The organism is uncultured Phascolarctobacterium sp. (assembly GCF_902463975.1).
GTDB lineage: Bacteria > Bacillota > Negativicutes > Acidaminococcales > Acidaminococcaceae > Phascolarctobacterium_A.
This window is the reverse complement of sequence record NZ_CABQHJ010000006.1, coordinates 1-57,671: the sequence shown is the minus strand read 5'-3', so window position 1 is coordinate 57,671 and position 57,671 is coordinate 1. Positions and strand designations below refer to the sequence as shown.

50 protein-coding genes, 1 CRISPR repeat array and 1 other annotated feature (1 of these 52 running past the window's edge) are annotated in these 57,671 nt (G+C 44.0%); of the genes, 5 read left to right on the top strand and 45 right to left on the bottom strand.

Annotated elements, in window-relative coordinates; all coding sequences use genetic code 11:
* From RDW05_RS02960 to cas10, 14 genes are all read right to left on the bottom strand, one after another.
* Positions 1–595, bottom strand: partial view of a carbohydrate ABC transporter permease gene (locus tag RDW05_RS02960; RefSeq protein ID WP_307977785.1) — the 5' portion only. It extends 233 nt beyond the left edge of the window; 595 of the gene's 828 nt are visible here — the first part of the coding sequence; its start codon is at positions 593–595; the stop codon falls past the left edge of the window.
* Positions 585–1,463: a carbohydrate ABC transporter permease gene (locus RDW05_RS02955; RefSeq protein ID WP_293689950.1), complete on the bottom strand. Its 879-nt coding sequence runs from the start codon at positions 1,461–1,463 to the stop codon at positions 585–587. Before RDW05_RS02955 ends, RDW05_RS02960 begins: the two co-directional genes overlap by 11 nt.
* A 67-nt stretch (positions 1,464–1,530) precedes the next feature.
* A complete protein-coding gene (locus tag RDW05_RS02950; protein ID WP_374111005.1) occupies positions 1,531–2,835 on the bottom strand; it encodes an ABC transporter substrate-binding protein in 1,305 nt (434 codons plus the stop codon).
* Between the two features lie 189 nt (positions 2,836–3,024).
* Positions 3,025–4,338, bottom strand: a complete 1,314-nt coding sequence (locus tag RDW05_RS02945) for a hypothetical protein (RefSeq protein ID WP_307977784.1) — start codon at positions 4,336–4,338, stop codon at positions 3,025–3,027.
* Positions 4,339–4,353: 15 nt separating this feature from the next.
* Positions 4,354–4,632 (bottom strand): CRISPR-associated endonuclease Cas2, encoded by a 279-nt coding sequence (gene cas2, locus RDW05_RS02940; protein ID WP_021719279.1) that lies wholly within the window; start codon positions 4,630–4,632, stop codon positions 4,354–4,356.
* Complete coding sequence (cas1, locus tag RDW05_RS02935) at positions 4,632–5,624, bottom strand: CRISPR-associated endonuclease Cas1 (protein WP_307977783.1); 993 nt, start codon at positions 5,622–5,624, stop codon at positions 4,632–4,634. Before cas1 ends, cas2 begins: the two co-directional genes overlap by 1 nt.
* 923 nt (positions 5,625–6,547) lie before the next feature.
* The gene (locus RDW05_RS02930) at positions 6,548–6,910 is read right to left on the bottom strand and encodes an endonuclease domain-containing protein (RefSeq protein ID WP_307977782.1); all 363 of its coding nucleotides are present in this window, start codon (positions 6,908–6,910) and stop codon (positions 6,548–6,550) included.
* A 781-nt stretch (positions 6,911–7,691) separates the two neighbouring features.
* The gene (locus RDW05_RS02925) at positions 7,692–8,009 is read right to left on the bottom strand and encodes an endonuclease domain-containing protein (protein WP_307977781.1); all 318 of its coding nucleotides are present in this window, start codon (positions 8,007–8,009) and stop codon (positions 7,692–7,694) included.
* A gap of 139 nt (positions 8,010–8,148) precedes the next feature.
* Positions 8,149–9,382: a CRISPR direct-repeat array (repeat unit 34 nt; unit sequence TTTCCGTCCCCTAATTTGGGGCTATCTCTAAAAT).
* A 140-nt stretch (positions 9,383–9,522) separates the two neighbouring features.
* Positions 9,523–10,284 carry a CRISPR system precrRNA processing endoribonuclease RAMP protein Cas6 gene (gene cas6, locus RDW05_RS02920; RefSeq protein ID WP_307977780.1) on the bottom strand — a complete coding sequence of 254 codons (762 nt, stop codon included), beginning with the start codon at positions 10,282–10,284 and terminating at the stop codon, positions 9,523–9,525.
* Positions 10,281–11,495 carry a type III-A CRISPR-associated RAMP protein Csm5 gene (csm5, locus tag RDW05_RS02915; RefSeq protein WP_307977801.1) on the bottom strand — a complete coding sequence of 405 codons (1,215 nt, stop codon included), beginning with the start codon at positions 11,493–11,495 and terminating at the stop codon, positions 10,281–10,283. Before csm5 ends, cas6 begins: the two co-directional genes overlap by 4 nt.
* A 22-nt stretch (positions 11,496–11,517) precedes the next feature.
* Positions 11,518–12,531, bottom strand: a complete 1,014-nt coding sequence (csm4, locus tag RDW05_RS02910) for a type III-A CRISPR-associated RAMP protein Csm4 (RefSeq protein ID WP_307977779.1) — start codon at positions 12,529–12,531, stop codon at positions 11,518–11,520.
* A gap of 3 nt (positions 12,532–12,534) precedes the next feature.
* The gene (gene csm3 / locus RDW05_RS02905) at positions 12,535–13,230 is read right to left on the bottom strand and encodes a type III-A CRISPR-associated RAMP protein Csm3 (protein ID WP_009145300.1); all 696 of its coding nucleotides are present in this window, start codon (positions 13,228–13,230) and stop codon (positions 12,535–12,537) included.
* Positions 13,227–13,718 carry a type III-A CRISPR-associated protein Csm2 gene (csm2, locus tag RDW05_RS02900; RefSeq protein WP_304078277.1) on the bottom strand — a complete coding sequence of 164 codons (492 nt, stop codon included), beginning with the start codon at positions 13,716–13,718 and terminating at the stop codon, positions 13,227–13,229. Before csm2 ends, csm3 begins: the two co-directional genes overlap by 4 nt.
* Positions 13,715–16,210 (bottom strand): type III-A CRISPR-associated protein Cas10/Csm1, encoded by a 2,496-nt coding sequence (gene cas10, locus RDW05_RS02895; RefSeq protein WP_307977778.1) that lies wholly within the window; start codon positions 16,208–16,210, stop codon positions 13,715–13,717. The genes csm2 and cas10 overlap by 4 nt, the downstream gene beginning before the upstream one ends.
* Positions 16,211–16,601: 391 nt before the next feature.
* Here cas10 and RDW05_RS02890 point away from each other — a divergent pair, with 391 nt between their 5' ends.
* Both RDW05_RS02890 and RDW05_RS02885 read left to right on the top strand, forming a co-directional pair.
* A complete protein-coding gene (locus RDW05_RS02890) occupies positions 16,602–18,479 on the top strand; it encodes a glycine betaine ABC transporter substrate-binding protein (protein WP_307977777.1) in 1,878 nt (625 codons plus the stop codon).
* The gene (locus RDW05_RS02885; protein WP_307977776.1) at positions 18,480–19,679 is read left to right on the top strand and encodes a glycine betaine/L-proline ABC transporter ATP-binding protein; all 1,200 of its coding nucleotides are present in this window, start codon (positions 18,480–18,482) and stop codon (positions 19,677–19,679) included.
* A gap of 81 nt (positions 19,680–19,760) precedes the next feature.
* On the opposite strand, the gene RDW05_RS02880 is transcribed toward RDW05_RS02885, so the two are convergent.
* The 14 genes from RDW05_RS02880 to RDW05_RS02815 form a co-directional block, all read right to left on the bottom strand.
* On the bottom strand, positions 19,761–19,961 hold the full coding sequence (locus RDW05_RS02880; RefSeq protein ID WP_009145305.1) for a cold shock domain-containing protein: 201 nt from the start codon (positions 19,959–19,961) through the stop codon (positions 19,761–19,763).
* Between the two features lie 102 nt (positions 19,962–20,063).
* Positions 20,064–20,327, bottom strand: coding sequence for a GIY-YIG nuclease family protein (locus RDW05_RS02875; protein WP_293724995.1), 264 nt, complete (start codon positions 20,325–20,327; stop codon positions 20,064–20,066).
* Positions 20,328–20,798, bottom strand: a complete 471-nt coding sequence (locus RDW05_RS02870; protein ID WP_009145307.1) for a peptidylprolyl isomerase — start codon at positions 20,796–20,798, stop codon at positions 20,328–20,330.
* 23 nt (positions 20,799–20,821) lie between these two features.
* Positions 20,822–21,703, bottom strand: a complete 882-nt coding sequence (locus RDW05_RS02865; RefSeq protein ID WP_298883129.1) for a hypothetical protein — start codon at positions 21,701–21,703, stop codon at positions 20,822–20,824.
* A 172-nt stretch (positions 21,704–21,875) separates the two neighbouring features.
* The gene (locus tag RDW05_RS02860) at positions 21,876–23,102 is read right to left on the bottom strand and encodes a M20/M25/M40 family metallo-hydrolase (RefSeq protein WP_307977775.1); all 1,227 of its coding nucleotides are present in this window, start codon (positions 23,100–23,102) and stop codon (positions 21,876–21,878) included.
* Between the two features lie 147 nt (positions 23,103–23,249).
* On the bottom strand, positions 23,250–23,603 hold the full coding sequence (locus RDW05_RS02855; RefSeq protein ID WP_307977774.1) for a CGGC domain-containing protein: 354 nt from the start codon (positions 23,601–23,603) through the stop codon (positions 23,250–23,252).
* A 64-nt stretch (positions 23,604–23,667) separates the two neighbouring features.
* Positions 23,668–24,633 carry an ABC transporter substrate-binding protein gene (locus RDW05_RS02850; RefSeq protein ID WP_307977773.1) on the bottom strand — a complete coding sequence of 322 codons (966 nt, stop codon included), beginning with the start codon at positions 24,631–24,633 and terminating at the stop codon, positions 23,668–23,670.
* A 4-nt stretch (positions 24,634–24,637) separates the two neighbouring features.
* Entirely contained in the window at positions 24,638–26,572 is a 1,935-nt protein-coding gene (locus RDW05_RS02845) for a TonB-dependent receptor (protein WP_307977772.1), read from the bottom strand.
* Positions 26,573–26,810: 238 nt separating this feature from the next.
* Positions 26,811–28,175 (bottom strand): ATP-binding protein, encoded by a 1,365-nt coding sequence (locus RDW05_RS02840; RefSeq protein ID WP_307977771.1) that lies wholly within the window; start codon positions 28,173–28,175, stop codon positions 26,811–26,813.
* Between the two features lie 86 nt (positions 28,176–28,261).
* Positions 28,262–28,813 carry a hypothetical protein gene (locus tag RDW05_RS02835; RefSeq protein WP_307977770.1) on the bottom strand — a complete coding sequence of 184 codons (552 nt, stop codon included), beginning with the start codon at positions 28,811–28,813 and terminating at the stop codon, positions 28,262–28,264.
* 230 nt (positions 28,814–29,043) lie between these two features.
* On the bottom strand, positions 29,044–29,535 hold the full coding sequence (locus RDW05_RS02830; protein ID WP_307977769.1) for a hypothetical protein: 492 nt from the start codon (positions 29,533–29,535) through the stop codon (positions 29,044–29,046).
* Positions 29,528–29,722 (bottom strand): hypothetical protein, encoded by a 195-nt coding sequence (locus tag RDW05_RS02825; protein ID WP_304077767.1) that lies wholly within the window; start codon positions 29,720–29,722, stop codon positions 29,528–29,530. Before RDW05_RS02825 ends, RDW05_RS02830 begins: the two co-directional genes overlap by 8 nt.
* Complete coding sequence (locus RDW05_RS02820; RefSeq protein WP_307977768.1) at positions 29,719–30,537, bottom strand: 4Fe-4S binding protein; 819 nt, start codon at positions 30,535–30,537, stop codon at positions 29,719–29,721. Before RDW05_RS02820 ends, RDW05_RS02825 begins: the two co-directional genes overlap by 4 nt.
* Before the next feature lie 126 nt (positions 30,538–30,663).
* Positions 30,664–32,811, bottom strand: coding sequence for a TonB-dependent receptor (locus RDW05_RS02815; protein ID WP_307977767.1), 2,148 nt, complete (start codon positions 32,809–32,811; stop codon positions 30,664–30,666).
* A gap of 150 nt (positions 32,812–32,961) precedes the next feature.
* On the opposite strand from RDW05_RS02815, the gene RDW05_RS02810 reads away from it, so the two are divergent.
* Positions 32,962–33,789: a MerR family transcriptional regulator gene (locus RDW05_RS02810; RefSeq protein WP_307977766.1), complete on the top strand. Its 828-nt coding sequence runs from the start codon at positions 32,962–32,964 to the stop codon at positions 33,787–33,789.
* Positions 33,790–33,898: 109 nt separating this feature from the next.
* On the opposite strand, the gene RDW05_RS02805 is transcribed toward RDW05_RS02810, so the two are convergent.
* From RDW05_RS02805 to gltB, 17 genes are all read right to left on the bottom strand, one after another.
* Entirely contained in the window at positions 33,899–34,606 is a 708-nt protein-coding gene (locus RDW05_RS02805) for a TIGR03936 family radical SAM-associated protein (RefSeq protein ID WP_307977765.1), read from the bottom strand.
* Positions 34,606–36,495, bottom strand: a complete 1,890-nt coding sequence (locus tag RDW05_RS02800) for a TIGR03960 family B12-binding radical SAM protein (protein WP_307977764.1) — start codon at positions 36,493–36,495, stop codon at positions 34,606–34,608. The genes RDW05_RS02805 and RDW05_RS02800 overlap by 1 nt, the downstream gene beginning before the upstream one ends.
* A 126-nt stretch (positions 36,496–36,621) precedes the next feature.
* Positions 36,622–37,728 (bottom strand): rod shape-determining protein RodA, encoded by a 1,107-nt coding sequence (gene rodA / locus RDW05_RS02795; protein WP_293809676.1) that lies wholly within the window; start codon positions 37,726–37,728, stop codon positions 36,622–36,624.
* A gap of 18 nt (positions 37,729–37,746) precedes the next feature.
* Entirely contained in the window at positions 37,747–39,579 is a 1,833-nt protein-coding gene (gene mrdA / locus RDW05_RS02790) for a penicillin-binding protein 2 (RefSeq protein ID WP_307977763.1), read from the bottom strand.
* Between the two features lie 32 nt (positions 39,580–39,611).
* The gene (mreD, locus tag RDW05_RS02785; RefSeq protein WP_021720488.1) at positions 39,612–40,112 is read right to left on the bottom strand and encodes a rod shape-determining protein MreD; all 501 of its coding nucleotides are present in this window, start codon (positions 40,110–40,112) and stop codon (positions 39,612–39,614) included.
* On the bottom strand, positions 40,109–40,957 hold the full coding sequence (gene mreC / locus RDW05_RS02780) for a rod shape-determining protein MreC (protein WP_293809680.1): 849 nt from the start codon (positions 40,955–40,957) through the stop codon (positions 40,109–40,111). Before mreC ends, mreD begins: the two co-directional genes overlap by 4 nt.
* A 13-nt stretch (positions 40,958–40,970) precedes the next feature.
* The gene (locus RDW05_RS02775; RefSeq protein ID WP_009145323.1) at positions 40,971–42,014 is read right to left on the bottom strand and encodes a rod shape-determining protein; all 1,044 of its coding nucleotides are present in this window, start codon (positions 42,012–42,014) and stop codon (positions 40,971–40,973) included.
* A 14-nt stretch (positions 42,015–42,028) separates the two neighbouring features.
* Complete coding sequence (radC, locus tag RDW05_RS02770; protein ID WP_210683951.1) at positions 42,029–42,787, bottom strand: DNA repair protein RadC; 759 nt, start codon at positions 42,785–42,787, stop codon at positions 42,029–42,031.
* A gap of 13 nt (positions 42,788–42,800) precedes the next feature.
* Entirely contained in the window at positions 42,801–43,361 is a 561-nt protein-coding gene (locus RDW05_RS02765) for a nucleoside triphosphate pyrophosphatase (RefSeq protein ID WP_021720491.1), read from the bottom strand.
* 8 nt (positions 43,362–43,369) lie between these two features.
* Positions 43,370–43,795, bottom strand: coding sequence for a SoxR reducing system RseC family protein (locus tag RDW05_RS02760; RefSeq protein WP_293725014.1), 426 nt, complete (start codon positions 43,793–43,795; stop codon positions 43,370–43,372).
* 33 nt (positions 43,796–43,828) lie between these two features.
* Entirely contained in the window at positions 43,829–44,119 is a 291-nt protein-coding gene (locus RDW05_RS02755; RefSeq protein ID WP_021720493.1) for a hypothetical protein, read from the bottom strand.
* A 35-nt stretch (positions 44,120–44,154) separates the two neighbouring features.
* Entirely contained in the window at positions 44,155–44,661 is a 507-nt protein-coding gene (locus tag RDW05_RS02750; RefSeq protein WP_009145328.1) for a hypothetical protein, read from the bottom strand.
* Positions 44,662–44,978: 317 nt separating this feature from the next.
* A complete protein-coding gene (locus tag RDW05_RS02745; protein ID WP_307977762.1) occupies positions 44,979–46,235 on the bottom strand; it encodes a glutamate-5-semialdehyde dehydrogenase in 1,257 nt (418 codons plus the stop codon).
* 15 nt (positions 46,236–46,250) lie between these two features.
* The gene (gene proB / locus RDW05_RS02740; protein ID WP_307977761.1) at positions 46,251–47,390 is read right to left on the bottom strand and encodes a glutamate 5-kinase; all 1,140 of its coding nucleotides are present in this window, start codon (positions 47,388–47,390) and stop codon (positions 46,251–46,253) included.
* Positions 47,391–47,660: 270 nt separating this feature from the next.
* Positions 47,661–48,929: a GTPase ObgE gene (gene obgE, locus RDW05_RS02735; protein ID WP_021720496.1), complete on the bottom strand. Its 1,269-nt coding sequence runs from the start codon at positions 48,927–48,929 to the stop codon at positions 47,661–47,663.
* 278 nt (positions 48,930–49,207) lie between these two features.
* Positions 49,208–50,677, bottom strand: coding sequence for a glutamate synthase subunit beta (locus tag RDW05_RS02730; RefSeq protein WP_307977760.1), 1,470 nt, complete (start codon positions 50,675–50,677; stop codon positions 49,208–49,210).
* Positions 50,677–55,257 carry a glutamate synthase large subunit gene (gene gltB / locus RDW05_RS02725; protein WP_307977759.1) on the bottom strand — a complete coding sequence of 1,527 codons (4,581 nt, stop codon included), beginning with the start codon at positions 55,255–55,257 and terminating at the stop codon, positions 50,677–50,679. The genes RDW05_RS02730 and gltB overlap by 1 nt, the downstream gene beginning before the upstream one ends.
* A 354-nt stretch (positions 55,258–55,611) precedes the next feature.
* Positions 55,612–55,826: a binding site (T-box leader), on the top strand.
* Between the two features lie 50 nt (positions 55,827–55,876).
* Between gltB and leuC the strand changes: the two genes are divergently transcribed.
* Both leuC and leuD read left to right on the top strand, forming a co-directional pair.
* Entirely contained in the window at positions 55,877–57,142 is a 1,266-nt protein-coding gene (leuC, locus tag RDW05_RS02720) for a 3-isopropylmalate dehydratase large subunit (RefSeq protein ID WP_307977758.1), read from the top strand.
* Positions 57,139–57,624 carry a 3-isopropylmalate dehydratase small subunit gene (gene leuD, locus RDW05_RS02715; protein WP_307977757.1) on the top strand — a complete coding sequence of 162 codons (486 nt, stop codon included), beginning with the start codon at positions 57,139–57,141 and terminating at the stop codon, positions 57,622–57,624. Before leuC ends, leuD begins: the two co-directional genes overlap by 4 nt.
* Positions 57,625–57,671 lie beyond the last annotated feature (47 nt).

Below are 57,671 nucleotides of genomic sequence, written 5' to 3'. Positions count from 1 at the left end.
AAATCGAAATAGCCAGTACAGAAGGCTTAATCAAGGGTAAAATAACCTTGAACAGTACCTGATGCGGCTTGGCACCATCAAGAATTGCTGCCTCCAGCAATGGTTTAGGAATGCCGCGCATGGTCTGACGCATCAGGAAGATACCCATGCCATCTACAAGACCGGGCAGCATAACACCATAGGGCGTATCCAGCAGTCCCAGCTTAGCCATCATCAGATAGTTCGGCATAATCAAAACCGTGATGGGGATGAAGAACGTCAGCAGCATACCGTTGAAAACTGTTTCCTTATATTTGAAGTTGTAATACACAAAAGCAAAGGCTGCCAACACGCTTGTTGCAGCCTTGCTGGCTGTAACCACAATCGCAATGTAAAACGTATTCCAGATATAGGTCAGCAGCGGGAAGTTATGTAAAACCGTAGTATAATTGTCAAAGGTCGGCGGAAACGGCAAAGGATTCAATGTAGATTCAAAAACCTGATTCAAATCCTTCAGCGAGGTAGATATCATAAATACTATCGGCCACAACATCAGGAAAACTGCAATAAGCAAAAACGCATGCCAATACCATTCATTACGCAGCTTAGTTTTCATAGTACACCTTCTTTTCCAGATATTTATTCTTCACAAAGAGGAAGGCAAGATAGCAGACCATGGTGATAACCGCATAGGCTGCACTGGTGCCTGCCTTGAAGAAGGTGAAGGCATATTGATAAATAATATACACAAGGTTACTGCTGCCCTGATCCGGACCGCCCTGCGTCAGCATATTTACAGGTACAAGAACGTACTGCAGGCCAAAAACTACCGTTATCGTAAAAACATAGATTGCGGTAGAAGAGGTCATCGGCAGAATAATTTTTTTGAAGATAACCCAGTTGGAAGCGTTCTCTAGCTTCGCTGCTTCAATCATCTCTTTAGGAACTGCGACCATAGCAGCCAGCATTACGATAAGATTATAGCCAAAAACCTTCCAGCCGATAATCGTGCAGATAGCGAAAATAACCAGATAGTTTTCCTTGAACCAACGCGGCGAAGCGATATCAAACTGGCTGAGAACAATGTTAATCGGACCGGCCAGCGGATTGTAAATCCAAAGGAACAAAATGCTCGCTACCGCCAGCGATAAGGTAGACGGCAGGAAAAGAGCGCTGCGATAGAAGGCCGTCCACCTATGCACTAAATGTCCCAGGATAAACGAATAAAAATAAGGCAGAACGAAATTCAGCACCAGCATAATTGCCACAAACAAAACGGTGTTGATTAAAATTTTAATCAGCTCGGCAGAGCTGAAAATAGTAATAAAGTTTTCCAGGCCCACAAATTTTTGATTAGGACTGATCATATTCCAGGAAAAAACACTCAGGTAAATATTCTGCAGCAGCGGCCAGTAATAAAATACCAGAAAAAGTACGGCAGCAGGCAACAGATAAAGCAATGCTTCCTTGTTGTTCTTACTCATAGCAACCTCCTTTGCGCTATTAGCAAAATAAGCTGCCGCAACTGCGACAGCTTATTTATCAGACTAATTACAGCAGCTTGTTAATTTTTTCTGCAGTTTGATGTAAAGCATCCTTTGCACTCATTTTGCCGCTCAGGATGATATCACGGGCATCAATCAGCAGTTGTTCAGCCTGCAGGCCGTTAGCCCCCGGGAAGCTTGCCCATTTGGTAACCTTAGTCATTTCCTGCAGAGCCATTTTAATGTTGGGGTTCTCATCAGCAAGCTTTTTGAAGCCCTTCGGATCGTCAGCTACGCCTTTACGAGGAGGCAGGTAACCGGTACCGGTGCTCCATTTAGCAAGTGCTTCCGGAGATTCCAGATATTTGATGAACTCGATAGCAGCCTTTTGCTTTTCAGCATCCTTAGAGAATACCATCAGGAAGTTACCGCCTGCAGGAATCTTGGTCGGTTTGTTGCCGAAAGCAGGGAACGGAGAAGCCATAACCTTGAACTTAGCGCCCTTTTCGAAGTTAGCACGTTTACCGATGGTGGTACAAACCATGCCCAGCTTACCGCTCAAATAAGCCTGGAAACCTTCTTCGTTGGTAGCATGCAGACCGCTACCGTTTTTAACCATATCAGCTACAACCTGATAAGCTGCAGCAGATTCCGGAGTATCAAAACCGGCTTTAACCTTGCCGTCAACCTTTGTCAACATTTGGCCGCCGTTGGATTCGATAAGAGCCTGTTGAGTCCAGTTATCGGCATATTCCTGCATGAAGAAGCCCATGTTACCGGTTTTATCTTTAATTTGTTTAGCTGCTTTGCTAACCTCTTCCCAAGTTTTAGGCGGGTTTTGCGGATCAAGCCCGGCTTTTTCAAAAATTTCCGGATTGTAGAAGAGTACCGGAACACTTACGGAATACGGCAGACCGATTTGCTTGCCGTCTTCGGTTTGTGCCAGCTGCAGTACGTTCGGCAGGTAATTATCTTTCATGAAGTTTTCATCGCCGGCAGCTTTAAATGCTTCGTTCAAATCGGTGTATTTAAAGTTTTCAGCAGCGTAGTTCAGGAAGGAATAACCCATTTGCACTACGTCCGGATTCTTGCCGGAAGCCATAGCAGCCTGCAGGTTTTGAGTCAAGCCTTTGTACATATCTGGGTTATATTTTTCTACTACCTCAATATTCGGATGAGTTTTGTTGAAGTCGGCAACCAATTCCTTTACGGTTGCGCCGCCAAAGCTCTCAGCAGCAACATGCCAATATTCAATCTGTACCTTTTTGCCGGTGTCAGCACTTTTCTTATCACTACCGCAGCCAACAAGTGCCGTAGTTGCCAGCAGCGAAATCATTGCTGCTGCCAAAACTTTTTTCAGTTTCATTTCCATTCCTCCGTTTACTGATATTCCACAAAAATTATTGTTGTCATCTCTACAACGTGCTTTTATTGTAACGGATGAATGTAAAATCCAAAGTAAGCTTGCGGTTAAATTTGTGTTAAAAAGCTTACAGAAATGAGAAAAATACCATCCGTAGTTTTCACATGCGGACGGTATTGTAAGCGAAGGCACTATATTCTATTTAGTAAATTCATTTAAGCTGTCAACAATTCTCCTGTTTAAATCATCATATACATTGCGTTTGCAGATGGATTCTCCTTCCATAATCAATAAAAACGCTTTACGCAAATGCTGAATAATCTGGTAGGAACTCAACTTAGGCTCTATCGCCTGCAGATTTTCTTCCGTAACATCAGTTAAAATAGTATGTGCTATTTTGTTCCGCTGATTTTTCTCTACCTCTCGAAGAATCTGTAATTCTCCCATAAGTTCTGTTTTTACAGATTTTAAAGACTCCAAAATCAGCAGCATGTTAGAAAAAGAAAGTTCTGTATCCCTAACGCCTTGACAAAAATAATAATTCAGATAAGTAAATACATCCGGCGCTTCTTTTCTCAGCTTCTCCGTGCTTATTTTCCAACTGCTATTATTGTTTCTTTTGCTGTAACAAAAGCGCTCCAGTTTAAGCGAAACATGATTTTCGAAATAATAAAGCAGTAATTCATACAAAAATGGTGTCAGTTTAGGAATGAATTCTGCCAATTCACCCTTCCTCTGGTGTAATTCCATAACCATCAAAAATTCATTCAATTTTTTCACGGAATTATTATTATAAATATTTTCCTTACCCATCCCCTTAAATGCTTCATTTATCAGCAGCTTGGAACGCAAATCCGCATGTCTTAGCAATTTACCGGTTTCTTCAACAAACATTGCTTTATTTTTATTATACATAGCCAAAGCTGCTCTATATTCATAATTGTTAATCAAACTAATCAACTGATGCCGTATACTGTAACGCCGCAAAAGTGACAGCGGTGCTTCATGGCAACGGCACGTATAATCAGGAACATTATCAAAATTATTTTCTATTACAATATTGATATCTTCATTATCCTGCGTCGCATGCGCTGTTCTATTAGATGCCCTTTGCGGTGAATCTACCTGAATAGCACGAACGTTTTCAAAATCCGTGGCTAAAAAGCTCATCACCGTTTTCATTTGCGGTGTACCTGAGCTTAAATTCAGCAAAATCTCTTCTTCCGGAAACTCTTTGCGCAGTTCAAGAAAGCCTTCTGCCAAAGGCACCAGTTCTTCCATAAGCTGTACATTAACTATATCAGTATAAATAAAATCAAATTTGCACTCAGGCACATTATACTCAATCGCTTTAGAGTATATATGCCTGTTTTTTTCTTTTGCAGACATTTCCGCGCTTAAGAATATCCGCACGTATTCAGGCCAATATGTTCTGATTATGTGCAGCATAGCACCATCATAGCAATCTCTTATAGGATCCGTATCACCGGCAGGTGTATATAAAATGCTCATTCGCTCATCTCCCATTTACAAAATAACGCAGTCTGTTTCCTTACGCTCGCCAATTCCCCAAGTATATACATCTATAATATCATCCAATACATATACTCGCAAGGAATCAACTGCTTCATCAATCAAAATACTGCTTTCTCGTAGCATTTTTTCATATTGCCGACGATTAAGTAATGCTTCAAAAGCAGATTTTTGTACACGGACACCATAAGCCTCAAGACATTTTACCATCTTATTACGGCGTTTGTTATCGACAATATCATAAATCATTAAAACTATAAATTTTCGCTCCATTATCTCAACTCCAAAGGTTCATAAAGAGTGATATCTCTATGCATGATTACACTAGCATATTTACGGCACTGTTGTCTAATGCTTTCGCGATAAGTATATTTATCTTCAAGATATTGGTTGTCTGAACGTAACTTTTTGTTATATGTCTGCAAATATATTTTACGAGCTTCAGTGTTTAAAAAACAGCCCGTTTCATTTGTTTCAAACATATCTTTCGTCAACATATTTCTCTTTACCATTGCTAAAACCATAGAATCAATCAATGGCGCACGCCATTCTTCAATTAAATCCGAAACTAACGCAGGATGTCCTTTAGCAATTCTGTGCATAAAACCAACGTAAGGATGCAAACCCAAAGCCAACACATTGCTCATAATCTCATTGAACAGCATACTGTAACCTAAACTCAACATAGAATTAAATGGATCTCGTGGTGGCATTTTAGTACGTTTTTCAAATTTAAATTCATCTGGAACTATAGCGCCTAAAGCACAAAAATAAACACGACTTATAATTCCTTCAAAGCCCATTAAAGAATGTAAATCATCTGCCTGACAAATATTTTTTCTTATTGCTAAAATATTGCGAATGCTTGTGTCTACATTATCAAGTTTTAAATTGCGATTATATCGACGTAAAATTGTCAGCTGATTATGTACCTTAGCATAAATAATCTTTTTGGCAAGCTCAAAATATAACTTTTCTTCCTGCAAAAGCTCAAATTGTTTTTGATGCTTAATTATATCAATAGAACCATTGCTTAAAAGCGAGCCAAAGAAACGACCTCTTCCAGAAAGCCATGATAGAGGTATATTTCTCTCTAAAAACTCTGTAATTAATCCTGAAGAGATTTGCACACTATCTACCAAGGTAACATCTTCTATTCTCTCCAACGGCACCTCTAAAAGAACCTCATTGTTACGCCCGACTAAAACATGGCCTCCGCGTTTTCGTAAATACGCTCCGCTTTCCGTAATATACAAAGAAGTCATTTTTTATCCCTCCTAGAAAATATTTTCTTATTTCAAAATTACGTCCCCTAATTTGGGGTTATCTATAAAATAGAAAGCCTTGGCGATATTGCTGTATATTGCAGTTTCCGTCCCCTAATTTGGGGTTATCTCTGAAATCCGTTGGGACGCTATTTTTCATCTGAAAAATTTACTTGTTTCCGTCCCCTAATTTGGGGTTATCTCTAAAATATGGTATGAAAAAGCTGTTATTCATTCTGCTGAGTTTCCGTCCCCTAATTTGGGGCTATCTCTAAAATCATTATTTTACATATTTCGAACGTGCTTTGTATGACAAGGGTTTCCGTCCCCTAATTTATGGCTATCTCTAAAATTCAATAGCAACTACATTACGGAGATTACCAAAAGATTTCCGTCCCCTAATTTGGGGCTATCTCTAAAATATTTTTTCAGACGTCGAAACACGTACAATTTAAGATTTTCCGTCCCCTAATTTGGGGCTATTTCTGAAATTTTATACGACCATGAGATTAATATTAAGGACTCCAGCGGATTTCCGTCCCCTTATTTGGGGCTATCTCTGAAATCGGAAAAATGCTAGTTTATGCTGACTTACTTAATCGGTTTCCGTCCCCTTATTTGGGACTATCTCTAAAATTTAATCAATTTCGAGAAGCGTTTCAAATTCAGCGTTGGTAGTTTCCGTCCCCTAATTTGGGGTTATCTCTGAAATAAATTCCCGGTGAAACTTAACGGCGAGGTTGGCATGGTTTCCGTCCCCTAAATTGGGGTTATCTCTGAAATACGCTTCCTTATTAATACTTGATACTGTTTACGGCATGTTTCCGTCCCCTAATTTTAGGTTATCTCAATAAACTTCAGCTCATTATTGAGGCTCCACTTGTAGGGGAGCTGGCGCCTTTAGCGCCTGAGGGGTTTGCACCTTACTTCATATTTTCCATACGAAGCTCTAAATACTGACACACTCCTAAAAAATTCCTATCAACTTCATTGTTTGCTATTCTTATTACCTCTATCCCATTGTTATTTAACATTTTTGTTCTTTCTTCGTCATACGCTTTCTGCCTTTCTTCATAATGCTGTCCGCCATCTATCTCTATCACTAAATGAAGTTTATCACAATAAAAGTCAACTATATAATTCCCTATTCTTCTTTGTCTATACCACTTATATTTATGGTTTCTAAGAAAATCATACCATATTTTTCGTTCTTGTCTGGTCATATTTTTTCGTAAGTATCTAGCATTTTCTTTATTTTGACCATTATATAAAATTTTAGTGCTCATATTGCTCCTTTTACAAAGTTAATTTTTCCAACATGTCATAACAAATCTTCTTGATGATCCATAAGTATTGTTCTTCCCTTAATTCTTACAAAACCCCTCCGTCTGCTTTCGCAGACACCTCCCCTGGAAGGGGAGGCTTGTTACGTCCCCTAAGTTGGGGCTATCTCTGAAATAGGCTAAGGAACTGCTTAATAACCGTCCTATTACTGGTTTCCGTCCCCTAATTTGGGGTTATCTCTGAAATTGGAAAAGAGGTTGTCAAACATGGAAAGCAGATTCTAGTTTCCGTCCCCTAAATTGGGGTTATCTCTGAAATTAGGTCGAGCAAAAGCTAAATACCTGAAAGCAGGTAAGTTTCCGTCCCCTAATTTGGGGCTATATCTAAAATCCTCTTTCTTGTCTTGTTTATCGAGTATTAATACTCAGTTTCCGTCCCCTAATTTGGGGTTATATCTGAAATGCAAATCTGTGTATGTATCATCTTTGCTTGGTGGTTTCCGTCCCCTAAATTGGGGTTATCTCTGAAATTTACTAGATGAGAAGGCTTCCTATTAAAAGAGGCTAGTTTCCGTCCACAAATTGGGGTTATCTCTGAAAAAACTGGCAATGCTGGCGAAATGGTGGTTACAAATCGATTTCCGTCCCCTTATTTGGGGCTATCTCAATAAACTTCAGCTCATTATTGAGGCTCCCCTTGTAGGGGAGCTGGCGCCTCTGGCGCCTGAGGGGTTTGCACCTCACTGCATATTTTCTATACGAAGCTCTAAATACTGACATACTACTAAAAATTCCTATCAACTTCATTGTTTACTATTCTTATTACCTCTATCCCATTGTTATTTAACATTTTTGTTCTTTCTTCGTCATACGCTTTCTGCCTTTCTTCATAATGCTGTCCGCCATCTATCTCTATCACTAAATGAAGTTTATCACAATAAAAGTCAACTATATAATTCCCTATTCTTCTTTGTCTATACCACTTATATTTATGGTTTCTAAGAAAATCATACCATATTTTTCGTTCTTGTCTGGTCATATTTTTTCGTAAGTATCTAGCATTTTCTTTATTTTGACCATTATATAAAATTTTAGTGCTCATATTGCTCCTTTTACAAAGTTAATTTTTCCAACATGTCATAACAAATCTTCTTGATGATCCATAAGTATTGTTCTTCCCTTAATTCTTACAAAACCCCTCCGTCTGCTTTCGCAGACACCTCCCCTGGAAGGGGAGGCTTGTTACGTCCCCTATTTTGGGGCTATCCCTGAAACAGACGATCAGCGAAATCATTGAAGCGGCGAGAAGTCTATTTCCGTCCCCTAATTTGGGGTTATCTCTAAAATACACCAAAATAGCCGTATACTGCCGCGTATCGTCGTTTACGTCCCCTAATTTGGGGCTATCTCTAAAATCCGTATCTACTTAAACGAGTTTTTCCCCGTCGACTTGTTTCCGTCCCCTAATTTGGGGCTATCTCTAAAATTCTTTACAATAAGGAATACACGCAGGAGGCTAGAAGTTTCCGTCCCCTAATTTGGGGCTATCTCTAAAATCCCCGACACAAAGAGCAATGGAGCTGGGCTTGTTCGTTTCCGTCCCCTAATTTGGGGCTATCTCTAAAATATGTTTTCGGAATATTATCTTCTAAAAACTGTTGGTTTCCGTCCCCTAATTTGGGGCTATCTCTAAAATCTGAATATTAAACATGATATCTATTGTACAACAATGGTTTCCGTCCCCTAATTTGGGGCTATCTCTAAAATTGTGAGCCTTGTATAGATGATTGAACGCTATGCGTTTCCGTCCCCTAATTTGGGGCTATCTCTAAAATAGAAACCATTCCAAGCTAGTAATGTATTCGCTACAATGTTTCCGTCCCCTAATTTGGGGCTATCTCTAAAATTGATTAAAAATACAAAATACACTGTTGGAAAATTATTTCCGTCCCCTAATTTGGGGCTATCTCTAAAATAAAATATAGTTGATGTAAATATGCATAGCACGTGTTGATTTCCGTCCCCTAATTTGGGGCTATCTCTAAAATAAAAATAAAAGGAGTATATAACATGGAAATCAGAGTAAAATTTCCGTCCCCTAATTTGGGGCTATCTCTAAAATTTTATTCTTCGTTGCTAACAGTGAAGGAATTATATATTTCCGTCCCCTAATTTGGGGCTATCTCTAAAATAAATTAAACAGGTATTTAATTTATGAGAAGGTTGATTTCCGTCCCCTAATTTGGGGCTATCTCTAAAATTAATAATAGTTATCATTTATTCTTCGTTGCTGATTTCCGTCCCCTAATTTGGGGCTATCTCTAAAATACGAGGAGGCAACGGCGATTGAAAACGGATAAAAAAAGATTTCCGTCCCCTAATTTGGGGCTATCTCTAAAATTTCTTTATCGCTGACCTGCAAGGCGTTATATATGATACGATTTCCGTCCCCTAATTTGGGGCTATCTCTAAAATCCTGTCCCTGCAAGTCCGCCTGTCATAAGGTCTGCGCCCGCCATTTGCGGCGCAGGCCTTACCAACAGACCACTTGCCCTAAAAACAACCTGCCTCACACCCTCCAAATCCACTCTGCAAGCGGTGCGGCGCAGTTTCACTCAAAATTTTTCATTCAATGATGTTTTAACTGCCCCCATTCCCAAGGCAGTCTTAATTCCTATACCGCTATAATCAGCATATTCACCCAACATAGCGATAATCCTGTTGCACATCACATTATTTTTCATACCTAACACATATAATCCTCTAAATGCTGGTATGCGTGCGCCATCCACACTAAAGGAGCGTAAGCTCAGCTTGTAATCAGCAACGTATGTTTCCTGCGCCAAGTCTTGTGCTAATCCAAGCGCATCCAGTCTTTCCTTATCAGCAAAGCTGTTCCAGCGCTTTATAAGACTGCCAAGCAGAAATTGCGGTTGAGGGAAAATTACATATTGCCCTTCGCTTTTAAAACTGCAGGATGTCAAAAAGCTACAGCTTAAATATTTTCCTGTTAACGGCTTTGCAAAGCATTTTTCTGCAATTTCAGCATAGCTGGTTTCCTTCAGATATTCCTTGCTCACAAGCTGTACTTCCATCTGTTTTTTCTTCAAATAAACAGTCGCCGGCAGCGAAAATGCTGCTCCCAATAATTCATCATCTGCTTGCTTATTCAGCGCCGTCAAGCGCCAGTAAACACCGGCACGTTCCTTATCAAAATAAAGATACTGGCTATACGGACGCAAGCTCTGTTGATGCAAAAGCTCTGCATATGTGCTGTCAATATGCTCCATCAGCACGCCGTGCAGCAATGAGCAGGCAGACTGCGTAAGCTTTGCACCTGTCGGAGCAGCCAGCTTTATTTCCAATGAACGAATCATACTTTGCGCACCTCCGCAACTCCCATCAGCATCAGCTTACCATTATAATTTGTACATTTAAGAGTACGCGGTGCAATAATCTTATCACGCAGCAAATGCTTGTGAGTTTTAAAGCTTTTGTCCAGCAATACCTTGATAGTATTTTTTGCAGTATCTTTATCCGGAGCCACCATGGCTAAAAGAGTTTTACTTAAAAAGCCTGTATTACCGCCAAGGAACATATTGCCGGCTGCTACACCTTGAAATGCTTCTTGATACTCTTTTCCAAACGCCTGTTGCAGCAAATCTGTCACCGCCGCAAAAAAGCTGTGCGTTGCCTTCAACAAATCGTCAACGCTGTTAATGGCAATGGTGTTCATAACAGCCTTTTCAATCTTTACATCAAAGAACAACTCTGCTTCGGGAAGCATGCATTCTCTGAAAATCGGAAGTTTTTTGGGAGAAGCCTTGCCAAATTTGTCAAATCCGCCATCAACTTTTTGCAAAATAGCTGTCTGCATATTCCGACTCGCATAAGTATCACTAACCTGCAAACCACGCATTGCGCTGCAGACCGCATTCTTGTTACTGATGTTGCGCTCCTTATCATCTTTTAGGCGTAGTGCATTTAGCAGTTCGCTTTCTAAACTTGCAGTTAGCTTGTCAATTTCTTTAGCAGCCTGATCTTTCTTCTTTTTTATTACAGAATGAGGCATTATTTGTAATTCTCGAGGCTTTCTTTCCTCTTCCAGCAGCTTTTCAATTATATCCACTTGCTGTTTAATATAACACCAATATTTAACCTTAATATCCTGTCTTTTCTGCAAAAGACTATACAAAATCGCTGTTCTGAACACGCCTTTTAAGCTGCTTCCCGGAACATATAGGCTTCCATCAGGCTGCTGAATATGTCTGTTAATATCATTGAGTGTTTTCTTTTTTTCGTTATCCATCAGATTAACTGTTGCATGTGCTTCTGAAGTTATAACAGTACGTACATCATCTATATCATATCCCTGCATCTGAAGCCATTCCAACAAGCTCTGTTTATCCCAAAAGTTTCCAAGATAGCTTTCATATTTTTCCAACAGCATATGCTTATAAATAAACATATGCCATTGATGCAGATTCAAAAAATATACCTTCTGCGTTCTGCTATCGTACAAATAATCCTTAGCTCCCAACACTATACCGTCAGAAATATTTATAGGTGTAACTACCTTCAGGCACATTTTTGCTGTTTCAAATTGTTTGCTATTCATTTTTTAACCCCACAAACATTCCTATTCCATCACGGTAAACATCATGTGCTAAACCGTCCACAGTCTGCTGCAGCATTTGTCCGCGTAATCTTTCAGAAAAGCATGAGCCTTCCTGCAGCATGTAAATACTATTACGCTTAATATTATCCTTTGCCGCAGATGATGCAATAAAACCACCACGCTTAATCAGCTTATAGCTTCCCTGCTTAACCACTGCCAATTCATCAGCCTCGGGACAAACAGGAGCAAGACACATTTGGTACTTACTTTTTTCGTTATACAGCATCAGTGCGATGGCAGTATCATCGTCATAGACACCACCATCATCAAACAACTCCCATTCATCATCAGCCAGTTCAAATTTCCCATAGCCACTACTACGCTTACCACCTATGCCACTATAGCCAAGACTAAGCAACAAATCCTTTATCAAAGTAAACTCTTCTTCATGCTCAACACCCAGTATGAAATACAAACCGGAGTGCTCACTGAATACGTAACTGCCCACATAATATGGAAGCGGTTTTTCCTCACGCAACGCAACTCTTCCAGCAACAAGCGGCGCTGCAAACTCAGGCACAGCAAATTGTCTATCACTGCTACCGGACTCCAGCAAACTATTAATCTGCGAAGCACGTATATATGTTGATTTTTTCTGCTTTTTCAGCTTAGTAGCTAATTGTTTGATTTCCTCAAAGCTTTTTGCGGATTGTTGCTCTTCTTGCTCTAGCTTCAGCAACGGTTTGGGTAAGTAAAAATATAAATCATCATCAACAGTACGCCAATAGGGAAATAAGCTGGAAAAAACTATCTTCCCTTCTGCTGTTTTTTTCACCAACGTTTCTACTGCATCACTCCCTTTATTTGCAGCTTCATTACACAAGGCTGCAAATAATGTATCCGCACTGCATTGAAGCGAAAACTTATCCAAACTGCCACCATTGGCAGTGTCACCAAAATGTACCGGTGTCAAAAATTTTAAGGTAAAAATATAATACATCATCATGCATCAATCCTTAAACAAATCCTCATAGGCTGCTAAATCTATATCCAACTTACCAATAACCCGCAGCTTAATATCATGTAATCTTACCCTGCCATATCCGCGAGAACCATGTCCGCCAAGATAATCGTTAGCCAACAGTTCAAAACCTTCAGCCAAGGTTTCTAAATCTTCTTGTACATCCTGCAGATTTTCAACATTATAAACCAGCTTAAAGTCAAACTCCGCTCCTGCCGGTACACGTTCAATCTGACGTGGATTAGCTACACCACTGGCTCTGTTGATAGTATTTTCGAATTTAACCTCACCAATGTAAGTGTCTGTTTCTATCGCATTGAAATTGTTTTTAGTATCCTCCGTTACAAACAAGTCAAAAAACTGCAGACGAGCCGGCATGGCATAATTTTTGCCGCTGGCACCAAACAAGCGTGCTACAATTTCATTATCATCAGCAACCTTATTTAAAACATAACCATCACAATTTATCTTTGCCAGCAAAGTTCTAATCTTGCCTTTTAAAGAGCTGCCAGGAATAATTGGCGCATGACTAAACGGATCACGGATAAAGGGGCTGTCTACTGCACCAATCGGAGCAAAGTCACTGCTTCCGCCAATATGCATACCTGTCAGTACCTGTAAAATACCTGACAGAACTATTTTTCCCTGCAATGGCTGTTGTTGTCTTTTCTGTTCTTCCATCATTTATCCTTACCTCCTAAAAACTTATGATATGCAACGAGTGCTTCTACATATTTAGTGAATTTCACAAATCTAGCTAAACTATCGCCAATACTATCGATAATAACATCCAGCTTTGAAATTATCATAAATTGTTTTACAGCAACTGTTCTTCCGGCCTGATAGAGCAAATTAACCTTTAAAAATTTAATTTCAGCAGTCAATTCTTTAGATAAAGCTTCAGCACCTTTGTTTTTTGCCTTATAAAGGTCAACTTTATTGCGCACAACATTTACTGCTGTCAAAAACTTTCTGATTTGCGAGGTGGTAACATCAATTTTAATATTATCGTATCTATCTTTATGTTGCAGCCCTTTAATTGCTTTTTCTGCCTCAGTTACAACATCAAAATTATCAAAATCAAATTGTTGTCCTTTTTTCTGCATATTAGGTCTGCTATTCTGCGCATACCCGGCTTTGACAAGTTGTTCCCGCATATTATTAACCATCATGCATCCTCCTTCGTATCACGAATATAATAAATAATTAAGTCTAGAGCTGTCCGTAACTGTTTTCTGGCATCAGCATCTTTAAACCATTTATACATCTGCTGACTGAATTCATTGTAGCACTGCTGCAACTGTACCGAGGCTTTTTCCGGTTGCATACGTCCAAGCGTATAGGCAAATCTTGCCAGATTCATGTTGTCATCCTTTTCTTCCAGTAAATTCAGCAGTCTATAAAGCATAGCTTTGCCAGCCTTCAATTTATTATTGTCAACAGTATCTATATTCAGGTGTTGTAAAAGAAATTGCAGCTTTTCCTTACAAACCTTATCGGTAAACGTTGTCCAGTCATAGATATGTTCACAGCATAAACCGCTTTCCGCATTTTTCTGTTCCGTTTCAAAGCCAAATAAAGCAATGCTGTTTTTCATTTTGTTGCTGCTCTTAGCTGCACTCTCCAACATGCCGGTAATTTCAGCCATCTTGCTTATCGGATATCCATGACTGAACATTGCCAATCCTGCTGAAAAACTCAATTTGCCATTAGTAAACCTTGTAAAAGCTCGTCTTATATCTACAGCAAGCTCTATAAGCTCATCCCATGCTCCCACAATGAACATATCATCACCGCCGGAATATACAACATGAACTTTTCTCTGCACCGGCTTTTGTAAGCCATATAAGCTGAATTGCTGCTGATTAATGTTGTCAAAGCCATTCAGCTCACCTCTGCAAAGCTTACCTACTGCCAATTTAAAGAACATACCTAAATCTCTGGATAAATCAGCATATCTTGACAATGTAGCATATTTTTCCGGTTCTTCTTTACCATAACGGATAAAGCCACCGATAAAAGCGGCACCTAAATTATCTACATCCGCACGTAAAACGCCTAAACGCTTAATACCATGCCCACCATCGCAACATTGTTCAGCTAAATCTTCAAACTCCATAACAGCACCTTTATCATTAGTACTGTAATAATCAGCTAACCATAAGCGAGTTCCGATATTTCTACCTGTCAAAGCTTTATTTTTACTGTAAATACGTACCAGGCTACTGCTGTTTTCTTCCAGCTCCTTTTCATCCATGACAGCTAAAAACAGCGGTTTATTGTAACCAAATAAATCCAGTTCTTCACCAACAGCTTTGCTTAAAACAGCAAAATGTCTATTAGATTTAAAAAGCTTTTCTCCCAACTGAAATAGCCCTTTGCAAGTCGGACAAATATCACCTGCATCACCATTCGCAATTAATTTTTTACTGGACATATGGCAAACAGCGCATTCTCTGCTGCCATCAAGATTTTTATTATAACTGCTATCACTATCAAAGAGCTTTGCCAAATTTTGAATATCATAGCGACATAGCTTATCTTGATTTAATTTTTTACTTACAGCAGCAAATACATTACGTTGCATACCTGAATTCTGTAAGTCAGAAGCACTGCAGGGAGCAAAACCCATAGCCATATACAGCTTTGTACCAAATTTTTCCAATAACCATTCATTGCAGGCATTCTGTATTTTCTTCAAATTGTCTTTTGTAGTATCCGTATTAGCAGCTAAAAGATAGAAATGCCCACCGCCTGTATATAACAGATTAGCTCTGCTCAAGCCAAGCTGCTGTAAAATCTCATCAATATAATTCTCCATAAAAATTTCTAAATAGAAAGAGCGACCTCTTAGAGATTTTAAAGCACCCTTACTTGGTACAGTATAAATAAAATCTTGTATTCCAGAAAAATCTCCTGATACAAGCAAAAATGCATCCTGTTTTCTAAATTCACTATTACCGGATTGGTCATAGCAGTATTTTTTATAATCTTTAATCTTATTTGCTAAAAAATATTCATACATACAAGAGGCAAGCGCTGCTGTTACCTTAGAATGAATATATAGCGAAATATCACAAACTTCATTTTTATTCGTACTGGATGGTATGTAACTCATAACATCCTCCAAAATGCGCAAAAGTTCGCCGTTACTCATATCAAGTACACCGGCACGTTGAAAATTACTTTCCAATACATTTACAAGCTCTTCATACTTGTCATCTGAAGCATAGCACATTTCCGTTGTCGGATAATTAAATTTATCCGAAGGATTCAGCCCACGTAAATAATATTTGCTAACCGGATTACTGGTTTGTTCTCCAAAAATATTAAACACACTTTGCAAGCAAGACTGTGCATCAAAGCCACGGTCAACACCCTCATCTTCACGCTCGCGTCTGTCGGCTGCAGCAGCAATATTATCAGCCTCATATACAATATAGCTAAAATCATCAGCTAAAGGTTTTGCTGTTGTCAAAGCTTTAGCATGGTGTAACCGCAAACAACGTAAAACCTGCTCTGCTTCCGGAGAATTATCCATATACTTTTTTAAAAAATTTGCTCCGGCATTAGAGTGATTCCCCAAACTATGGTCAGCACGCAAACACATCTTACCTATGTCATGCAACAAGGCTGCCTTAATTAATACATCTATTTCCGCCACTCAAAATCCCCCTTTCAGAAAATCGACTTTATATAACAAACGTAAGAAAAAGCTATTAATATAATTCTACAATATTTTTTGAAATCCTTTTAGGAAATTTTGGTGCGCATTCTCTTCATAACGAAAATTTAATACTTTCAGGTGTTTCTTCTATATCTATTAATATTAACTCCGACATTTCTCAATCACTCTTCTAATTGGTTTTTATCATCCTCACCAATATCCGCATACACTTCTCTTTATACAAAACTCTGCATTTACAATAACTTTAGTTTTTAAAGTTATTCTTTTATACATTGTTGCATTTGCAGTTGACAAGAAGAATTTTCGCTTTGTAAAATAAATTTAAGAGGAGTATTTTTCTTTTTATTGCTTTGACGGAGGTGAAGCCATGTTACGAAAATTATCAGCCGTTTTTTTACTCATACTGACCTCACTTGGATTTATAGCAGGCAAGGTCAACGCCGCTAATGAGCAAGCAAAGCAAGAGGTTGTTTTCGCCGACGCCGGCTGGGACAGTGTCAAATTTCACAACGCCGTTGCCGGTTTCATCGGCACTCACGCCTATAACATCACGCCTAAGATTATCAGTGGCTCTACTCCCATCATCCAGACAGCGCTGCTCCGCGGCGACGTAGATGTGCATATGGAGCTGTGGACCGATAACGTGCCTACCTTTGAAGCTGACATGAAAACCGGCAAGCTGCTCAACCTTGGCATCAACTTTGATGATGATAAGCAGGGCCTTTATGTTCCCCGCTATCTTATTGAGGGTGACGCCAAGCGCGGCATCAAACCTCTCGCTCCGGATTTGAAAACCGTTAAAGACCTGGCGCGCTATGCGCACCTGTTCAAGGATCCCGAAGATCCCTCCAAAGGCCGTCTTTACGGCGCAATTCCCGGCTGGAGCATTGATAAGATACTTTATTTGAAATATGAAGCTTACGGCTTAAACAAAAATTACGTCTACTTCCGTTCCGGCAGCGAGCCTGCACTGAACAGCGCCTTCCTCGCCGCCTACACTAAGGGCGAGCCCATCGTAGGCTACAACTACGAACCGACCTGGCTCACCGGCAAGCTGGACCTCGTTCTGCTGCAGGACGAGCCCTACAATGAAATCGGCTTTCAGCGCGGCCTGACGGAAGCACGCTCCGTGCCCGTCTGCATCGTTGCCAACAAACAACTGCAGAGCAAGGCACCGGAATTTGTTGCCTTCCTGCAAAAATATCACACAACCAGCGCACTTACCGCAGAAGCGTTAGCGCACATTGCAGATACCAAATGCACATATGACGAGGCTGCCATCTGGTTCATGCAGCGCCACCCCGAGCTGCTCGCACAGTGGCTGCCCGATGACAAACTGCAAAGCATCAACAAAGCCCTCAAGGGTGACAGCGCGACCGCAGGCAATTGGCTGTTGAGCTTCCCGGAAGAAATTCAGGTGGACTGGACCAAGCCTATTGATAATTTCGTCAACTACATCAACACCACCTATGCCAACTTCTTCAATAAGGTGAAGGATATTCTTACCTGGTGTATTCTTTCTATCGAACGATTGCTGAACTTTATTCCCTGGTGGCTGACTATCATCGCTATTGCTGCCTTGGGCAAAGTGCTTACCGGCAAGCTGTCGCGCGGTATTATCTACGGGATAGGACTTTTCGCCATCGGCGCCTTCGGCTATTGGAGCATGATGAACGAAACACTGGCGGTAGTTATTTCTTCGGTTATCATCTCGTTGCTTTTAGGACTGCCCATCGGCATTCTTGTTTCCACAAGCAAACTGGCAAACCGACTGCTGCGTCCTTTGCTTGACGCAATGCAGACCATGCCGACCTTTGTTTATATGATTCCCGCAGTTATGCTGCTCGGTCCCGGCAAGGTGCCTGCAGTTCTTGCTACGGTAGTTTATGCCGTTGTGCCTGTAATCCGCTTAACCAGCCACGGTATTCAGCAGGTTGACCCTAACGTTGTCGAAGCCTCCGCTGCCTTCGGCGCTTCGCGTTGGCAAACACTGTTCAAGGTGCAGATTCCGCAGGCCATGCCCACGATTATGACAGGCATCAACCAAACTATGATGATGGCCGTAGCAATGGTTGTTACCTGCGCGATGATCGGTGCCAACGGCCTAGGCATGGAGGTGCTGATTGCCATTAACCGTACAGAATCCGGCCGCGGACTTATCGCCGGTATTTCTATCGTTATTATTGCAATTATCATCGACCGCCTGACGCAAAGCCTGGCAGATAAGAAAAAGGAGGGAAAATAAATGACTGTACCTGTATTGCAGGTAAAAAACCTGTACAAGCTGTTTATTCCTCTGGAGCATTCGCAAAACGAAAAAAAGGCTATGACCATGCTGGAGCAGGGCACTTCCCGCACCGAGGTGCAGGAAGCCACCGGCATCACCGCAGGTCTGATTGATATAGATTTTACGGTCAACAAGGGCGAGGTATTTGTCCTCATCGGTCTTTCCGGCAGCGGCAAATCCACACTTATCCGTTGCCTGAATATGCTGAACCCGCCAACCTCAGGCACAGTTTACCTTGAAGGTGATAATATTACCAATTTCAGCAATAAGCAGCTGCAAGAGCTGCGCCGCACTAAGGTAGCTATGGTTTTTCAGAATTTCGGGCTTATCAGCAACCGTAATGTTTTGGAGAATGCCTACTACGGTTTGGAGATTCGCGGAGTACCGCTGAAGGAACGTACCGAAAAGGCTATGCAGATGCTGGAAATGGTTGGCCTGCAGGGCTGGGAAAAAACGCGTATCAGTGCGCTTTCCGGCGGCATGAAGCAACGCGTAGGCATCGCCCGCGCACTTGCCAACGATCCCGATATTCTGCTGATGGACGAAGCCTTTTCCGCCCTCGACCCCTTGGTACGCAACGATTTACAGTTTGAGCTGCTACGTATTCAGGAAAAGACCGGCAAAACCATTGTTTTTATCACCCACGATATCAACGAAGCCTTCCGTCTGGGAACACACGTCGGCATTTTGCGCGACGGCCGCATGGTGCAAATCGGTACGCCGGAGGAAATGATTACCAATCCAGCAGATGACTATGTACGTAGCTTTATCAATAATGCCGATTCCAGTAAGATATTCACTGTACGTAACGTAATGAGTACGCAGACATGTATCGTGCGCAATATCGACGGTGCTGCCGTTGCTCTGCGCAATATGAAAAACAGCGGCGTATCCAGTGCTTACGTAGTTGACGAGCATCTGCGTTTTATCGGTATTATCACATTGGATAGCGCTATGCAGGTGCTTTCCGGCTATACAACCTTTGAGAAAAGTATTCTGCGCAATGTGCCTGTGATAGATAATCTTGATACACCCGTAGCAGATATTATGCCGCTTTCGGCAAGCACACCCTTTCCTCTGCCCGTAATTGACGAGAACAAACTATTTTGCGGCATTGTCACCAAGGCTTCCGTTATATCCTCCTTTGTCACCAACTGAACTCTCATCCTCCCGCAAACAGCAAAAAAGCTGATGCTCTGGCAGTTACCTGCCTTAGCATCAGCTTTTTACTTGCATTTATTATTCAACATGTACAACGTTAGTTGCCTGTTCGCCACGGTCACCCTGGATAACGTCAAATTCTACGTTCCAGCCTTCTTCTAAGGTTTTAAAGCCTTCGCTTTTAATACCGGAGAAGTGAACGAACAAATCCTTGCCGCCTTCTCTTTGGATAAAACCATAGCCCTTTTCTGCATTAAACCATTTAACTTTGCCTGTCATCTGTAGGCCTCCCTAATTACTATTTGAGCCTCTAAAACTCACTTAGCTTATTATAGCCTATATGTACAGGAAAAGCAAATATTTGTCTGAATCTTTATAATTTTATTCTGCAATGCGAGCTTGCCATGTCTGCAGCAAAGCGAGCTTCTGCTCCCGGCGCAGCTTTTTTATGGCACACTCGCGCCGCAAAGCCGCTTCCTTATCCGGCAGCTCTTCGCTGTAGACCAGCTCCAAAGGACCGCGTCCACGCGTATATTTGGCGCCGCGTCCGCTGCTGTGCATCGCCAGACGGTGCTCCAGATCATTGGTCCAGCCTGTATATAAGCTGCCGTCCTTGCAGCGCAGCATATATACAAACGCCGCCATTTATTTTACAACCTCTACCTTTTCCATGGTCACAGCTTCGCGCGGACGGTCACGGAAATCAGTCGGTACTACGCCGATCAGGCGAACAACATCCATGCCTTCAACAACTTTGCCGAAAATTGCATGGTGGCCGTTCAGCCAGGGAGTCGGTGCCAGAGTGATGAAGAATTGGCTGCCGCCAGTGTTCGGGCCTGCATTAGCCATGGACAGAATGCCCTCGTCGTCATGCTTCAGTCCTTCACCGAATTCGTCTTTAATCTTGTAGCCGGGGCCACCCATACCGGTACCGGTCGGGTCGCCGCCCTGAATCATAAAGCCGTCGATTACACGGTGAAAAATAATACCGTCGTAAAAGCCTTTTTCTACCAGCTCGATAAAGTTTTTAGTAGTCAGCGGAGCCTTGTCCTCAAACATTTCGGCAACGAAAACACCTTTATTAGTTGTAAATTTAATTTTTCTGTTTTCACTCATTGATATTTACCTCCAGAATAGCTTTAAAATACTTCATGCTTCAGCAGCGCAACAAACAGATAGATACCGCAGCCTGCCGCAGCACCTACAGCCGGCATCAAAGACGGTACGATAGCATTGCCATGCAAAAATGTCAGACTGAATAGCATCATGCAGAAATAACCCTGCATGGTCTGCAGACGCTTCGGCAGCAGACGCTTGCCGTTTTTATCACCCTTGGACTTCACGTAATCTGCCACGCGGATTTCCGGCAGAAAAAGAATGAAGGCCAGTGCCATAATAATAATATTGCTCATAGACAGCTCATTGGCAACAGTATCATACTTTGCAAAAATCAGGCAAGCAAGAGAAATACCTGCCAGATACAAACTGCGGAAATAACCTGCCTGAATTTGGCTTTCCAAAATATAGGCAGCACCGGTCAGCAGCGGGAATACCCACAAGCCCTGCAGGCCTAGCCAGGCAGCACTGCCAATCATAATAACGTTATCAATCAGACGATGTCTGTCACCGGAGCTGCGGTTCAGCATACGCAGGATAAAGAGCAGCCACAGCATTACCAGGATATTGCCCTCGCCCATAAAATAAGTTGCTATCAGCGTCAGACCGCCGCCGATGAAACCGCCGAGCTGACGGTCAGGATCAAGCTCCAGAGCCAGCATATAGCTGAAGAGGAAGGATAAAGCATAACCTAAAGCGCTTACTACAGCAGCGCCGGAATCCATACCGGTAGAGCATTTCCACAGCGTTACCACAACAGAAATAGCAACAGCACACATCATAGCAATACGCACCGGCTTTTTATCAAAGTCAATCGGGCGTCCCAGGCCAAGATACTCGCTTACACCTGTAGGATCGTAAGCGGCAGGCTGATCACCTGCATATTTATTACTTTTTTTCGACATATCATCACACCTTATCTGTAAGATTTTAACTATTTTATTATACCACAAGTGCAGTGTCTAGTCATTATGTAAAACATATAAAGGTTGGCAGAAAGTCAGAATATAGCAAAAAAGTTTCCCCGACGCACATTCAGTACGCGGGGAAAGCTTTCAGCTCATTATGAAATTTTTATCAGAAGGTTTCTGCCAGCTCCGCAAGCGTCAGTGCAAAGGCTGTAGTTCTGGGAACTGCGGTGTTCAAATCTACAGATTCATGGTCGGTATGCTCATCATAGTTTTCTACACCCAAAGCATCCAGTGTCGGTACGAACTTCGCTGTGCGGTTGCCGTCGGTGAGGCCGCCTGCTACCCATTCGTTTACCTCAACGCCGTATTCCTCTTTAACGATACGCTTATAAACATCAACCATCTTCTGTGCCTGCGCCGTTTTCTGCATCGGTCCGGTAACAATGCCGCCGGTAATCTTAATGCTGGTGCCGGGGATAACAACCTTATCTGCCAATGCCTTAACCTCAGCATCAATGCGCTGCTGTTCTTCAATCGTAAAGCAACGAATATTTACCTCGCAGAAGGCATCACCCGGAATAACGCTGATTTTGTCATTGGTAGAACCGATTACGCCAACATTAACGGTATTCTGCGGAATAAATTGGCCTGCATCGACAATACCGCGCGCCTTCAACGCTGCTGCCGTGTAATCCTCCGGATTTCCCGGCATGGGGCTGGCAAGCTTCTGCAGCTCGGTAATTGTATAAGCCAGCTGGTGAATAGCGTTAGCGCAGGATTGAGATGCGTTGCCGTGGTGTCCGCCCTTACCGGTAACCTCAACGCGATATTTGGCATTGCCCTTGCGCTGGGTAACAATGCCCCAGTTCGGACGGGCAACGTCCATGATAATCGCAAAATCGGACTGCTGTGACAGCTCTGCCACAATATCCTCGGCAGTCTTGCTGCCGCCCTCCTCTTCACCGTTAGTGTAATAAATAATTTCCTTAAAATTATCAAAGCCTGCTGCCTTCAATGCCTCCAAGCCATAGATAACCTCTACAACGGTAGCCTTGTCATCGCCTACACCAGGTCCCCAGGCAAAGTTATTCTCGTCAACACGGAACGGACGACGTGCAGCTTCACCCTTTTTAAATACTGTATCAACATGGGCAACAAGCAGAATCGTGTATTTGCCTGTTCCCTTTAAGCGGGAAATAAGGTGGCAGGCTCTGTCGTTATATCTGAACTCCGTGGTAGCACCGATAGCTGTCATTTTTTCAGCAACAAATTTATTTGCTGCCTCTGTGCCTTCTCTGTCACCATTACCGGAATCAATATTCGTCAAGGCTTCCAAATCCTTCACATAATCCTCATAATGCTCGGCAATATACTTTTTTACGGCTTCTCTCATTTTATTACCCCTTTCGTATTTGGAATCATAGTTATATTTATTCGTTAGAGCGGGTAAAAATTCCTGCCACGGGAGATTTTTTTAAGTTGATAAAGTAAAAAGCAACAGCCATTGCTGACTGCTGCTTTGCAAAACTTTATATATTTTTCAGTGAGTGCCGTCTACGATGGTAATGCCGGCTTCCTGCAGTTCATCGATAATCGCTTTAATCTTGGAACAGAGATGCTTTTCACCATTGGCATCCTTTTTGTGCGTGCAGTGACTGATATGCAGCGCATCCAGCTCCAACGCCTTCATACGTTCAATCTTTTTACGGATACCCTCCTGATTTTCCAGCTTGGAATCGCCGCAGCCGTTACAGGTCCACATCGCCATCAGGCGCAGCTCTTCATCTCCATACTGGGCAAAGGCTTTGTCCTTTTCATAAAAAGCACGCAGACAGCCTGCTCCCGCACAGGAAGCGGAGGTTTTCAGGCAACGCAGAATTGCTATTTTCTTCATAATATATTCCTCCAAAAAATAACTTGCAGGCATTGTAAGCCTTGCTGTTCATTTGATTTTATCATTATTGAGGAGGGTTGGCAAGTAAGCATTGCTTAATATACTTCAACGTTCCTAACAAATCACTGCCTGGAGCTACTATCTGCTTATAAGCTATAGGATAAACCTGACCACTTGCTATTGCCGGTAAATGCTTATACAGGGGATTATGCAGTTGTGCTAGCGCTGCTTGCTTCTGCTGTTCCCCGCCATGATAGACAACAAAGATTTTAGCAGCCTGCATTTCCATCATTTCTTCCTGACTGATGAAGGGAGCGCTGTAACTCACTAACGAACAACCATAATGACGAATTATATCTCCACATAAAAGGTCATTACCAAAGACTTCTATATTACCATTGAGAAATTCTACAAACAGAACCTTTTGTGCCGGTATTTTCTCAACAGCCTGCAATTCTGCATCAATCCTTTGGATTATATCCTGCGCCTGCTGCTGCTTTCCTAGTGCAAGTCCCATATTGCTGATAAACCTTTTCTCACTGGCAATGGTACAGGCAGGAAATCTTCCCTTCGCCGGTACAGGTCCTGATGCATCCTGAATGTATGCTGGTATTCCATTAGCTATCCAGCTTGACGTATCACCTAATTGATTATCTGCAAAATACCTGCGCCACCCAAGAATAAAATCCGGTTGTAGTGCTACAGCAGCCTCCAGCTGCAGAGGTTGCGTATAAATTCTAGTATTTGGCAAAAGAGCTTGCAGACGTCCTTTATCTTCAGCTTCCGTCAGAACAGCTGCTGCAATTTTATCACCAGCACCCAAAGCCACTAAGGTTTCAACTCCGCTATTACCACACACTAAAATACGTTGTGGTACTTGTTTAAATATAACCTTCTGTTCATCTCCAAAAAAATTATAATTGTTTACACTAATATTTTGCCGGTCGCTAATTTTATCTTGCTGAGGTCCGCAAGCTACGCATCCTAAGCAGCATAGCAACAAACAAAAGCACCAGAATAATTTCTTCATAGGCTTAGAAATTATAATTCAATCCTACCAGGAAGGTTCTTCCTTGTGTATAATACAAACCATCGGGATCAGTCAAATCTCTACGATTAAAGATATTATTGATATCCAGTGTCAATGTTGCGTTAGCAAAAACCTCATGGCCGACATGCAGATTAGAAAGCAGAATCGGCTTCACATCTGTTTGCTTGTTGTTGTTTACACGACCACCCATATAGCTCAGATTTAAAGATGCATTAGTCTTATCATGCTGATAATCAATTGATGTCATCACCTGATATTTGCCCAATACATCCTTCCACGGTGCTGTATTAGTGGTTTTGTTTTGCGGCTTGCTGTAAATACCGCCAACAGTCCAAGTAAGATTTTCATCAAGCTGATTGGTGTAGCTTAATTCTATACCAGTATTTTTATATTTGGCAGCATTATAGGACTGAGAAAGACCATTAACCTTTCTGCTTGTAATCTGATCATCCAAGTCAATATGGAAAACTGCAGCCTTAAACTGTTCTTTACCATTATCATGCTTATAACCAGCCTCATAATTCCAACCATATTCTGGTTTCAAATCAGGGTTTTGCAGTATTACTCCGCTGGAATAATACAGCTGGCGGAATGTAGGCATTCTGAAAGAACGACCAGCATTAGCATAAAGTGAATTTTCCTGGTCAAGCTTTGTTAAAATCTGCAACTGCGGCAAAAATGCATTATAATTACCAGCATCAGAACGAATTAAGTCTTCACGCATACTTAAAACAACATCAGTTGCTTCACTCAGCTTACGGTCATATTGTCCATAAAAGGAATAACCATTTAAGCTATAGCTGCCAAAGCGTGCATAAGGTTTAAGCGCACTGCTGCTATTGCCAAAAGAAGCAAATTTTTGATTTTCATCTACATAAAGTTCGCGTTTTGTATTAAAGCCAAGCAAAACCTTGTCTTTATCATTTTGCCAAACCTTTTTTAAATCAGCGCCATAGTTTTTATGGTCACTACGCTCCCATTCCAGATTATCAGGTCTTACAATATAATAATCCGGATTGCGGATAATACGCTCATTATAGTACGCTGTAGCATCAAAACCATTTTGGTCATTAAAATGCAGTTGCGCAAAATGCTCACGATCATCATAATCAAAATGCTGTAATTTGCTATTATCAGCACCAAGGTAATCGATAGTATATTTTTTCTTGTCAAACATGTAATTAAAGCTCAATTTATCATCAAACTTATAGCTTACACCAAGATGATCCTTCTTACTATCACCAAAGCCTATATAATACGGTACTTTTACACCATTAATTGTCTTGGTTCCTTGATTTTGAGTTAAAATACCAGTTTCACCCATTTCATTACGTCCCAAGGTTATGCCCAGCTTACCAGCGCTGATTGCAGCACTGTAATCACGCTGACCTTTGTTACCTGCAGCAATATGAAGGCTATTTTTATATTCATTTTTAGTTATTACGTTAATTACACCGCCATATGCTTCACTGCCATAAAGCACAGCGCCGCCACCTTTAACTACTTCTACCTTTTCTACAGTATCCAAATTCAACATATCTAAATGGCTTACATTATTAAAGCTTGCAGGCACGCCATTAATCAAAACTAAAGTTCCGCCTTTAATACCACGCAGACTCAAGGTGCTGTTACCGGTAATAAAGCTTTGGTCATGAGGGCCCATCTGAGTAAAATATACGCCAGCAGTATACTTCAGTGCGTTAGCTACATCGCTTGCGCCTGTCTTCTTCAATTCCTCGCCAGAATAAACAGTTACATCAGCAGGTGTTTCCAAATTAGATTTTTCGTAACCCAAAGCAGTAACATTCATGCCAGGCAAGCTGTATTCCTGCAAAGCTTCTGTTTGTGCTGCAGCATTTCCAGTTGCCAATATACTTAATCCAAGTAACAAATTTAGGGGAATCATTCTTTTCATCATAGTTCACTCGCTCCTTTACTAAATCATACCCAAAAAACTAATGCAAATCATTACGATAAAGATTATATAATTACTTGCTTTAAACTGCAATGATTAACAGCAAATTCATGGACTCTTTTTTTCGAAAAGAAAAAACGGCTTAAAGCATTATTTTAAGCCGTTTTCATTACTCAACTCATAAGTAGAATAGAGCAAGGAGTCTAAATAAATTCTCACTCTATTCTACTTACGTTTAGATTTATTTTAAGTAAAACAACGATACCAATCTGACTTCCTTAGTCCGCGCTGCATATCCTAAAGCTCTATCAGTAAAGCCGCGTCTTGAAAAAACAATATAATAATTACTACGGCCTGTTTTGTCAGCATATTCTCCTTGTAGCTGTTTTATTAACGGAACATCAACCTTACTTTTTCCCCATACGCATTGCATAAAGCCAGCACTATTTTTATCATAAGCAATCAAGCGGATTTGTTCTGCTGCACAATTATCTTTTGGCCAAAGATAACCAAATTGCATAAATTTATGAAAATCACCACGTTCACGTAACGTAAAACAATACTGTCGACATATTTCTAAAAAAAGCACCTTTGCGTAATCATCTAAAACCGGCAGTACCTTCGTACGTAATAAATAGTTTCCACAGCCCATAGCTATACTGCTTAAAAAAGGATAAACAAAGCGATACCAAAAAGTAAGCATAGAATCAGATAATATATAACACGTCGTTTTTTGCTGCTTACCAAGCTTTGCTTCTACAAGCGGTACAAGCTTTTTCAGTAATCCTTTTTCTACCAATACTCCAACATACTTCGAAGTCTTATTATCAGGCATACCTACTGCCTCTGCTATCTCCTTCATATGTATTGCACCACAAGCAACTGAACATAATATTGCATGATAAATATGCGGCTGACGAAAATGCAATGCTAGAATCTGTTCGGCAACATGCAGTAACGAAGCTGTGGGCTTAAAGAATAAATTATACAGATTATCCTTAAAGCTTAGCGTACTGTCTATAAGCTGCAAATAGGCTGGTTTTCCTCCAGTTACTCCATAAAGCAACACTTTTTCTTCATTGCTAAATGGAATTAAGCAAGGCAAAACATCTTCATAATTTAATGACTGCAAAAATATTTTAGATAGCGGCAATTTGCTTTTTCCTAATAAATGTAATACATAGTCACATTCTCTGCCGCTAAATACCAGCAAAAGTCTTAATTTTTCTGCCTCAGTCTGCAGGCATGCAATTATTTCAGGCAACAGCTCACTAAAACTGTTTTCCAGTTCCTGCACATCGTCTATCAATAATACTATCTTTTCTCCCTTAGCCTTTTTATAAATTAACTTAAGTATATCCTGCCAATAGCCACTGCTGCATTGAACAATGCCTTGCGCTGACAGCTCTGTGTAAAAAGCTGCTTTATTGGCATTATTAGTACTTGCGCGTACACAAAAATATGCTTTATGCTTGCGTCTAGCAAATTCTTGCAGTAACGCTGTTTTGCCAATTCCGGCATCGCCAGTCAAACATACGCAGTTCAATTCATTACTGTTATAAAGTTTTTCTAATATAGCAAGTTCCTTTTTTCGCCCAATAAACATGAAAATGCACCAACTCTACTCATAAGTTGCTTATATTATAACATTAAGCGACTTAATCGTAAATTGGTGCATTCTGTAATTTTTTCCTATTTTTTCTGCAGCTTAGCAACACTTTCCTTAGGCATCTGCATAGCCTCAGCAACATCAGCCACGCTCATGCCTTTAGCCAGCAGGCGTTTGGCAATAGCTTCATTCAGGCTTCCCTGCTCCTGCAACTCATGCAGATAGCTTGCACGAATTGCCATAGCATCCCTTTCGACAGCAACCTTGTCACCGACAACCTGTTGAGCAATTTCATGGCAGATTTCATCCTTCAGCTTTTGGTAATGACCATCAAGAATACGGGTATCCTCAGGCGTGTGATTAACATAGCTGGCTCTGATTGCCATTTCATCATTCTCATTAGCACTTTTATTGTGCAAAAGATACGCACCCAGTTCATGCAAAACTTCATCCTTTAAAAATTGATAATGAGTATCTATAATATTATAATCATCCAGGTTATGATTCACAAAGCTGGACCTTATCGGCATTTCTGCATTTTCTGTTTCCAGCTTACTGCCAAGCAGGCTCTCAACTATCCCTTTACGAATCTTGTTTTTCACTTCTTGTTGATTTTTGTTAAACTCTTCAGCCATAATATAAGCCTCCTTTTAACGTCAGCAGCTGTCAGCACTGCTTGTCTGATTACAACATGATAAGCACAAAACAACTAAGTGTAAATCTCAATTAATTGCTTTTTTCATTCGCTATTTTATCACTATTCCTAATTGATTGCAAGAAAACTTAGGAATATATCTTTGTTATTTATACGACAAAAAGCTGCAGACAGAACCTCTGCCCACAGCTTAAAGTTACCCTATTAAAATTACTTCACCCGCGAATTGATTACGTCAATGACAACAGTACCATACAGGCCTTTTGCATCATAAAACTTGATTTTTCCCTGCTGTACGTGCCGCTTTTTCAGCTGCTCCGGTGAAACATACAGTTCAGCGCTCAATCCCAACTGTCCCTTGTACTGCCTAATCATCTCATCAGGCGCCAGCTTGCGCCACAAGCCTTTCTTGCTGCTGCGCGACAGCAACATCTGCAGACCCTCGCCCTCGCAACGCAGCTGCGCTTGCTTATCCTCCGGCAGCAAGCGTAAATATAATGTATAGACATTAGGCTGCAGCAAATATTTCAGCTCGCCCTCCTTGCCCAAATCTATTTGGCAATGCACCTCCTGCCCCCGCGCCAGCTTAGCACGGAAATAGTGCTTGTCGCAATTATTTTCACTGCGGAAAAACACCAGGCCTACCATTACAGCCGCCATCAGCACAAAGGCCAGTACACGCTTCAACATTTTCTTATTCATGCTGCACCACCCCGCCATGATAACGTTTGTAAATTGCCTTGCCTGCCAAAAGCAGTAAAGCAACAATTCCCGGCGCGCAATTTAAACTGCAGCTGCCGCAAATCCCTGTACAACCTGCCCCCTGCGTAGTAATGCCGCTGACGGGAATGCCCATTGCCGCAATAAAATTTATCAGCTTACTTTTCATACGCGTTTCCTCCCATAGCTGATAGCCTGCACCGGGCAAGCATGCTGACATACACCGCAGCAGATGCAGTTATGCTGGTTAATCTGCGCTTTGCCTTCAGCAAGCTCAGCGGATTCCATCGGGCATTTCTTTGCGCATAAACTACAGCCTATGCATTGATTTTCGTCTACACGCATGCGCAGTACAAACGGCAGCTTGCAGCCTAAGGCATGCATCAGTCCCTGTGCTGCTCCTACAGGACACAAAAAATTGCAGAAGCCGCGTCCGCCTTTAGTGAAGATACCAAAGACAAGCACCCACATAATTGCTGTCAGCAGCAGACTGGAGGTCAGCGAAATAAAGTAACCCTGCGTATAGTAGTTGGCAAGTAAATCAAACAAAAAGAAATTGCAATAAGAGCAAGCCAAAATACCGCCGAAAAAAGGTACCAGGCAAAAGCCTGCCAACATACCGTAACGGATGGGGGCAATTTCTGTATAACGATGCCAGCTGATTTGAAATTTGGACGGCACCAGCTTCGACAGATATTCGGTGAACGCACCTGCCGGACACAGCCTGCCGCAAAAAACAGGCCCCAGGAAGAAGGCTGCCGCCAAAAGCAGTAATGTGCTCAGCATGCTTATCGGTGTCAGTCGCCAAATTATTCCGTCTAAAATATGCTCTATCGGTATACGAAAGCAAAGGCCGTGAATACTCTGCGGCTGCCAGCTGCCGTAAAGCAGATAGAACAGGCAACGCTGAAAGAGCGCCACCGGCGCGTAAAACAGTACAAAGCCAAGAGCATAGCCGGTTAAACGTTTAAGGTTATAAGCCATGTATCCACCACCTTCCTTTAGAATTTTTACATAGATTGCCTCTCGGCAAAGGCGCAAATAAGGATAGGGAGCAAGTTTACCCTATCCTTATTGCTTTATGTAATTGATGAGAGATGAACGAGGGGATTAGAATGTAAAGTCTACACCAACATTCCAAGTTCTACCTGGTGCCTTATACCATTGCCAATAATCACGATCAAACAGATTCCTAACAGCTAAACTTACAACAGCATTTTTCATAAATTTATAACTTACGCCTGCATTAGCGATAAAGAAAGGATCTTCGGAATACAATTTACCACCGACATCGCCGTCATCCAATCTGTCACTGGAATACTGCCCTTCGATATAAGCACTCCATTTATCATAATTATAATCTAATCCAAGATTTACAATGCGCTTAGGGATAGAAGAGATTCGTTTATCATTATCATCTTTAGCATTTTGCATGGTAACATTTAAATAAGAACTAATTTTATCATCATGCTTAAATTTAAAATCAAATTCAGCACCCATACGTTTAGCTTCGTCAATATTAATATACCATCTCTTGTTAGGATCAGGACTCTGAGCGTAAGCTAACATATCTTGGGTTTTTGTGTTATACAAACTTATACCCATATATGCTTTTTCACTAAGATTCTTTTTCAAACCAATTTCCAAAGTGTCACTTGTCTCTGGTTTCAAATAAGGATTTGCCATAATCGAAGTTGATTCACTATATAATTTATATAATGTAGGCTGATTGAAAGAATGTCCATAAGATACATAATATGTAGTATCATCATCTGGTGTATACGTCAGTGCCAGTTTAGGACTTAACTCAGTATAAGATTTTTCATCTATTCTTTTGTTTTTGTAGTATCCATCTTTCTTTTCATATCTATCCAATCTTAAACCTACGGTCATATTGAAGGCATCAGTGAATTTATATTGATCTTGAATGAAGAGAGCTTCAACTAAATTTGTACCACCAAACGTGGTTATAGAAGAACCAATAGTTGAATCTCTATCTGACCATTTTGCTAATTTATAGGTATATGAATCCATTGTATCTTTTTGAATATCAAATCCCGTTACAATAGTATGTTTTTCCTTATCCCATACCTTCTGAAAATCAACCTTATATGCTTTCGTAGGATATATACGCTTAGTACCGCTTCCTTCACCAGCCAAGTCATTTCCTGAAGAATAACCATTATCTTTAATATTAGTTAAACCAACATTAAATTTAATATTATTAATATCATCTTGATAGGAAAGAGCATGTATATCCACTTTTTTATAGTTTATGCTATCCGTAAAATCTGATTCATTGAAATCAAGGTATTTGCCATTAGGGAGTTGAATATAGCCTTTGTAAATCGGATTACCAGAAGAATCACGCATATACGTTTTAGCATCATTACTAAACGACTTAAATTTATCATGGGAATATTTATATATCAAAGACTGTTTATCATTAAATTTATGTTTGAGTTTGAAATTAAAATTATCGTCTTTACTTGCTTGTTTTCCAGGTGTACCTATAATCTGAACCTGTCTGCCGTCATTTCTGATCGTACTATTAGATCCAGTAGCTAGTTCTGTATTTGCATGCGTATTTTTTGCTTTAGAATCATACAAGAATACTGGCTTTCTATCATAGCCATCTGTTCTACGATTTTCATAACCAAATCCCAAAGACCATTTATCATCTAATTTTTTTGTGAAATTAACTCCCCGTTTCCAAGTATTATCGGAACCATAGTTAGCATATACATGCGCTGTATCCTTATCAGAATCTTTACTTATAATATTAATAACGCCGCCAACAGCTCTACCACCATAAAGAGAAGAAGCTGCACCTTGTACTACTTCTATACGCTCAACATTATCGATCGATATTGCACTCCAAGCAACCTTTGCCGTATAGCCGTCATTCATTGGCATGCCATCATATAGAACTAATACACTTTCCTCACCAAATCCACGCAGTTGAATACCATTTGCAGTATTAGACATACCACCTACTCTAGCATCATATAAACCAGGTATAGATTTCAATGCATCAGTAATCGTTAAGACATTCCTTTTTTTTATGTCCTCAGCAGTAATAACATTAACCTGAGCAGGAACTTTTATGTTCTCTTGCGCTGTTCTCGTCGCCGTAACAACCATCGTATCCAGATCATACTCGCCAATCTCTTCAGCGTGAACCGCAGTTCCCCCCCAAAGAACATTGCCACAAATCAATGCGCTCATCAATAAACCTTTACTAGCCAGTTTTTTCACAGATATACCTCCATTCACTCATCAAAAAAAGCAACGAGTTGCGTATTAAGCACTTGAAATTATTTGAACGAAGTATTAATATGCAATCTCTCTTTTATATGTTATAATACTGTGTATAGCAGCTAGACAGTCAAGGGGGAAATGCTAAAAATGTCAAAAAATCTACAAAATTACTTTACGACCGGTGAATTATCACAGCTTTGCAAAATTCCCCGCAAGACACTGCTTTACTATGACAAGCTGGGATTGATTACCCCAGAACTTGTCGATGAAAACGGTTACCGCTATTACAAGCGCAGTCAGCTGTTTTTGCTGCAGCTGATTCTTACGCTACGCCAGCTTGAGGTACCGATTGCACGCATCAAGGATTATCTTGCCAACCGTTCTCCCCAAAATTACAGAGAATTATTTAACGAGCGCATAGATTTTTTCACGCAGGAAATCGCCCATCTGCAGGCTATGAAAACAGAGCTGCAAAACGAATTAGGAAAGCTCGACCACATTGATAATATTACGCTGGATAACATTATGCTTGTCCATGAGCAGGCACATTATCTTTATCTGAGCAATGCTACCGAAGAAAATGAATGCTTTAAAAAGCGTTCTTCGCATATCGCCAGAATGTTCACCCATCTGCAAAATGATACTGCCTTAACAACCAACGGCTTTGGTTATATTTACGATACGGAAATTTTGCAGGATTTTGCAAGCAAGCATCTGAAGCATTATTTTTATACGCTTCATGACAAGCTCGATACACCGCATTGCCACCAAAAGCCTGAGGGCGATTATCTGACGCTATATTTTCAAGGTGTCTACATGTTTAACAACAAAAAGTATCTGCAAATGCTGGCAGAATATTGCAAGGAGCATCAGCTTACGCCGATTTCACCACTCTATGTAACATCGTTGTGTGATTACTGGCTGACAGGTGATACCGATAAGTATATTTACAAGCTGGAGCTGCAGATAAAATAGCATATCCATGGCACACCAAAACCCCGCGGCAGTCGCCACGGGGTTTTCTAATCAGCAAAGCACTGAGCAGGCTTTGCTCTTTTTTTATTTGTACAGCCTTAAGCTAAAATCAGCCTAAGGTTACGGCATCACTGTTCAGCATCGGGATAGGCTTGCCGTTTTTATTATTGCGATACAGTCTTAGACGCTCGATATCAGCCATTTCTACCGGCAGCGCCAGTCCATACTGCTCGTTCAGCGCATTCAGCAAATCTACAGCCTTCATGCTGCCTGTCGGCGTAATTTTGCAGTCAAAGCTGAAGATTGTTTCCGTTTCGGTCTGCTCTGCAGTAAGCTGAGGAATATAGAACTTGACATCAATCTCTTTAAACTTAGCCTTCGTCTTAGGTGCAGCTTTTTTGAACAACAGCTCCGGCGCAGCATTAAATGCAGCAACAGCAGCGCTCACATCCGCGCTATAGGGCAGCGTTACGCGATAGCTCGCACCTGCCGCCTGACTCATCAGGGCAGCGTGATGCGTATCAACAGCATCGGCAGCCAGCACGCGAATACCGCGCGGCAAAGCAGCATCAAGAGCCAACGCAGCCTTTTCTACCTCCATAGGCTCGGCAAGCTCGATTTCCACGAACTCTGTATAGCTTACTACACCTACACCCAGCGCAGATGCCAGACTGAATTTCAGATGCGGATTAAAGCCTTCGGAATAGGCAGCAGGTAGCTTGGCACGGCGAATTGCGCGGCCGATGGTGCGCACATATTCCAGATGGGAGATAAAGCGGATATCCTTATCCTTGGTAATTTGCATACGCAGTTTCATTATGCCTGTACCTCCCCATTGTTTTGATACTCTTCTTTGTAGTCAACGATTTTTACGCCTAATGCCTGACAAACGCCACAGCCGGTGCAGCTTGTGCGACGGCAGTCGTGCGTAAGCTGTTGAGCATAAGCCTTGCGCCATTCGTTCCACAGGAAGCGGCGGCTGACACCCGGAGAAATGTGCTCCCACGGGAAGGCCTCCTGCTCACCGCGCTCACGGGCAGCGTAAAAGTCCTTGTCCAGTCCGGCATCACTGATAGCCTCCAGCCAACGCTCGTAGGAAAAGCAATCGCTCCAGCCGTCAAAACGCGCGCCCTTCTGCCAGGCCAGCAGCAGTGCCTTGCCTACGCGGCGGTCACCACGGGCAAAAACAGCTTCAATAGTACCGGTTTTTGCATCATGATAGTTTAAGGTGATATTCTTATATTTTTTGATTTCATCCTTCAGGAGGAACTGTTTACGGCGGATTTCTTCCAAATCATTCTGGGCGAACCATTGGAAAGCAGTATACGGTTTAGGTACGAAGGACGAAGCACTTACGGTAACCTTGCAGCCACGCTTACCTGTAATCTGGAAATATTTATACTGCACCTTGCGTGCCAAATCAGCAATCGCCAATACGTCCTCATCTGTTTCATAGGGCAGGCCGATCATAAAGTACAGCTTAACGCTATTCCAGCCGGATTCAAATGCTGCACCGACAGCATTCATCAAATCCTCTTCCGTAACACCCTTGTTGATAACATCACGCATCTTCTGGCTGCCTGCTTCCGGAGCAAATGTCAGACCGCTCTTGCGCACTGCCTGTACTTCCTTGGCGATAGCAACACAGAAGCTGTCGATACGCAGAGAAGGCAGCGAAACGCTGACGCGTTCATCCTTAAACTCACCAATCATCTTATGTACCAGCGGAGCCAAGCAGGAATAATCGGCGCTGGAAAGGGATACCAGGCTGATTTCGTTATAGCCTGTGTTATCTACCAGCTTACGCGACAGGTCCATCAGCACCTCCGGCTTACGCTCACGCACGGGGCGGTAAACCATGCCTGCATGGCAGAAACGGCAGCCACGGCTGCAGCCACGGAAAACTTCCAGCATGATGCGGTCATGAACGATTTCACCGAAAGGAACAATCGGAGAGGTCAGGAAATCTACGCTGTTCATATCCTCTATAACACGCTTTTGGATAACAGCAGGAATATCCTCGCGCAGCGGCTTAATTGCCTTAAAAGTACCATCTTCGTTGTATTCCGCTTCATAGAAGGAAGGTACATAAATGCCCTTGATTTTTACCACGCGCTGCAGAAATTCTTGTCTGCCGCCAGGTTTGCCCTCACGCTTCCACTCCTTGTAGCAACGCATTACCTCAATCAAAACCTCTTCGCCTTCACCGATAACAGCGAAATCAAAGAAATCAGCCAAAGGCTCCGGGTTGTACACGCAGGGGCCGCCTACAATAACAAAGGGGTCTGCATCAGTACGATCCTTAGCCAGCAGCGGTACGCCACCCAAATCAAGCATATTTAAGATATTGGTATAGGAAAGCTCGTATTGCAAAGTAAAACCTACAACATCACATTCGCTTAAAGCCTTTTTAGTTTCCAAAGTACAAAGCGCAATTTCACGCTCGCGCATCTTCGCCTCCAGGTCAATCCAGGGTGCGTAAACACGTTCTGCGGCAATTCCGTCTTCCTTATTCAGCAGATGGTATAAAATTTTAAAGCCAAGGTAACTCATACCTACTTCGTATACATCCGGGAAGGCCAGAGCAATAGTTGCCTCTACTTCTTCGGCAGGCTTAACAATGCTGGCGAACTCGCCGCCTGTGTAGCGTGCAGGCTTTTGCACGCTGCTTAAAATATCAATAGTTAAATCCTTTTTCAAATTCATTTTCTCCTCTATTTTTAATGATTGAAGGGTTTATCAAAAACAGTTTTCGTCAATAGTTATCTGATATGGCGCTTTAACGTCCACCGATTCCTATAATATTTTATAAAAAGGTTTATATCATCATCCTTAGAACTGTAAGTTCTGTTTTTTCACCTTAATATTCAACAAAATCGCCACCAACATAAGGTTCGTTGTCAGCGAGCTGACGCCATAGCTCAAGAACGGCAAAGGTACACCGGTTACAGGCATAATACCGGCAGTCATACCAATGTTGACCATAACATGGAACATAAACATAGACGTTACACCGGTTGCCAGAAGCATACCGAAGGTATCATCGGCATCAAGCGCAATCGCAATACCGCGCCAGATAATAATCATATACATGCTGATGATAAACACCGTTCCGATAAAGCCAAACTCTTCACCGGCAACAGCAAAAATAAAGTCCGTATGGTTTTCCGGCAAAAAGTTCAGCTGGCTCTGCGTTCCGGCCAGCCAGCCCTTGCCAAGGAAGCCTCCGCTGCCGATAGCAATTTTCGACTGAATAACATGATAACCGCTGCCGAAAGGATCAAGCTCCGGATTCAGAAAAACGCGGATACGGTTCTTCTGATAATCCTTCAGAATCATCCAAAACGCCGGCAGCAAAGCCATAAAAGCTAATCCCATGCGGAAGAACCATTTATACTTAAAGCCACTGACAAAAATCATACCTATTAAAATAGCTATAAAAGTCAACGATGTTCCTAAGTCCGGCTGGCGCATAACAAGTATAAACGGCACCAGAATATATGCAAAAACCGGCAGGTAATCCTTAAATTCCTCCAGCCATTCAATTCGCTTATCCATAAAGGTAGCTAAGCAGATAATGAGAAAAACCTTAGCAAATTCACTGGGCTGAAAAGACATAGAGCCTATTTGGATCCAGCGCTGTGCACCCAATTGACTCTGACCTACAAACATTACTGCCAAAAGCAGTATGATGTTAAGTATATACAGCTTGGTAGCATAATTTTTGAGTACACGGTAATCAAAAGCCAACGATGCAGTAACAATAGCCAGGCCAAAGAGCATAAACATACTTTGGCGCTGCACATGCCAGGCCTTACCGGTGCTCACTGCAAAGGAATGGGTAGCACTGTCGATAAGCCCCAAGCCACAACCCATAAGTATTAACACAGCAGCAATCAGCCACCAGTCAAGATTTTTCAGGATACGTTTAAAATCCACAATGTACTCCTTCCTGCATTATTGGACGGTGTCCTTCTTCGGGGCAGCCTTATCAGGGCGGGGCATATAGCCCTTTTCCTGGAAAAATTCTTCAAATGCTTTATAAACAATAGGACCTGCAGCGATAGAACCGAAGCCACCCTGCTCTACAATACAGACTACAACAAGCTCCGGGTCATCTACCGGTCCATAGGCTACAAACAAGCCATGGTCACGTCCATGAGAGTTTTCGGCAGTACCGGTTTTACCGGCAATAGGCTTAGGCAGACCGGCAAAGTACGATGCCGTACCACCCTCCTGCGTAGTAGCACTCATACCCATGCGGATATAATCAATCGTCTGCTGTGACACATCAATATGCTTGCCTTCGGCACGCTTAGGCTTTTCAAAAAGACTGCCGTCACTGTTGATAATACTGTCAACAAGATATGGCTGATACTTGGTACCGCCGTTAGCAACAATACTGAGCATAACAGAAAGCTGAATCGGTGTTGTCAGGTTAAAGCCCTGACCGATTGCAGCATTGAAGGTATCACCCAAGCGCCAGTCCTCATCCCAAATTTCACGCTTTACTTTTTTAGAGGCAACAAGGCCTTTGCTTTCGCCTTCCAGGTCAATACCTGTGCGTTCGCCAAAGCCAAAGATATGCGCATATTTCTCAATGTTATCAATACCTACGCGATAACCAAGCTCGTAAAAATATACGTTATCACTCATCGCCAACGCTTTTATAAAGGTCAGCCAGCCTAAAACCTCGCCGCCGGCGTTACCCATAGTAGGAACCATCGGATGAAAGCCGCCGTCGAAAATGGGCTCGTTCAGGCCAACCTTTTTCAGCTCGAAGGCAGCGCTACCAGTAACAATCTTAAAGGTGGAACCAGGCGGATATTCGCCTGTGATAACCTTGTTATTCATCGGGAAATTAGTGTCATTATTAATGGAGTTCCAATTTTTAGAGGAAATGCCATGTACAAACCAGTTAGGATCATAGCCAGGACGGCTGACCATCGCCCTCACCGCGCCATTGCGCGGGTCGATGGCTATTACTGCCGCCGCTCTCGCTCCGGGAGCAATACCACTGTTGCGCAGGTAAGCAAGATGCTTATCGGTAAACTCCTCCAGCTCCTTTTGCAGCTGATAATCAAGCGTCAGCTTCAGATTTTTACCGGGGACAGGCTGCACGGAATCGTAATGCTTGACAACGTTACCGGCAACGTCAACTTCCTCCATAAAGGCGCCGTCCTCACCGCGCAGATATTTATCATAAGTCTTTTCCAGTCCGGCCTTACCGACAAGACTGCCCTGAGTAATATTCTTGAACAAGCCCTGCTCAATTTCATAAGCACTTACCTCGCCTACGTAACCCAAAGCATGTACAGCAAGCTCATGATAAGGGTAATTGCGGATAGGCTGCACCGAAAGCATAACCTCCGGCATATAGCGACGCTGTTCCTCAATTTTTGTTACCATCTGCTGATCAAGATTATTCTTCAGCATAATCGGTTCATAAAAATTTTTGCTCGCCTTAATTTTAGCGTTAATTTCTTCTACCGGCATCTGCAGCAGATTGCTGAGACGCTGCAGCGTTTCCGGTTTATAGCTGGACTGCTTCTGCAATACTACCGCATATCCCGGCAGATTGTTAACCAGCTCTTTGCCCTCACTATCATAAATAATTCCACGGGGAGCAAGAATACGCGACTGGCGCAGCCTGTTGCCGTCAGATTGCTTAGCGTAGTAATCACCGCGCCACAGCTGCAAATAAACCATTCGTCCCAGCAGCACAGCAAATAATACCAGACACACAACCAGCAAAGTGTGCAATCTGGTTATCCGGTTTCTATCTTCCATAGGCTACGTCTGTCTCCTTTCCTGCTTCCTGGTTAATAAGATATATCTTCTTTTCTGATCCATTCATAAATCATCTTCATTATAACTACAACAGGCCATACCAACAGCGCATTGCCTATAATATAGCCCAGGGAATCCCATAAATATGCAAAAAATATGCTCCAGCGTCCGCCACTGCGCAAAAGTTCCAGCCACCAGTAAACAAAACGCAGGATAAAAGTAATCGTCGCAATAGCGCTCATATGATAAAGATAATTATCCTTAAACACCTTTTCCTTTGTCAGGCCTACTATATAACCTACACAGATACGACTGAGAATATGGAAGCCAAAAATACCCACCGTCATTGCATCCTGCAGCAGTCCGGTGATACCGCCGACTACCGCCCCAGCTTTTTCGCCGCGCAGCATCGCATAAGCATATACCGCCAAAAGCAGCAAATCACAGGAAAGCCAGCCTGTATAATATACGGACATTGAACCCTGCAGCAGCATTAAGAACAGAAACAGGACGGGCCAAATCAGTCTCCTCATTTTGCCTGTCCTCCCTGTAATACAATTTTCGCTTCCGGCGTAAAGCCAACAATAACCAATACCTGTTCAACATCTGCAATATCAGCAGCAGGTACAATATCTGCTTCCTGCAGCAGACCTACACTATCCATATGAGTAGCAGTAACCTTACCGATAAGAATATCTGCTGGATGGCTGCCGCTGTAACCGCTGGTAACGATAATATCGCCCTCACGCAGGCTTGCTTCGCGGTAAATATGCTCCAACAGCAGCTTATCCTTGCCGCTGACACCGCCGGCTACACCGACAGCACGTGAATCAGCGCGCAATACCCTAGCACCTACACGACAGCGCGGAGAGGTGAGCAAAAGTACACGGGCGTAATCATCATATACCTCATCAACCACGCCTACAAGGCCACCATTAACAACTGCCATATCCGGTGCCAGACCTCTGTCCTTACCGGCAGCGATATATATGCAGTCACGTAAATCGCCGAAGCTGCGGGCAATTACCTTTGCTGCTACAACCTTCTGCGATTTGTGCTGCTCCTTATACTCCAACAAGCCTCTCAGCTGCCTGTTTTCTGCATACATCGAAGCCATCTGGATATTGGCATTACGCAGCTCAATATTTTCTTGTTTCAGCTTTGCATTTTCGCTCTGCATTACTGTCAGTGCCTTCCAATAGCCACGCACGCCATCACCGGCATTGCCTAACCCGGTCAGCATACTTTCTACCGGCAGCACTACTGCCGCCACCGCTCTGTTGACCAAAGGAAAACGGCTTCTGCCTGCTACAGCCATCGCCAGCATAGAAAACAGGACCAGAACAAACAAAGCTACCAACATAACCTTCTTATTCATGCTGCATTCCTACTTATTTAGAGGTCATAAAGCCTTTGCGGTAAATGTCAATATTTTCTACAGCAATACCGGTGCCGAGAGCAACACAGTTCAAAGCTTCATCAGATACGAATACCGGCATACCGGTTTCCTGAGAAATAAGTCTGTCCAGATTGCGCAGCATAGAGCTGCCGCCTGTCATAACAATGCCACGATCCATAATATCAGCGGACAATTCAGGCGGTGTACGCTCCAATGTGTTACGAACAGCGTCCACAATCATGCTTACAGGCTCGTTAACAGCTTCGCAAACATGGTTGGCATTAACCTCTATACTCTTAGGCAGACCGCTGAGCAGGTCGCGGCCGCGAACTTCCATAACAGCAGGCTCATCAACCTTCATTGCGGTACCGATTTCAATTTTAATATTTTCTGCTGTACGCTCACCGATAAACATATTAAAGGCTTTGCGGATATAACGTACAATAGCACTGTCGATAGCATCGCCGCCGCAGCGTACGCTCTTGCTGACAACAATGCCGCCCAGAGAAATTACGGCAACCTCACAGGTGCCGCCGCCGATATCAACAACCATGCTGCCGGTTGCTTCCTGTACAGGCAAGCCTGCACCGATTGCTGCCGCCATCGGTTCTTCAATCAAGTAAGCCTCACGCGCACCTGCTTCAATAGTAGCATCAACAACTGCACGCTTTTCTACTTCGGTAACACCGGAAGGCACACCAACCAGAATACGCGGACGTACAAAGGTACGATTGCCCATAGCCTGCTTAATAAAATATTTCAGCATAGACTGAGTAATTTCATAGTCGGCAATAACGCCATCCTTCATCGGACGGATAGCGACAATGTTACCGGGAGTACGGCCAATCATTCTCTTAGCCTCCGCACCGATTGCCAGTACCTCGTTAGTGTCCTTTTCAACAGCTACTACCGACGGTTCGCGGATAATAATACCCTTATCCTTGCAATGCACCAGCGTATTCGCAGTGCCCAAATCTATACCCATGTCATCCGACATATTGTTAAAAATACTGATATTAGGGAAAGTAAACTTCATTTCCGACTATCCTCCTAAACTTCTAATGCTCCATCTTCCTGAAAGCTGTAATAAGCACCGTCCCCGATAATCAGATGGTCCAGAAGCGGAATCCCCAACGTTTGTCCTGCCGCCAGCAAAACAGCTGTCAGCTGCCTGTCCTCAATGCTTGGCATCGGATCACCCGATGGGTGATTATGTGCCACGCAGATAGAGGCTGCATGCTGCAGAATCGCCGGCAGAAATACCTCACGCGGATGCACCACCGAGTTGGTCAGCGAACCCTCTGACACCAGCTCTGTGCCTATTACTTTATTCTTACTGTTTAACAAAATTACCAAAAATTGTTCCTTTGTGGCATAACGCAGGCGTGGCATCAAAAATGCCGCACCATCCTGCGGACAGCCAAAATGGATTTTATCCAAAGGGCGGGCCGACGCAATACGTCTGCCTATTTCCAGAGCTGCCAAAACTGTTGCTGCCTTGGCCTGCCCCATACCCTTGATTTGCATAAGCTCATTTAAGTCCCTCACTCCTGCCAGACGCCTGTACAGGCCTCCGTCAGCTGTGAGCTCCTTAGCAATCTCCAACGCTGATTTTTGCGCAGTGCCTGTGCGCAGCAATATTGCCAACAGCTCCGCATCAGTCAGCGCCTCCACCCCACGCAGAAAAAGCTTTTCCCGTGGTCTGTCCTCTAAGGGAAGATTTTTAATACTCTCTGTGTTTGTTGTTTTGTCGATACTACTAAAATCACTGCAAAAATCGCAGGTCCTGCTTACTGCAGGATTAGTCACTCTTCATAGCTCCTCATACTCCCAATCTTTGCATCATTAAGTACAACAATGACAACGGCAGACCTACAACATTGTTATAGCAGCCATTGATTTTTTCCACCAGGACAGCACCTCTGCCCTGAATGCCATAGGCACCGGCCTTATCCATAGGCTCGCCTGTGGCAATATAAGCATCTATTTCTTCAGCAGTCAGCTGACGAAAGCTTACATCAGTAACGCACACCTCGGACATCTTTTGTCCCTTATAACATACAGCAACGCCTGTCATAACCTGATGTGTACGTCCGGACAAACGCTGCAGCATAGCCTTAGCAGCTGCTGCATCCTGCGGCTTGCCCAAAATAACATTATCAATTACTACAATTGTATCTGCAGCAATAACCGGAAGCTCATCTCCCATTTTTGCTGCTACAGCAGCGCATTTGCCGGCTGCATTATGCAAAGCAACCTCCTGCGCCTGGCTGGCAGTGCCGCTGCCTTCGGCAAAATCCGCAGGACAAACCAGCGGAGTAATGCCTATTTGCTGCAGCAGCGCCTGTCTGCGCGGAGAGGCTGATGCCAAAATAACCTTCATGCTTCAGCCTATTCCTTTTGACCCATATCAATAACAATCTTCGGCTGTTGGATTTCAAAAATAACAGCCTGCTTGCCTTCGCGTACCGCATCACGTTTAAAAATACGTGCATAGTTTACGGTTACCAAAAGCCATAAAACAATGCATGCAGCGATAAATGGCAATTCATCCATATGGAAGAATGTAGCCATGCTGTGTCCACAGGCAACACCTGCAAGAATACCTGCTACCGGCAGACCGTAAATAACCAGCTTAGCCTTGCGTTGATCAAAATCGCGGTATTCCGCACCTACTACATCGCCGGCCTTAGCACCTACCGGGTTCCAACAATCTATATATTTAGGCAGGCCTGTCAGTTCGCTTTCAGCTTTATCAACCTTTACCTCAGCGCGCTCGCCCTGCTTTTTAACAATAATACCTCTAATTTCTGCCATTGAAGCAAATCCTTCCTCTACCAAATATTTAGCTTAATAAGCGTGTACGAAAATATACCAATAGCCAAAGCCGAAAACTACGCCGTAAATTGCCAGAAAAACAAGAACGCCTTGCCAGCATACAGGATAACCGAAGTTGATATCCTCGCCGAAAATACCACGGCGGTTAAAAAAAGTATATTTTTTACGTTTTCTGAACCACGCCAATTTGTTATCGGGGCCAACCAGCTTGGCAATCAGATAAATGTAAATAAAAGAACCAAAAAATATTTGCATAACGCGGGCGCATACTACCACCGGTTCTACGTTAGCTATAGTTTCCATATCTCAAAGCCTCCTATATCAAAAACAATCATCAATTAAAGCTGAATAAATTTATCCGGCATTTCCTTACGCAATACACGGACAAACTCATCACTTGATTTAAACAGCAAGCCTGCCAGCTTATTTTTCTTGCCTTCGGTAAACACCAGCAAGCGCTGCGGATTTTCATCAAGTGAATTATAGCGATGGATATAATGTTTAATCGCTGTTTTGCGGAAAAAGCTCTTTACATATTTATCGGTAAAGCTTTCTGTACGGGTCAGGTCAACAACATAACTGCGTTTAATAAAGCCTAAACCGTGGCTGATTACCTCAAGCTTCATATCCTTGTAGAGTATCAGAGTATAGCCAAAGGCTACGCGCCAAATCCACAGAGCCAAAAGCACTGTATCCATACCCCAGCCCAGCATATCAAAGCGTCTATGTTCCTGCAGCCAGGTCCATTCATGCCAATAAAGGCTCGCAATCATCAGCAAGGCAATCACTGCAAAGATTTTTCTTTGCGTACTTGTTCCAGATTCTTCACGATACAATTCTTCCAAAAGAGTTCCCTCCAGCTTCCTAAATTGTGCAATAGCAACAAAGCAATCTTATCCAATTAATTATATCAAATTTTACACTTAAAGCATATACCTCAAGCAATAAAAATCAGTGCAAAAATGTGAATTTTACCTGCATCCGACAGCTTTCCTGCAAAAGCAAAACACCGCTTCGCCGGCTTACGCCATTGAAGCGGGTTTTCGGTAAGTATTATGCTTTATTAAGATTCAGCTGCTGACATTGCGTCAGTCACAAGTATTTAAAACCATTACCGAGGTTTTTCATCGCTAACCATTCAGCAACTTAAGTACATGATAGACTATTTGCGCACCTGACCGTTACCGTTAATCAGATACTTTGTACTCGTAAGCTCCGGCAGCGCCATAGGTCCGCGGGCATGCAGCTTTTGTGTGCTGATGCCGATTTCCGCGCCGAAGCCGAATTCGTTGCCGTCGGTAAAGCGGGTAGAGGCATTGACGTAAACAGCAGCAGCGTCCACGGTATATTGGAAAAGCTGTGCCGCCTGATAATTATCGGTAACAATACATTCGCTGTGACCGGTGCCGTATTTGGCAATATGCGCCATAGCCTCCTCAATGCTGTCTACAATCTTTACGGAAAGGCGTAAATCGCCGTATTCCGTAGACCAGTCTTCTTCAGTTGCCGGATGCACCTGACTGCTGTACTCCTGCACAGCCTTGTCACCGCGTATTTCTACGGCAGAGGAATTATACATCATCAGCATCATAGGCAAGAATTTATCCGCAATATCCTTATGCACCAGCAGTGTTTCCATTGCATTGCATACGGAAGGACGCTGTACCTTGGCATTGAAGGCAATCTTCATCGCCATCTCCACATTAGCATCCTTGTCCACATATGTATGACATACGCCCGCACCTGTTTCGATAACCGGCACGCTGGCATTACGCACCACCGCCTGAATCAGCCCAGCACCGCCGCGCGGAATAACCACGTCGACAAGGCCGTTCATATGGATTAAATCCTGCACAGCCTGTCTGTCACTAGTATCAATAAACTGAATAGAGCCTGCAGGAATACCTGCACCCTCCGCAGCCTGCGCCAAAATCGCAGTAACAGTTTTATTGGACTCCATCGCCTCACTGCCACCCTTAAGAATAACAGCATTGCCGGATTTCAGGCACAGGCCTGCGGCATCTGCCGTAACATTGGGACGCGCCTCGTAAATAATACCGATAACGCCCAAGGGAACACGAATTTTGGTAATATGCAGACCGTTAGGCAAGGTTTTGCCGTCAATAACATTACCCACGGGATCAGCCAGGCCTGCTACCTGACGCAGGCCGTCAGCCATACCGCTGATGCGCTCGGCAGTCAGCTTCAGACGGTCCAGCATTGAGCTTTTCATGCCCTTGGCTGCAGCAGCAGTCATATCACGCTCATTCGCAGCTAAAATTTCAGACTGTTGTGCCTCAAGCGCAGCAGCCATCGCCAAAAGTGCCGCATTCTTAACTGCGGTAGAAGTAACGGCAAGCTTTGCTGCAGCCTGCTTCGCAGCCTGCGCCTTAGCCTGAACCAATTCATACGTTGCCATAATCCTCACCCTGCCTTATAAAATAACCAGGTCATCGCGGTGAATAACCTCATCAAAATTTTTATGTCCCAGAATATTTGCAATCTCACCGGAATTGCAGCCCTTAATCTGCTCCAGCTCGGCAGAAGAATAATGCACTAAGCCACGTGCCAGCTCATGCGCATCCTTATCGATAACGCTTACCGTGCTGCCCGGCAAAAATTCACCCTGCACGGCAAACACGCCTGCCGGCAGAATACTGCAGCCGCCGGCCTTGCGAATAGCCTTAGCACAGCCATCATCCACAACAATACTGCCGGCAATCTTGGCACCAAAGGCCAGCCAGCGCTTGCGGAACTGCAGACGGTTTTCACGACTCACGAACAAGGTTCCCAGCTCTTCGCCCTGCAGCACACGGGTAATGGCATTCTTTTCGGTACCGCTGGCAATTACCAAATGAATACCGCTGCTTGTCGCAGCCTTGGCTGCCTGAATCTTAGTTGCCATACCGCCGGTACCACGGGAAGAGCCGACACCGCCGGAACTTGCCTCAATCTCCGGAGTAATTTCCGCAACCTCAGGCACAATAACAGCATCGGGATGCGTTTGCGGATTAGCGGTATACAGGCCGTCAACATCAGAAAGAATGATAACAAGATCAGCATCCACAATACCGGCAACAAGGGCAGACATATTATCGTTATCGCCAATTTTCAGCTCATCAAGTGCCACAACGTCATTTTCGTTGACGATAGGGATAACACGCTGACGCATCAGCTCCATAAAGGTGTTACGCGTATTGGTGTAACGGTGGCGGTCAATCGCCTCCGTTTTGGTAATCAGCACCTGCGCCACGATCTGACCGTAATCGGCAAAGAATTTTTCATAGGTGTGCATCAGAACGCCCTGTCCTACGGCAGCAGCAGCCTGCTTGCCGGGAATAGTTTTCGGCTTGCCGGGCAAGCCCATGCGGTCCACCCCCACAGCCACAGCACCGCTGGTTACCAGAATCATTTCCTTGCCCTGATTCTGCAAATCACTGATTTCGCGCGCTAAGCGGTCAATCTGACTGAAATTGCGCTTGCCGTTAGCATAGGTAATCGTACTCGTACCAACCTTAATGACAATACGCTTAGCCTTTTTTAAAGCCTCACGGCTTGCTTCATTGTTCAACATTTCCCCTCACCTGCAGTTCTAGTTTTTATTTTTTGCGTTATCCGCAATACATAGCTTTCTCCAAGGACACATAGGATGTATCAGTTACTAAATACAGTTTACAACGGCATACTCCCTAAGGACGCATAGAATGTATCAGATGCTAAATGAAGCCGACGACGACGTACTGCATTGTACGTCTAGAAGGCTTCATGACGCAGATGGTGCATTATCTGCGTCCTTATACGTCGAGGAATTTTCATGACGCTCGACGGTGCGTTATCCGCAGTCTCAGTCTTTATAATCAAACACCATATCCCTAATACGCACACTCTGACCTTCCTGTACGCCTCTCTCCTTCAGCGCCTCGTCAATGCCAAGACGTTTCCAGATCAGCTGGAAGCGGTAAAGTGCCTCGTCATTATCAAAGTTAGTCATAGCAACAAGACGCTCTATGTTCTTGCCGCGAACCTCCCAGTCGGTATCATTGCCGACAACAATTTCATAGCTGTCCGGATCAATTTCGTCAAAGCGTGCCAGGTCTTCTTCATCCTCTTCAGGAACATATTGCAGCAGCAGGTCGTAAGCCTTAAACATCAGCTCACGCAATCCTTCGCCAGTAGCAGCACTTGCCTTACAGATTTCGTAGCCTTTAGCTTCAACGTATTCCTTTAAGCGCTCAAAGTTTTCCTGTGCTTCCGGCAGGTCCATTTTGTTGGCAACAACCAGTTGCTTACGACGTGCCAGACGCTCGCTGTATTCTGCCAGCTCTGTATTGATTTTGTCAAAGTCCTCAATTGGGTCACGTCCGTCAACGCCTGCCACGTCAACAATATGCAGCAGTACCTTGGTACGCTCTACATGACGCAGGAAGTCATGGCCAAGACCTACACCCTCATGCGCACCTTCAATCAGGCCGGGGATATCCGCCAGCACAAAGCTGCGCTCCTCATCCAGACGTACCACGCCCAAAACCGGGGACAGCGTTGTAAAATGGTAGGCAGCAATTTCGGGGCGGGCAGCGCTCACCTGTGCGATAATGCTGGACTTGCCTACGCTGGGATAGCCTACCAGGCCAACGTCAGCCAACAGCTTCAGCTCCAGCTTCAGCCAACGGTTTTCACCGGGTTCGCCCTTTTCGGCAAAGGTCGGTGCACGGTTGGTGCTGGTAACATAGCAGGCATTGCCCTTGCCGCCGCGGCCGCCTTTAGCAGCCGTATAGGTCTGACCATCCTCAACAAGGTCTGCCATAACAGCGCCGGTTGCATCATCACGTACCAAGGTTCCCATCGGCACCTTAACGAATACGGTATCAGCGCGTACACCGGTGCAGTTTTTGGTGCCACCCTGACCGCCGCGCTTAGCAACATATTTTCTCTTGTAACGGAAGTCAATCAGGGTATTGAGATTTTTGTCCGCAATCAGGACAACATCACCGCCGCGACCGCCGTTACCACCGTTCGGGCCACCCTTTTCTACAAATTTTTCTCTGCGGAAGCTGCTCATGCCGTCGCCGCCATCGCCTGCTTCTACATAAATTCTCGCTCTGTCAATAAACATTTTGTTTTCTCCTATATCGTAAATTTAGCTATTGCTAGGTATATTTATCTATATTATAGCTTATCTTGCAAGGAAAGTGCAACGTGGTAACAATCAAATCCGCAGAAAAGCTTTGAGTTTGCGAAGATTTCACTTCTGATTTATATGACGCAGATGGTGCATTGCTGTAGCCGTTACCTATTTCAAGGCTACAGCTAATAAAAAATGTGCCTGCAGCTATTTTTTATATACACAAAAGCTGCAAGCACATCTATAAAAGAAAAGGAGAACCATATTGCTTATTTCTGCAAAAATTTATCAACTGCATGTGCGGCACCACGCCCTTCGGCAATAGCCCACACCACCAGGCTCTGTCCGCGACGCGCGTCACCGGCTGCGAAAACACCGGGTACGCTGGTCACATAACTGCTGTCATCAGCCGCTATGCTGCCGTTAGGTGCCTTCGCCAGCTTGAATTCTTCGAGCAGTCGCTCTTCGCTGCCCACAAAGCCCATAGCCAAAAGCACCAGCTGTGCAGGCACAACATGTTCTGTACCGGGGATATCTGCCGGCACCATGCGCCCATTCACCAGCTTCCATTCATTCTGGCACAAGCGCAGACCGCTTACCTTACCATCCTCACCTAGGAATTCCTTAGTTGTAATGCAGAATTCACGCGGATCCTGCTTAAATTTATGGATAGCCTCCTCCTGACCGTAATCCGTTTTAAAGATACGCGGGAACTGCGGCCAGGGATTATCTGCTGTGCGGCTGTGCGGCAGACAGGGATTGATTTCCAGCTGACGCACGCTGCGGCAGCCCTGACGGATAACGGTTGCCATGCAATCGTTGCCTGTATCACCGCCGCCGATGATAACAACATCCTTATCCTTGGCATCAATAGCAAGTCCGTCCTCCAGATTGCTGTTCAGCAGGCTCTTGGTTACGCTTTCCAGATAATCCTTAGCGAAGTAAATACCTTCCAGCTCACGTCCGGCAACAGGCAAATCACGCGGCACTGTCGCACCAGTACACAGCACTACGGCATCATATTCCTCAAGCAATGTGCTGGAAGCCAGCTTTACACCGATCTCGCTGTTTAAGACAAAGCTTACGCCGGCATCCTCCAGCAGCTTGACGCGCCGCTCTACCAGCTTTTTATCCAGCTTCATATTAGGAACACCATACATCAAAAGGCCGCCGGCACGGTCGGCACGCTCGTAAACAGTAACGCTGTGACCGGCCTTGTTCAGCTCATCGGCACAGGCAAGGCCAGCAGGTCCGCTGCCGATAACAGCAACCTTTTTGCCGCTGCGTTTAGCAGGCTTATTGGGTTTTACCAATCCATGCTCAAAGGCGTTTTCAATGACATATTGCTCAATGTTGCGAATAGTAACAGGATTATTCACCAGACCTGCATTGCAGGCACCCTCACAGGGAGCAGGGCAGACGTGAGATGTAAATTCCGGGAAATTATTGGTTTTATTCAGACGGGCATAGGCATAATCATCCATCCCGTGATAAACAAGATCATTGAATTCCGGCATCAGATTATGCAGTGGACAGCCTGAAACCATGCGGTTAATCATCACACCGCTATGGCAGAAGGGAACACCGCAATCCATACAGCGCGCTGCCTGGCAGCGTAGTGCTTCCTTGTGCGGCAGGCTGCTCGTCTTAATTTCCTGCCAATCCTTAATTCTTTCTTCGGGGGCACGCAAAGCAAGCTCCGCACGCTTGTAATCCATAAATCCGGTAGGCTTACCCATTATGCCTTCACCTCCTCAAATACCTTCAGGGTAGCAGCGTCCGCGCTCATTCCCTGCTGCAGATACTCATTAAGCTTCTGCGTAACAAGCTTATATTCTTTAGGAATAACCTTGACAAATTTATCCTGATATTCATCCCAGTTATCCAATATCTCTAAAGCCAGCTTACTGCCGGTATGCTCTGCATGCTGCAGCAGCATTTTCTTTACCGTCAGGCTGTCGCCGATTTCCTCCAGCTTCTCCAACAGCACGATTTCCTTATTGCAGTAGGTTGCAAAATCTCCCTGCATATCCAAAACATAGGCCGTACCACCGCTCATGCCGGCAGCAAAATTGCGTCCTGTACGTCCCAAAATAACTACCGTGCCACCTGTCATATATTCACAGCCATGGTCACCAACACCCTCAACAACAGCATTCACGCCACTGTTACGGATGCAGAAGCGTTCACCGGCAGTACCGCTGATATACGCTTCACCGCTTGTTGCACCATAGAAGGCAACGTTGCCGATAATAACATTTTCGTGCGGATTAAAGCGTGCATCGCTGTCAGGATAGATAATCAGCTTGCCTCCGGAAAGTCCTTTGCCGACATGGTCATTGGCATCGCCCTCCAGCTCCAGCGTAACACCTTTCGGCAGAAAGGCGCCAAAGCTTTGGCCTGCACTGCCCTTGAAGTGCAGGCTGATGGTGTCGGCAGGCAATCCATCGGTACCGTAACGGCGGGTAATTTCACTGCCCAGAATCGTGCCGACAACGCGGTCCGTATTCTTAATCGGCAGCGTAATCGCAACAGGCTTTTTCGTTTCCAGATTACTGCGGCAGATATCCAGTAGCTCACGCATATCAAGCGATTTTTCCAGCTGGTGGTTCTGCTTTTTGGTGCAAACCTGACTTGCACCCGGCTCAACCTCCGGTTTATAGAGCAGCGGCGCCAAATCCAGATTCTTATTTTTCCAGTTGCGCTCCTCTGCCGGCTTGGGCAGCAATACCTCGGTACGGCCGACCATCTCATCGATAGTACGGAAGCCGAGCATCGCCATGTATTCACGAACCTCCTGCGCAATAAAATGCATGAAGTTAACAACATATTCCGGCTTGCCGTGGAAATTTTTGCGCAGCTCCGGATCCTGTGTTGCCACACCCATCGGGCAGGTATTAAGATTGCATACACGCATCATGATGCAGCCGATAGCTACCAACGGTGCTGTTGCAAAGCCGAATTCCTCCGCACCTAGCAAAGCAGCAATAATAACATCGCGTCCTGTCATCAGCTTACCGTCTGTTTCCAGTGTTACACGGTCACGCAGATTATTCAGCAGCAGCGTCTGGTGTGTCTCCATAAGTCCCAGCTCCCACGGCAATCCGGCATGATTGATGGAGGTACGCGGAGAAGCGCCGGTACCGCCGTCATAACCGCTGATAAGTACAACATCGGCGCAGGCCTTGACTACGCCGGCAGCAATTGTACCGACGCCCACCTCGCTTACAAGTTTGACGCTGATGCGGGCACGTGGATTAGCATTCTTCAGGTCGTGAATCAGCTCAGCCAAATCTTCAATGGAATAGATATCATGATGAGGCGGGGGAGAAATCAGGCCGATGCCTGCCGTCGTACCGCGGCATTCGGCAATCCAGGGATAAACCTTGCCGCCCGGCAGCTGTCCGCCTTCACCCGGCTTAGCGCCCTGCGCAATTTTAATTTGGATTTCGTCCGCATTGACAAGATAATTGCTGGTTACGCCAAAACGGCCGCTGGCAACCTGCTTAATTGCACTGCGCTTGCTGTCACCATTAGGCAGCGGTGCAAAACGGTTGGGATTCTCGCCGCCTTCGCCGGTATTGCTCTTGCCGCCTATACGGTTCATGGCAATCGCCAGGCATTCATGTGCTTCCTGACTTAAAGAGCCGTAGCTCATAGCACCGGTCTTGAAGCGATGACAAATGCTTTCTACAGATTCTACCTCATCAATATTTACCGGCAGACGCTGCGGCGTAAAGGTCAGCATACTGCGAAGATTCTGGTTGGCAAAGGCACTGCCGCGCAGCTGCTTGCTGAACTCCTTAAAGAGCTTATAATCACCGGTCTTGCAGGCCTGCTGCAGCTTAACAATCGTTTCCGGATTAAGCATATGCTGCTCGCCGCCGTTACGCCATTGATAATGAGACCCTGATTCATAGCTGAAAAGATCAATGTTTTGCTCGGCAAATGCAGGCTCATGACGCATAGCAACCTCTTTGGCAATATCATCCAGGCCGATACCTTCAAGACGTGACGGAGTTCCTGTGAAATATTCTTCAATAACGGCACTGCTGATACCGATAGCTTCAAAAATCTGTGCGCCACGATAAGACTGTACAGTAGAAATACCCATCTTCGACAGGATTTTAGCAATGCCGTGAGTGCAGGCGCTGATATAATTTTCAGCAGCCTTTTCAAAGCTGATATCCAGCATTCCGTCAGCACACATATGCTCCAGGCTTTCAAAAGCAAGATACGGATTAATACCGCTGACGCCATAGCCTAAAAGCAACGCCATATGGTGCACCTCACGCGGTTCAGCAGATTCTATGATAATAGAAGCACGCAGACGCGTACCGTTTTTAATCAGATGATGATGCAGACCTGCACCTGCCAGCAAGGCAGGAACCGCTGCCATATCTTTAGTAATGCCGCGGTCGGATAAGATTAAAATGCACTTGCCTTCCGCAATGTTTTTATCTGCAGCGGCAAATATTGTATCTAAAGCCTGTTTCAAGCCGGCGCCGCCATCAGCAACCTTGTAAAGCATAGGAATTGTTGCTGCTTCGAAATTAGGAATATTCTTCAGCTTGGCAAGCTCAATATTGCTTAATACAGGAGATTCGGCCGAAATCTGGTGGCAGCTTTCCGGCTGCGGATCAATCAGATTCAGCTCCGGACCAATACCGCTGGTTGTATCCGTGAAAACCTCCTCACGAATAGCATCAATCGGCGGATTTGTTACCTGCGCAAAGAGCTGTTTAAAGTAATTATATAAAAGCTGCGGCTTTTCACTGAGCACTGCCAACGGTGCATCATTGCCCATTGCTCCCAACGGGTCAATCCCCTTCTGCGCCATAGGACGCAGAAACTTGGTCAAATCCTCCAGCGTATAGCCAAACGCACGCTGACGCTGCATCAGTGTCTGCGAATCCGTCACCGGCAGTTCACTCTTAAGCGGAATATTTTTCAGCTTGATGGAATTTTCTTCCAGCCATTTACGATACGGATGCTCGCAGGCAATTTGGTGCTTAATCTCATCGTTGCCGATAATGCGTCCCTGCTCCGTGTCAATCACCAGCATCCGTCCGGGACGCAGGCGGTCTTTTTTGACAATAGTGGCCGGGTCAATATCTACAACACCAACCTCAGATGCGAGAACGATAGTATCATCATTGGTAATATAATAACGCGATGGTCTGAGACCATTGCGGTCCAAAGCAGCACAAATAGTACGGCCATCAGTAAAGGCCATAGCAGCAGGTCCGTCCCACGCCTCAATCAGTGAATTATGATATTCGAAGAAGGCCTTCAGGTCATCATCCAGATGCGGATTTTTGCCCCACGGCTCAGGAATCATCATCATAACGGCATGCGGCAGACTGCGTCCGCTCATCAGCAAAAATTCCAAAACATTGTCGAACATGCCGGAATCGGAACCGGTTTCGTCAACAATCGGCATAACCTTCTGGATATCATTACCCCAAAGACTGTTGCCGCACATTGTCTGACGTGCACGCATCCAGTTGATATTACCGCGCAATGTATTTATTTCACCGTTATGCATCAGATAACGGTAGGGATGAGCTCTCTCCCAGCTGGGAAATGTATTAGTGCTGAAACGGGAATGGACCAGAGCCATTGCTGTTTCGATAGAGCTGTCCTCCATATCCGCATAAAAGGTTTGCAGCTGCTGTGTTGTCAGCATGCCTTTATAGACAATAGTACGCGAGGACAAACTTGAAACATAAAAGTACTTGCCGCCGCGCAGCTTACCGTAACGGATATAGTTCTCGGCCTCACGGCGGATGCAGTACAGCTTGCGTTCAAACGCATTATCATCAATATCCAGACGGTCCAGGACATCAGCCGACGGACGGATAAAAACCTGCGCCATAAAAGGCATGCTCTGACGTGATTTTTCACCCAAAACTTCCGGATGCACCGGCACCTTACGCCAGGCAATAATTCCTTGACCGTTCGCTTCAACAATACGTTCAAAGTGGCGCTGAACATTTTCTCTTTCTACAACATCCGGCGGCAGGAAAATAAAGCCGACGGCATATTTCCCTGCTTCCGGCAGCTCCACATCCTGCTTCGCGCATTCCTTGACAAAAAAGTTATGCGGAATCTGCAGCAGTACACCGGCACCGTCACCGGAGTTCATATCTGCTCCCTGACCGCCGCGATGGTCCATGTTATGCAAAACCACCAGAGCCTGTCGTAAAATTTTATTAGACTTCTTGCCCTTAATATTGGCAACTACGCCAACACCGCAGGCATCGTGTTCAAACCAAGGATCGTACAATCCCTGTTTCTTGGGCAGCGAAGTATTCATAATAAATTCCCATCTCAAAGCATTTTATCAATAAATCTATTAGCAGTTCCGTTAGTGTTTCTGTTAAAGACCACTACAATAACTGTAATTTTAATTATAATACCACGTTATTACGATTGCAAATTGTATACATGTATATTTACTTGTATAACAAAAGTTCTGCAAAAGGCAATTTTCTGAAAGAAGCATTTTTATACCCCCTACACTCCTTTGCACTTCAGCGATACTTTTTTCCATTTCAGCTACACACTAAATGTTTTTCTAGGCATTTTTTTATTTTCACACTTGACAAACCGCGAAATTGTTGCGATAATGTGAAGAACACAGCGATGTGTATATTTTAATTTCAAAAACAAAAATGCAATGACCGGGAAAATTTACCTGCCCCAGCATCCAGAGAGACGGCATATGGTGCAAGCCGCCAGCAAGCAGGCAAAGAAGCTCACCCGCGAGCAGCTTCTCTGAACCAAGTAGGAGCAGACGTTTCCAGCACGTTACGCTGCCGATTCGCTAATCGGAAAAATTAAGTACAACTTAGGGTGGTACCGCGAAAAAATTTCGCCCCTATCTGCAAGCGCAGATAGGGGCTATTTTTATTATAAGGAAGAAGGTTAATTTTATGGGAATGACAATGACGCAAAAAATCTTAGCCAAGCACGCTCACCGCGACAGCGTAAGCGCCGGCGACCTGCTTGTTTCTCAAGTAGATTTAGTATTAGCTAATGATATCACCGGTCCTCCGGCTATCAACGAATTTGAAAAAATCGGTAAACCGGTATTTGATAAAAACAAAATTGCTCTGGTTCCGGACCATTTCTCCCCCTGCAAGGATATCAAATCCGCAACCATGTGCAAGCGTATGCGTGACTTCGCCCGCAAGCACGAAATCAAAAACTACTTTGAAGTTGGCCAGATGGGTATCGAGCATGCACTGCTGCCTGATAAAGGCCTTGTTGCTCCCGGCGAAATCATCATCGGCGCCGATTCCCATACCTGCACCTACGGCGCGCTCAACGCACTGAGCACCGGTATGGGCCAGACTGATATCGGCTGCGCTATGGCCAGCGGTACCTCCTGGTTCAAGGTTCCGCAGGCTATCAAGGTTAACCTGACCGGCAAGCTGCCGAAATACGTTAAAGGCAAGGACATCATCCTGACCATCATCGGTATGATTGGCGTTGACGGCGCCCGTTACCAATCTTTGGAATTTACCGGCAAAGGTGTCAGCGAGCTTTCTATGGCCGACCGCCTGACTATCTGCAACATGGCTATTGAGGCCGGCGGCAAAAACGGTATTTTCCCCGTTGATGAAAAAACCATTGAATTCTTAAAGGAACGCGGCGTAACCCGTGAATGGGAAGCAGTTACTGCGGACGAGGACGCTGAATATGCCCGTGTACTCGATATTAAGCTCGACGAGCTTGTTCCTATAGTTGCTTATCCGCATCTGCCGGAAAACACCCATCCTGCTAAGGAAGGTCATGCAATCAAAATCGACCAGGTTGTTGTAGGCTCCTGCACCAACGGCCGTTTGGAGGATTTGGAGCAGGCTGCCGAAATTCTCAAAGGTCACAAGGTTTGCGACCATGTGCGTATGATTATCATCCCGGCAACCCAGCAGATTTATCAGGAAGCTATGCATCGCGGTTACATCGATACCTTTATTGATGCCGGCGCTGCCGTTTCCACTCCGACCTGCGGCCCCTGCCTGGGCGGCTACATGGGCATCCTCGCTGCAGGCGAGCGCGCTGTATCCACCACCAACCGTAACTTCCGCGGCCGCATGGGCCATGTCGACAGCGAGGTTTATCTGGCAAGTCCCTATACCGCTGCAGCCAGTGCCATCACCGGTTATATCACCAGCCCTGAGGAGGTAGTAAAATGAGCAAAGTTTGGCGTTACGGCGACCACATCGATACAGACGTTATTATTCCGGCAAGATATCTGAACATTGCCGATTTCAAGGAATTAGCAGAACACGCTATGGAGGATGCGAAGGAAAACCTGGAAATTAACTTCGCCGCCAACGTACAGCCCGGCGACTACATCGTTGCCGGCAAAAACTTCGGCTGCGGTTCCTCCCGTGAGCATGCCCCTGTAGTATTAAAGGTTAAGGGCATCAAATGCATCGTAGCAGACAGCTTTGCCCGCATCTTCTATCGCAATGCGATTAACATCGGTCTGCCGGTGTTGGAAATAGGCGCCGACGTAGAAAAGATTGAACCCGGCGATGAAATCGACGTTGATGTAAACAATGGTGAAATCAAAATCCTCAATAAAAATATTACGATTAAAACAAAACCGCTGCCGGAATTTATCCAGCATATCGCAGACTGCGGCGGCCTGATTAATTATATTAAAGACTAACTATAAAAAGTCAAGGAGGCAAAGATAAAAAACTTAAACCAAATAGA

Bases quoted from the DNA above. Each gene is read 5' to 3' on its own strand.
- RDW05_RS02955 (WP_293689950.1), bottom strand. From the start codon at position 1,463: ATGAGTAAGAACAACAAGGAAGCATTGCTTTATCTGTTGCCTGCTGCC.
- RDW05_RS02950 (WP_374111005.1), bottom strand. From the start codon at position 2,835: ATGGAAATGAAACTGAAAAAAGTTTTGGCAGCAGCAATGATTTCGCTG.
- RDW05_RS02945 (WP_307977784.1), bottom strand. From the start codon at position 4,338: ATGAGCATTTTATATACACCTGCCGGTGATACGGATCCTATAAGAGAT.
- cas2 (WP_021719279.1), bottom strand. From the start codon at position 4,632: ATGGAGCGAAAATTTATAGTTTTAATGATTTATGATATTGTCGATAAC.
- cas1 (WP_307977783.1), bottom strand. From the start codon at position 5,624: ATGACTTCTTTGTATATTACGGAAAGCGGAGCGTATTTACGAAAACGC.
- RDW05_RS02930 (WP_307977782.1), bottom strand. From the start codon at position 6,910: ATGAGCACTAAAATTTTATATAATGGTCAAAATAAAGAAAATGCTAGA.
- RDW05_RS02925 (WP_307977781.1), bottom strand. From the start codon at position 8,009: ATGAGCACTAAAATTTTATATAATGGTCAAAATAAAGAAAATGCTAGA.
- cas6 (WP_307977780.1), bottom strand. From the start codon at position 10,284: ATGATTCGTTCATTGGAAATAAAGCTGGCTGCTCCGACAGGTGCAAAG.
- csm5 (WP_307977801.1), bottom strand. From the start codon at position 11,495: ATGTGCCTGAAGGTAGTTACACCTATAAATATTTCTGACGGTATAGTG.
- csm4 (WP_307977779.1), bottom strand. From the start codon at position 12,531: ATGATGATGTATTATATTTTTACCTTAAAATTTTTGACACCGGTACAT.
- csm3 (WP_009145300.1), bottom strand. From the start codon at position 13,230: ATGATGGAAGAACAGAAAAGACAACAACAGCCATTGCAGGGAAAAATA.
- csm2 (WP_304078277.1), bottom strand. From the start codon at position 13,718: ATGATGGTTAATAATATGCGGGAACAACTTGTCAAAGCCGGGTATGCG.
- RDW05_RS02890 (WP_307977777.1), top strand. From the start codon at position 16,602: ATGTTACGAAAATTATCAGCCGTTTTTTTACTCATACTGACCTCACTT.
- RDW05_RS02885 (WP_307977776.1), top strand. From the start codon at position 18,480: ATGACTGTACCTGTATTGCAGGTAAAAAACCTGTACAAGCTGTTTATT.
- RDW05_RS02880 (WP_009145305.1), bottom strand. From the start codon at position 19,961: ATGACAGGCAAAGTTAAATGGTTTAATGCAGAAAAGGGCTATGGTTTT.
- RDW05_RS02875 (WP_293724995.1), bottom strand. From the start codon at position 20,327: ATGGCGGCGTTTGTATATATGCTGCGCTGCAAGGACGGCAGCTTATAT.
- RDW05_RS02870 (WP_009145307.1), bottom strand. From the start codon at position 20,798: ATGAGTGAAAACAGAAAAATTAAATTTACAACTAATAAAGGTGTTTTC.
- RDW05_RS02865 (WP_298883129.1), bottom strand. From the start codon at position 21,703: ATGTCGAAAAAAAGTAATAAATATGCAGGTGATCAGCCTGCCGCTTAC.
- RDW05_RS02860 (WP_307977775.1), bottom strand. From the start codon at position 23,102: ATGAGAGAAGCCGTAAAAAAGTATATTGCCGAGCATTATGAGGATTAT.
- RDW05_RS02855 (WP_307977774.1), bottom strand. From the start codon at position 23,603: ATGAAGAAAATAGCAATTCTGCGTTGCCTGAAAACCTCCGCTTCCTGT.
- RDW05_RS02850 (WP_307977773.1), bottom strand. From the start codon at position 24,633: ATGAAGAAATTATTCTGGTGCTTTTGTTTGTTGCTATGCTGCTTAGGA.
- RDW05_RS02845 (WP_307977772.1), bottom strand. From the start codon at position 26,572: ATGATGAAAAGAATGATTCCCCTAAATTTGTTACTTGGATTAAGTATA.
- RDW05_RS02840 (WP_307977771.1), bottom strand. From the start codon at position 28,175: ATGTTTATTGGGCGAAAAAAGGAACTTGCTATATTAGAAAAACTTTAT.
- RDW05_RS02835 (WP_307977770.1), bottom strand. From the start codon at position 28,813: ATGGCTGAAGAGTTTAACAAAAATCAACAAGAAGTGAAAAACAAGATT.
- RDW05_RS02830 (WP_307977769.1), bottom strand. From the start codon at position 29,535: ATGAATAAGAAAATGTTGAAGCGTGTACTGGCCTTTGTGCTGATGGCG.
- RDW05_RS02825 (WP_304077767.1), bottom strand. From the start codon at position 29,722: ATGAAAAGTAAGCTGATAAATTTTATTGCGGCAATGGGCATTCCCGTC.
- RDW05_RS02820 (WP_307977768.1), bottom strand. From the start codon at position 30,537: ATGGCTTATAACCTTAAACGTTTAACCGGCTATGCTCTTGGCTTTGTA.
- RDW05_RS02810 (WP_307977766.1), top strand. From the start codon at position 32,962: ATGTCAAAAAATCTACAAAATTACTTTACGACCGGTGAATTATCACAG.
- RDW05_RS02805 (WP_307977765.1), bottom strand. From the start codon at position 34,606: ATGAAACTGCGTATGCAAATTACCAAGGATAAGGATATCCGCTTTATC.
- RDW05_RS02800 (WP_307977764.1), bottom strand. From the start codon at position 36,495: ATGAATTTGAAAAAGGATTTAACTATTGATATTTTAAGCAGCGTGCAA.
- mrdA (WP_307977763.1), bottom strand. From the start codon at position 39,579: ATGGAAGATAGAAACCGGATAACCAGATTGCACACTTTGCTGGTTGTG.
- mreD (WP_021720488.1), bottom strand. From the start codon at position 40,112: ATGAGGAGACTGATTTGGCCCGTCCTGTTTCTGTTCTTAATGCTGCTG.
- mreC (WP_293809680.1), bottom strand. From the start codon at position 40,957: ATGAATAAGAAGGTTATGTTGGTAGCTTTGTTTGTTCTGGTCCTGTTT.
- RDW05_RS02775 (WP_009145323.1), bottom strand. From the start codon at position 42,014: ATGAAGTTTACTTTCCCTAATATCAGTATTTTTAACAATATGTCGGAT.
- RDW05_RS02765 (WP_021720491.1), bottom strand. From the start codon at position 43,361: ATGAAGGTTATTTTGGCATCAGCCTCTCCGCGCAGACAGGCGCTGCTG.
- RDW05_RS02760 (WP_293725014.1), bottom strand. From the start codon at position 43,795: ATGGCAGAAATTAGAGGTATTATTGTTAAAAAGCAGGGCGAGCGCGCT.
- RDW05_RS02755 (WP_021720493.1), bottom strand. From the start codon at position 44,119: ATGGAAACTATAGCTAACGTAGAACCGGTGGTAGTATGCGCCCGCGTT.
- RDW05_RS02745 (WP_307977762.1), bottom strand. From the start codon at position 46,235: ATGGCAACGTATGAATTGGTTCAGGCTAAGGCGCAGGCTGCGAAGCAG.
- proB (WP_307977761.1), bottom strand. From the start codon at position 47,390: ATGTTGAACAATGAAGCAAGCCGTGAGGCTTTAAAAAAGGCTAAGCGT.
- obgE (WP_021720496.1), bottom strand. From the start codon at position 48,929: ATGTTTATTGACAGAGCGAGAATTTATGTAGAAGCAGGCGATGGCGGC.
- RDW05_RS02730 (WP_307977760.1), bottom strand. From the start codon at position 50,677: ATGGGTAAGCCTACCGGATTTATGGATTACAAGCGTGCGGAGCTTGCT.
- gltB (WP_307977759.1), bottom strand. From the start codon at position 55,257: ATGAATACTTCGCTGCCCAAGAAACAGGGATTGTACGATCCTTGGTTT.
- leuC (WP_307977758.1), top strand. From the start codon at position 55,877: ATGGGAATGACAATGACGCAAAAAATCTTAGCCAAGCACGCTCACCGC.
- leuD (WP_307977757.1), top strand. From the start codon at position 57,139: ATGAGCAAAGTTTGGCGTTACGGCGACCACATCGATACAGACGTTATT.